This window comes from Pigmentiphaga sp. MLSB6-MA01, from assembly GCF_058793475.1.
In genome coordinates this window covers 110,365-166,070 of the sequence record NZ_JBXAFV010000004.1, presented here as the reverse complement: position 1 = coordinate 166,070, position 55,706 = coordinate 110,365, and the positions used below count along the sequence as shown (strand labels likewise).

54 protein-coding genes and 1 pseudogene (2 of these 55 only partly in view) are annotated in these 55,706 nt (G+C 67.6%); 35 read left to right on the top strand and 20 right to left on the bottom strand.

What is annotated here, in order from left to right; all coding sequences use genetic code 11:
- The 5 genes from AC1Q6E_RS08480 to AC1Q6E_RS08460 form a co-directional block, all read left to right on the top strand.
- Window positions 1-128 carry the 3' portion of an MBL fold metallo-hydrolase gene (locus AC1Q6E_RS08480; protein WP_296557732.1) on the top strand. 961 nt of this gene lie to the left of the window's left edge, so the window shows 128 of its 1,089 coding nt (coding positions 962-1,089); the start codon falls outside the window, past its left edge; the stop codon is at window positions 126-128.
- Between the two features lie 236 nt (window positions 129-364).
- Entirely contained in the window at window positions 365-940 is a 576-nt protein-coding gene (locus tag AC1Q6E_RS08475; protein WP_492572560.1) for an HNH endonuclease, read from the top strand.
- A 276-nt stretch (window positions 941-1,216) separates the two neighbouring features.
- Entirely contained in the window at window positions 1,217-3,121 is a 1,905-nt protein-coding gene (gene htpG, locus AC1Q6E_RS08470) for a molecular chaperone HtpG (protein ID WP_492572559.1), read from the top strand.
- Window positions 3,118-3,933, top strand: a complete 816-nt coding sequence (locus AC1Q6E_RS08465) for a class I SAM-dependent methyltransferase (RefSeq protein WP_152796513.1) — start codon at window positions 3,118-3,120, stop codon at window positions 3,931-3,933. Before htpG ends, AC1Q6E_RS08465 begins: the two co-directional genes overlap by 4 nt.
- On the top strand, window positions 3,930-4,439 hold the full coding sequence (locus AC1Q6E_RS08460) for a DNA-deoxyinosine glycosylase (protein ID WP_492572558.1): 510 nt from the start codon (window positions 3,930-3,932) through the stop codon (window positions 4,437-4,439). Before AC1Q6E_RS08465 ends, AC1Q6E_RS08460 begins: the two co-directional genes overlap by 4 nt.
- Window positions 4,440-4,479: 40 nt before the next feature.
- On the opposite strand, the pseudogene AC1Q6E_RS08455 reads toward AC1Q6E_RS08460, so the two are convergent.
- A pseudogene (locus AC1Q6E_RS08455) lies at window positions 4,480-5,367 on the bottom strand (LysR family transcriptional regulator); the annotation flags it as partial.
- Window positions 5,368-5,531: 164 nt separating this feature from the next.
- Here AC1Q6E_RS08455 and AC1Q6E_RS08450 point away from each other — a divergent pair.
- From AC1Q6E_RS08450 to AC1Q6E_RS08425, 6 genes are read left to right on the top strand one after another with little or no spacing between them, the layout of a single operon-like run.
- A complete protein-coding gene (locus AC1Q6E_RS08450) occupies window positions 5,532-6,641 on the top strand; it encodes a M24 family metallopeptidase (RefSeq protein ID WP_296557736.1) in 1,110 nt (369 codons plus the stop codon).
- Between the two features lie 33 nt (window positions 6,642-6,674).
- The gene (locus AC1Q6E_RS08445) at window positions 6,675-7,748 is read left to right on the top strand and encodes an aminopeptidase P family N-terminal domain-containing protein (RefSeq protein WP_492572557.1); all 1,074 of its coding nucleotides are present in this window, start codon (window positions 6,675-6,677) and stop codon (window positions 7,746-7,748) included.
- A gap of 59 nt (window positions 7,749-7,807) precedes the next feature.
- Window positions 7,808-8,776 (top strand): Bug family tripartite tricarboxylate transporter substrate binding protein, encoded by a 969-nt coding sequence (locus tag AC1Q6E_RS08440; protein ID WP_492572556.1) that lies wholly within the window; start codon window positions 7,808-7,810, stop codon window positions 8,774-8,776.
- 26 nt (window positions 8,777-8,802) lie between these two features.
- Window positions 8,803-9,852 (top strand): TauD/TfdA family dioxygenase, encoded by a 1,050-nt coding sequence (locus AC1Q6E_RS08435; RefSeq protein WP_492572555.1) that lies wholly within the window; start codon window positions 8,803-8,805, stop codon window positions 9,850-9,852.
- A 12-nt stretch (window positions 9,853-9,864) separates the two neighbouring features.
- The gene (locus AC1Q6E_RS08430) at window positions 9,865-11,229 is read left to right on the top strand and encodes a CapA family protein (RefSeq protein WP_492572554.1); all 1,365 of its coding nucleotides are present in this window, start codon (window positions 9,865-9,867) and stop codon (window positions 11,227-11,229) included.
- Entirely contained in the window at window positions 11,226-12,188 is a 963-nt protein-coding gene (locus AC1Q6E_RS08425; RefSeq protein ID WP_296557743.1) for a D-2-hydroxyacid dehydrogenase family protein, read from the top strand. The genes AC1Q6E_RS08430 and AC1Q6E_RS08425 overlap by 4 nt, the downstream gene beginning before the upstream one ends.
- Here the strand turns inward: AC1Q6E_RS08425 and AC1Q6E_RS08420 are convergent.
- From AC1Q6E_RS08420 to AC1Q6E_RS08400, 5 genes are read right to left on the bottom strand one after another with little or no spacing between them, the layout of a single operon-like run.
- Entirely contained in the window at window positions 12,149-13,027 is an 879-nt protein-coding gene (locus AC1Q6E_RS08420; protein ID WP_152796494.1) for a citryl-CoA lyase, read from the bottom strand. The genes AC1Q6E_RS08425 and AC1Q6E_RS08420 overlap by 40 nt on opposite strands.
- Window positions 13,024-14,223: a CoA transferase gene (locus AC1Q6E_RS08415; protein ID WP_152796492.1), complete on the bottom strand. Its 1,200-nt coding sequence runs from the start codon at window positions 14,221-14,223 to the stop codon at window positions 13,024-13,026. Before AC1Q6E_RS08415 ends, AC1Q6E_RS08420 begins: the two co-directional genes overlap by 4 nt.
- Window positions 14,224-14,230: 7 nt before the next feature.
- Window positions 14,231-15,211 carry a Bug family tripartite tricarboxylate transporter substrate binding protein gene (locus AC1Q6E_RS08410; RefSeq protein ID WP_296557749.1) on the bottom strand — a complete coding sequence of 327 codons (981 nt, stop codon included), beginning with the start codon at window positions 15,209-15,211 and terminating at the stop codon, window positions 14,231-14,233.
- Between the two features lie 39 nt (window positions 15,212-15,250).
- Window positions 15,251-15,943 carry an RraA family protein gene (locus tag AC1Q6E_RS08405; RefSeq protein WP_152796488.1) on the bottom strand — a complete coding sequence of 231 codons (693 nt, stop codon included), beginning with the start codon at window positions 15,941-15,943 and terminating at the stop codon, window positions 15,251-15,253.
- The gene (locus AC1Q6E_RS08400) at window positions 15,930-16,931 is read right to left on the bottom strand and encodes an NAD(P)-dependent oxidoreductase (protein ID WP_492572553.1); all 1,002 of its coding nucleotides are present in this window, start codon (window positions 16,929-16,931) and stop codon (window positions 15,930-15,932) included. Before AC1Q6E_RS08400 ends, AC1Q6E_RS08405 begins: the two co-directional genes overlap by 14 nt.
- Window positions 16,932-17,039: 108 nt before the next feature.
- On the opposite strand from AC1Q6E_RS08400, the gene AC1Q6E_RS08395 reads away from it, so the two are divergent.
- A complete protein-coding gene (locus tag AC1Q6E_RS08395; protein WP_296557751.1) occupies window positions 17,040-17,930 on the top strand; it encodes a LysR family transcriptional regulator in 891 nt (296 codons plus the stop codon).
- Between the two features lie 64 nt (window positions 17,931-17,994).
- The gene (locus tag AC1Q6E_RS08390) at window positions 17,995-18,612 is read left to right on the top strand and encodes a GNAT family N-acetyltransferase (protein WP_296557753.1); all 618 of its coding nucleotides are present in this window, start codon (window positions 17,995-17,997) and stop codon (window positions 18,610-18,612) included.
- A gap of 19 nt (window positions 18,613-18,631) precedes the next feature.
- On the opposite strand, the gene AC1Q6E_RS08385 is transcribed toward AC1Q6E_RS08390, so the two are convergent.
- The 5 genes from AC1Q6E_RS08385 to hda form a co-directional block, all read right to left on the bottom strand.
- Window positions 18,632-19,249: an LON peptidase substrate-binding domain-containing protein gene (locus AC1Q6E_RS08385; protein WP_492572552.1), complete on the bottom strand. Its 618-nt coding sequence runs from the start codon at window positions 19,247-19,249 to the stop codon at window positions 18,632-18,634.
- Window positions 19,250-19,348: 99 nt separating this feature from the next.
- A complete protein-coding gene (folK, locus tag AC1Q6E_RS08380) occupies window positions 19,349-19,837 on the bottom strand; it encodes a 2-amino-4-hydroxy-6-hydroxymethyldihydropteridine diphosphokinase (RefSeq protein ID WP_296557756.1) in 489 nt (162 codons plus the stop codon).
- Window positions 19,834-21,234 (bottom strand): polynucleotide adenylyltransferase PcnB, encoded by a 1,401-nt coding sequence (gene pcnB / locus AC1Q6E_RS08375; RefSeq protein ID WP_492572551.1) that lies wholly within the window; start codon window positions 21,232-21,234, stop codon window positions 19,834-19,836. Before pcnB ends, folK begins: the two co-directional genes overlap by 4 nt.
- The gene (locus AC1Q6E_RS08370) at window positions 21,231-21,923 is read right to left on the bottom strand and encodes an HAD family hydrolase (RefSeq protein ID WP_152796475.1); all 693 of its coding nucleotides are present in this window, start codon (window positions 21,921-21,923) and stop codon (window positions 21,231-21,233) included. Before AC1Q6E_RS08370 ends, pcnB begins: the two co-directional genes overlap by 4 nt.
- A complete protein-coding gene (gene hda / locus AC1Q6E_RS08365) occupies window positions 21,920-22,642 on the bottom strand; it encodes a DnaA regulatory inactivator Hda (protein WP_152796473.1) in 723 nt (240 codons plus the stop codon). The genes AC1Q6E_RS08370 and hda overlap by 4 nt, the downstream gene beginning before the upstream one ends.
- 246 nt (window positions 22,643-22,888) lie before the next feature.
- Here hda and purM point away from each other — a divergent pair, with 246 nt between their 5' ends.
- A complete protein-coding gene (gene purM, locus AC1Q6E_RS08360; protein WP_152796471.1) occupies window positions 22,889-23,938 on the top strand; it encodes a phosphoribosylformylglycinamidine cyclo-ligase in 1,050 nt (349 codons plus the stop codon).
- Between the two features lie 97 nt (window positions 23,939-24,035).
- Here the strand turns inward: purM and hisC are convergent, their stop codons facing one another.
- From hisC to mutL, 3 genes are all read right to left on the bottom strand, one after another.
- Entirely contained in the window at window positions 24,036-25,106 is a 1,071-nt protein-coding gene (hisC, locus tag AC1Q6E_RS08355) for a histidinol-phosphate transaminase (protein WP_152796469.1), read from the bottom strand.
- Between the two features lie 114 nt (window positions 25,107-25,220).
- Window positions 25,221-26,195 (bottom strand): tRNA (adenosine(37)-N6)-dimethylallyltransferase MiaA, encoded by a 975-nt coding sequence (miaA, locus tag AC1Q6E_RS08350; RefSeq protein WP_492572550.1) that lies wholly within the window; start codon window positions 26,193-26,195, stop codon window positions 25,221-25,223.
- Between the two features lie 12 nt (window positions 26,196-26,207).
- Window positions 26,208-28,121, bottom strand: coding sequence for a DNA mismatch repair endonuclease MutL (gene mutL, locus AC1Q6E_RS08345; RefSeq protein WP_492572549.1), 1,914 nt, complete (start codon window positions 28,119-28,121; stop codon window positions 26,208-26,210).
- Between the two features lie 124 nt (window positions 28,122-28,245).
- On the opposite strand from mutL, the gene AC1Q6E_RS08340 reads away from it, so the two are divergent.
- Window positions 28,246-28,890: a VTT domain-containing protein gene (locus AC1Q6E_RS08340; RefSeq protein WP_152796463.1), complete on the top strand. Its 645-nt coding sequence runs from the start codon at window positions 28,246-28,248 to the stop codon at window positions 28,888-28,890.
- A 253-nt stretch (window positions 28,891-29,143) separates the two neighbouring features.
- Here the strand turns inward: AC1Q6E_RS08340 and AC1Q6E_RS08335 are convergent, their stop codons facing one another.
- Entirely contained in the window at window positions 29,144-30,580 is a 1,437-nt protein-coding gene (locus AC1Q6E_RS08335; RefSeq protein ID WP_152796461.1) for an N-acetylmuramoyl-L-alanine amidase, read from the bottom strand.
- Entirely contained in the window at window positions 30,544-31,020 is a 477-nt protein-coding gene (tsaE, locus tag AC1Q6E_RS08330; protein WP_492572548.1) for a tRNA (adenosine(37)-N6)-threonylcarbamoyltransferase complex ATPase subunit type 1 TsaE, read from the bottom strand. Before tsaE ends, AC1Q6E_RS08335 begins: the two co-directional genes overlap by 37 nt.
- Window positions 31,021-31,067: 47 nt before the next feature.
- Here tsaE and queG point away from each other — a divergent pair, with 47 nt between their 5' ends.
- Complete coding sequence (gene queG, locus AC1Q6E_RS08325; RefSeq protein ID WP_152796457.1) at window positions 31,068-32,174, top strand: tRNA epoxyqueuosine(34) reductase QueG; 1,107 nt, start codon at window positions 31,068-31,070, stop codon at window positions 32,172-32,174.
- Between the two features lie 294 nt (window positions 32,175-32,468).
- Window positions 32,469-33,401, top strand: coding sequence for a tripartite tricarboxylate transporter substrate binding protein BugE (locus AC1Q6E_RS08320; RefSeq protein ID WP_492572635.1), 933 nt, complete (start codon window positions 32,469-32,471; stop codon window positions 33,399-33,401).
- Window positions 33,402-33,559: 158 nt separating this feature from the next.
- Here the strand turns inward: AC1Q6E_RS08320 and AC1Q6E_RS08315 are convergent, their stop codons facing one another.
- Entirely contained in the window at window positions 33,560-34,006 is a 447-nt protein-coding gene (locus tag AC1Q6E_RS08315) for a DUF2214 family protein (protein ID WP_152796453.1), read from the bottom strand.
- 124 nt (window positions 34,007-34,130) lie between these two features.
- Here AC1Q6E_RS08315 and AC1Q6E_RS08310 point away from each other — a divergent pair, with 124 nt between their 5' ends.
- From AC1Q6E_RS08310 to plsY, 4 genes are all read left to right on the top strand, one after another.
- A complete protein-coding gene (locus AC1Q6E_RS08310; RefSeq protein ID WP_492572547.1) occupies window positions 34,131-34,847 on the top strand; it encodes a TetR/AcrR family transcriptional regulator in 717 nt (238 codons plus the stop codon).
- Window positions 34,848-34,933: 86 nt separating this feature from the next.
- Entirely contained in the window at window positions 34,934-35,788 is an 855-nt protein-coding gene (gene xerD / locus AC1Q6E_RS08305) for a site-specific tyrosine recombinase XerD (protein ID WP_492572634.1), read from the top strand.
- A gap of 19 nt (window positions 35,789-35,807) precedes the next feature.
- Window positions 35,808-36,293 (top strand): Cys-tRNA(Pro) deacylase, encoded by a 486-nt coding sequence (gene ybaK / locus AC1Q6E_RS08300; RefSeq protein ID WP_152796447.1) that lies wholly within the window; start codon window positions 35,808-35,810, stop codon window positions 36,291-36,293.
- Window positions 36,294-36,418: 125 nt separating this feature from the next.
- Window positions 36,419-37,051, top strand: coding sequence for a glycerol-3-phosphate 1-O-acyltransferase PlsY (plsY, locus tag AC1Q6E_RS08295; RefSeq protein WP_152796445.1), 633 nt, complete (start codon window positions 36,419-36,421; stop codon window positions 37,049-37,051).
- Between the two features lie 112 nt (window positions 37,052-37,163).
- Here the strand turns inward: plsY and tsaD are convergent, their stop codons facing one another.
- Entirely contained in the window at window positions 37,164-38,183 is a 1,020-nt protein-coding gene (gene tsaD / locus AC1Q6E_RS08290; RefSeq protein WP_492572546.1) for a tRNA (adenosine(37)-N6)-threonylcarbamoyltransferase complex transferase subunit TsaD, read from the bottom strand.
- Between the two features lie 147 nt (window positions 38,184-38,330).
- Between tsaD and rpsU the strand changes: the two genes are divergently transcribed.
- The 13 genes from rpsU to AC1Q6E_RS08225 all read left to right on the top strand — a co-directional run bounded on the left by rpsU (window position 38,331) and on the right by AC1Q6E_RS08225 (window position 53,145).
- Window positions 38,331-38,543: a 30S ribosomal protein S21 gene (gene rpsU / locus AC1Q6E_RS08285; RefSeq protein ID WP_087782307.1), complete on the top strand. Its 213-nt coding sequence runs from the start codon at window positions 38,331-38,333 to the stop codon at window positions 38,541-38,543.
- A gap of 169 nt (window positions 38,544-38,712) precedes the next feature.
- Window positions 38,713-39,174 carry a GatB/YqeY domain-containing protein gene (locus AC1Q6E_RS08280; RefSeq protein WP_152796441.1) on the top strand — a complete coding sequence of 154 codons (462 nt, stop codon included), beginning with the start codon at window positions 38,713-38,715 and terminating at the stop codon, window positions 39,172-39,174.
- A gap of 37 nt (window positions 39,175-39,211) precedes the next feature.
- Window positions 39,212-41,227: a DNA primase gene (gene dnaG, locus AC1Q6E_RS08275; protein WP_492572545.1), complete on the top strand. Its 2,016-nt coding sequence runs from the start codon at window positions 39,212-39,214 to the stop codon at window positions 41,225-41,227.
- A 274-nt stretch (window positions 41,228-41,501) separates the two neighbouring features.
- On the top strand, window positions 41,502-43,880 hold the full coding sequence (gene rpoD, locus AC1Q6E_RS08270; RefSeq protein WP_492572544.1) for an RNA polymerase sigma factor RpoD: 2,379 nt from the start codon (window positions 41,502-41,504) through the stop codon (window positions 43,878-43,880).
- Between the two features lie 169 nt (window positions 43,881-44,049).
- Window positions 44,050-45,627, top strand: a complete 1,578-nt coding sequence (locus AC1Q6E_RS08265) for an ABC transporter substrate-binding protein (protein ID WP_492572543.1) — start codon at window positions 44,050-44,052, stop codon at window positions 45,625-45,627.
- Window positions 45,628-45,662: 35 nt separating this feature from the next.
- Window positions 45,663-46,202 (top strand): cupin domain-containing protein, encoded by a 540-nt coding sequence (locus AC1Q6E_RS08260; protein WP_296558937.1) that lies wholly within the window; start codon window positions 45,663-45,665, stop codon window positions 46,200-46,202.
- Between the two features lie 7 nt (window positions 46,203-46,209).
- Complete coding sequence (locus tag AC1Q6E_RS08255) at window positions 46,210-47,613, top strand: amidase (protein WP_492572542.1); 1,404 nt, start codon at window positions 46,210-46,212, stop codon at window positions 47,611-47,613.
- Window positions 47,607-48,548 carry an ABC transporter permease gene (locus tag AC1Q6E_RS08250; protein ID WP_152796433.1) on the top strand — a complete coding sequence of 314 codons (942 nt, stop codon included), beginning with the start codon at window positions 47,607-47,609 and terminating at the stop codon, window positions 48,546-48,548. Before AC1Q6E_RS08255 ends, AC1Q6E_RS08250 begins: the two co-directional genes overlap by 7 nt.
- 56 nt (window positions 48,549-48,604) lie before the next feature.
- Entirely contained in the window at window positions 48,605-49,468 is an 864-nt protein-coding gene (locus AC1Q6E_RS08245; protein ID WP_492572633.1) for an ABC transporter permease, read from the top strand.
- The gene (locus AC1Q6E_RS08240; protein WP_492572541.1) at window positions 49,461-50,474 is read left to right on the top strand and encodes an ABC transporter ATP-binding protein; all 1,014 of its coding nucleotides are present in this window, start codon (window positions 49,461-49,463) and stop codon (window positions 50,472-50,474) included. The genes AC1Q6E_RS08245 and AC1Q6E_RS08240 overlap by 8 nt, the downstream gene beginning before the upstream one ends.
- Window positions 50,471-51,466, top strand: coding sequence for an ABC transporter ATP-binding protein (locus AC1Q6E_RS08235; protein WP_492572540.1), 996 nt, complete (start codon window positions 50,471-50,473; stop codon window positions 51,464-51,466). The genes AC1Q6E_RS08240 and AC1Q6E_RS08235 overlap by 4 nt, the downstream gene beginning before the upstream one ends.
- On the top strand, window positions 51,463-52,416 hold the full coding sequence (locus tag AC1Q6E_RS08230; RefSeq protein ID WP_492572539.1) for an acetamidase/formamidase family protein: 954 nt from the start codon (window positions 51,463-51,465) through the stop codon (window positions 52,414-52,416). Before AC1Q6E_RS08235 ends, AC1Q6E_RS08230 begins: the two co-directional genes overlap by 4 nt.
- Before the next feature lie 36 nt (window positions 52,417-52,452).
- Complete coding sequence (locus AC1Q6E_RS08225; protein WP_152796425.1) at window positions 52,453-53,145, top strand: TetR/AcrR family transcriptional regulator; 693 nt, start codon at window positions 52,453-52,455, stop codon at window positions 53,143-53,145.
- Here the strand turns inward: AC1Q6E_RS08225 and AC1Q6E_RS08220 are convergent.
- Complete coding sequence (locus tag AC1Q6E_RS08220) at window positions 53,135-54,082, bottom strand: LysR family transcriptional regulator (RefSeq protein ID WP_152796423.1); 948 nt, start codon at window positions 54,080-54,082, stop codon at window positions 53,135-53,137. The two genes, AC1Q6E_RS08225 and AC1Q6E_RS08220, sit on opposite strands and share 11 nt — an antisense overlap.
- A gap of 168 nt (window positions 54,083-54,250) precedes the next feature.
- Between AC1Q6E_RS08220 and AC1Q6E_RS08215 the strand changes: the two genes are divergently transcribed.
- Window positions 54,251-55,444 (top strand): acyl-CoA dehydrogenase, encoded by a 1,194-nt coding sequence (locus AC1Q6E_RS08215; protein ID WP_152796421.1) that lies wholly within the window; start codon window positions 54,251-54,253, stop codon window positions 55,442-55,444.
- A gap of 3 nt (window positions 55,445-55,447) precedes the next feature.
- Here the strand turns inward: AC1Q6E_RS08215 and prpR are convergent, their stop codons facing one another.
- A protein-coding gene (prpR, locus tag AC1Q6E_RS08210) for a propionate catabolism operon regulatory protein PrpR (protein ID WP_492572538.1) crosses the window boundary here: on the bottom strand, window positions 55,448-55,706 show its end. The gene runs 1,715 nt beyond the window's last position; only the last 259 of its 1,974 coding nucleotides appear in the window; its start codon lies beyond the right edge, outside the window; its stop codon occupies window positions 55,448-55,450.

The following is a 55,706-nucleotide window of genomic DNA, read 5'->3' as shown; positions in this document are numbered from 1 at the left end:
CGCCCCGGGACCTGGCGCGGGCGCGCCGCTACGCGGGCGTGGCGTCCGACGAGTTTTTCGTGATGCACCACGGCGAGAGCCGTGTCTGGCGCGACGGGCGCTGGCTGATCCGCGCGCCGGGGGATTGAACCCCCCCTACGCGCTGACGCGCGCCCCCCAGGGGGCGATGCGGGCGGACTGGCGGAGCCAGATCCGCCGCATCCTGGGTCTGCATTGTTTGTCTCGGTGCGAAGTGCCGTGTTCTTACGCGGTGTCGGCGGGGTGGATGTTGTGCGGAATCGGCATTTGTCTTGATTTGGTCATTGATGCGCTGTATAAAAAACCAGTAAAAGATAGCGATAGGCAATCCACACAGGAGAAAACTGTGGCTCATCTGGTTCTCGCGCTCGATGTCGCCGGCACGCCGGTGCATTGGGTCGACATCGAAAAAGCCATCTGCCTGCACGTGGCGGGAAGGGTGGCGTGGGAACTGGGGGATACCACCGTCACCTATCGCGGGGGGACGAACCGCCTGACCGGGCTCGTGTCCACCGCCAGCACCGCCAGCATCATCGCGGTGCGCGGCCGCGAGTTCCGCGGCGATCGCTCCGCCTCCATCAGCATCAGCCGCGAGCGCCTGTTCTCGCGCGACATGCATGTCTGCGCCTATTGCGGCGGCTGTTTCCCGGAATCCGAACTGACCATCGAGCACGTCCGCCCCGAGTCGCGCGGCGGCGCCAATACCTGGGAGAACGTGGTCACGGCCTGCCGCTCGTGCAACCAGCGCAAGGGCAACCGCACCCCCGAGCAGGCCGGCATGCCGCTGCTCTACCTGCCGTACCGGCCCAACCGCTGGGAGGGCATGATCCTGCGCAATCGCCGCATCCTGGCCGACCAGATGGAGTTCCTGCTGGCCGGCGTGCCGATTACCAGTCGGTTAGGGCCCCCCCCTACGCGCTGAGGGGGAAAGCCCACCCCCTACGCCCTTCGGGCGCCCCTGCAGGTAGTCCACCCCACGCGGCCTATGGCCGCGCCCCTCAAGGGGCGGCGCTGGCGGACCGGCGGAGCCGGATCCGCGGCGCTCAGGGTCAGGGTGGGGCTGTTATGCTTGAAAAAGGTGCGCGCGGCCTTATCTAGGCCGCGTGAGCTTTTTGCTTCAGCCGAACAACTTCCTTTCGTCAACCGCCATGCCTGGCGCGCCTGAACCTGGCGCGCCGGGATGGGCCTTGTTATTGCCATGAGTCAGACCAACACCTCCGAAACCCTGGGCTTCCAGACCGAAGTCAAGCAGTTGCTGCACCTGATGATCCACTCGCTGTACAGCAACAAGGAAATCTTCCTGCGCGAGCTGGTCTCCAATGCGTCCGACGCCTGCGACAAGCTGCGTTTCGAGGCCATCGACCGGCCGGAACTGCTGGAAGGCGACGGCGAGACGGCCATCCGCGTGGGCTTCGACAAGGCCGCGCGGACCATCACGATTTCCGACAATGGCATCGGCATGACGCGGGACGAGGCCATTGCCAACCTGGGCACCATCGCTCGTTCGGGCACGCGCGAGTTCTTCCAGCAACTGACCGGCGACAAGCAGAAGGATGCGCAACTGATCGGCCAGTTCGGCGTGGGGTTCTATTCGTCGTTCATCGTCGCGCGGAAGGTCACCGTCATCAGCCGCCGCGCGGGCCTGCCGGCGGACCAGGCGATACGCTGGGAATCGGCCGGCGACGGCGAGTTCACGATCTCGGCGGCCGAGAAGGCCGGGCGCGGCACGGACATCATCCTGACGCTGCGCGAGGACGAGGACGACTTCCTGTCGTCGTGGAAGCTGCGCGACATCCTGCGGCGCTATTCGGACCACATCTCCGTTCCCATCCTGATGAAGAAAGAGGAGTGGGACGCCGAGAAATCCGAGCAGGTCACGCGCGACGAGGACGAGACCGTCAACCAGGCCAGCGCCCTGTGGACGCGCAGCAAGTCCGAGATCACCGACGAGCAGTACGCCGAGTTCTACAAGCACGTCGCGCACGATTTCGAGGAACCGCTGGCCTGGAGCCACAACCGGGTCGAAGGCCGCAGCGAATATACGCAACTGTTGTACGTGCCCCGGCGCGCCCCGTTCGACATGTGGGACCGCAACAAGAAGCACGGGGTCAAGCTGTACGTGAAGCGCGTCTTCATCATGGACGATGCCGAGCAACTGTTGCCCGCCTACCTGCGCTTCGTGCGCGGGGTCATCGATTCGGCCGACCTGCCGCTGAACGTGTCGCGCGAGATCCTGCAGGAAAGCCGCGACGTGCGCGCCATCCGCGAAGGCAGCGCCAAGCGCGTGCTGGGCCTGCTGGAAGACCTGGCGGAGAACCGCAAGGACGACTACGCGACGTTCTGGACCGAGTTCGGCCAGGTGCTCAAGGAAGGCGTGGGCGAGGACGCGGCCAACCTGGAGCGCATCCTGAAGCTGCTGCGCTTCGCGTCCACGCAGGACGGCACCCCCGCGCAGACGGTATCGCTGGCCGACTACGTGGCCCGCATGAAGGAAGGCCAGGACAAGATCTACTACGTCACCGCCGAGACCTTCGCCGCGGCCAGCAGCAGTCCGCACCTGGAAATCTTCCGCAAGAAGGGCATCGAGGTCCTGCTGCTGAGCGATCGTGTCGATGAATGGATGCTGTCCTTCGTCAACGAATTCGACGGCAAGCCGCTGACCTCCATCGCCAAGGGCGGCCTGGACCTGGGCGCGCTGGCCGACGAGGAAGAGAAGAAGCAGCAGGACGAGGTCTCGGAAGAGCTCAAGCCGGTGGTCGAGCGGCTCAAATCCGCGCTGGGCGAGGCGGTCAAGGACGTGCGCGTGACCTTCCGCCTGGTCGATTCCCCCGCCTGCGTGGTGGTGGACCAGCAGGACATGAGCCAGCACCTGCAACGCCTGCTCAAGGCGGCCGGTCAGGCCGCGCCCGAGTCGCGCCCCATCCTGGAGATCAACCCGGGCCATCCGCTGATCGCGCGCGTGCGGCAGGCCGGCGATGCCGATTTCGGCCAGTGGGCCCGGCTGCTGCTGGACCAGGCCTTGCTGGCCGAGGGCGCGTCGCTGGAGGATCCGGCCGCGTTCGTGCGCAGCATGAACAGCCTGTTGCTGAGCCAGGCCTCTTGAGCCGCGGGACGCAACGGTCCGGGCCGGACCGGCGGCGGGCCGCCGGTCCCAGCGAGCTCGACGAGCCGACCTTCTCGGAAGAGGGGGGCGTTCGCTACCTGCATTTCGGCAGCCCCTGGATCCAGGGCGCGATGCGGATACGCAGTCCCTTCACGCTGGAGCTGGAATACACGCGGCAGATGATGGCGTGGCTGCTGTTCCTCGATCCGCCGCCGGCCGGCGGCGAGCAGGCCATCGGCACGCTGGGGCTGGGCGCGGGGTCCTTGACGCGCTTCTGCCTGAAGCACACCGACAGCCTGGTCCACGTGGTGGAATGGAATCCCAGCGTGACCGCCGCCTGTCGCGCCTATTTCCGCCTGCCCGCCGACAACGAGCGTTTCACGGTGACGCATGACGACGCGGGTGCCTGGGTGGAGGGCATCGCCAACCGAGGCAGTTGCCGCGCCTTGATGGTGGATTTGTACGACCATACCGCGCGTGGCCCGGTGCGTGATTCCGTCGAGTTCTACCGTGGGTGCCGGCGGGTGGTCAGCGCCAACGCGAGCCAGGCCGGCATCGTGACCGTCAACCTGTTCGGCGCCCACGACAGCTACGAACACAATCGCCGCAATCTCGATGAAGCGTTCGAGGGGCGGGTGGTCGAGTTGCCGGAAATCGAGGAAGGCAACCGGGTGGCGATCGCCCTGGCCGGCCCGGCCTTGCGGATCGACGCGCAGGCGCTGCTGGCGCGTGCCGACGAGGTGGAAAACCGCTACGGCCTGCCGGCGCGCAAATGGGCGCGTTCGCTGGCACCGGACCTGGGGCGATTGTGAGCGCCGCGGCGCAGGCCCAGCTCAGCGGTTTTCCGCCGGTCTTGGCGGCCGACGCCGAAGTGCTGGTGCTGGGCAGTTTCCCGGGGGTGGCTTCGCTGAACATGGGCCAGTACTACGCCCATCCCCGCAACCAGTTCTGGCGCCTGCTGGGCGCCTGCCTGGAGGTCGAGGCCCTGCACCAGATGCCCTACGAGGAACGCCTGCGCGTCGCCATCCGGCATCGCGTGGGCATCTGGGACGTCGTCGCCAACTGCAGGCGCCAGGGCAGCCTGGATGCGGCGGTGACGGCGGCCGAGGTCAATCCGCTTGCCGCCTATCTGCGGGAACATGCGCCACGGCTCGAATGCATAGGCTTCAACGGCGGCCTGTCCTGGAAGCTGGGCCATCACCTGGCCGACTACGGCTACCGTGTGTTCCGGCTGGCTTCTTCGTCGCCGGCTGCCGCGATGTATAGCTTCGAGCAGAAACTGGAGCAATGGCGGCCCCTGTTCGCATGTCGGTCGTGATCTCCTGCGCCAGCAGGTCGTCCGTCAGGTGGCGGATTTCCTGGATCAAGGCCTTGCTGGCCGTCGACAGCATGGTGTCGCGCCGGTAGGCGACGCCGATCATGTGGGTGCTCAGCAGTTTCTTGCTCACTGCCGGCTGGAGCGGCAGTTCCACGATGTTGCCGGTGTGTTTCTCCAGGCGGGCGGAGTCGTAGCGGGCCAGGCCGATGCAATCGCTCGCCACCAGGGTCGAGCGGAAGAAATAGAAGGAATCGGTGCGGATCACGCTGTTGGCGAAGGGCGTGCCCTGCGCGCGCATCATCTGCCTGAGCATGACTTCCAACTGCGAGCATTCCGACAGCACCAGCCAGGGGTAGTCGGCCAGGTGGCCGCCGGTGCCGTCGAAGGTTTCCAGTATCGGATGGTCGGCGCGCACGAACAGGGCGGTGCGATCGGGAAACAAAGGCTCGGAGACCAGTTCGTCGGCGTATTCGTCGTCTTCGATCCCGACGATGACGAAATCCAGGTCGCCGCGCAACAGCGGGCCCAGCATGCTGCTGCGATGGCCGAACCGATAGTTCACCGTCAGCCGCCGGGCGCGCTGCGTCAGGTTCAAGGTGGCCTTGGGCAGGATCTGGTTCTGCAGCAGGCCCGGCACCACGCCCACGTTGACCTCGCCCATCGAGACGTCGCGCAGCGCGCGCGCTTCGCTTTCCAGCTTGCGGAATTCAGCGTCGACCAGCTTGGCGCGGGTATAGATGGTTTCGCCGAAGGACGTCAGGCTGACGCCGCGCGCGTTGCGGGTGAACAGCTCCACCCCCAGCGCTTCCTCCAGGTCTTGCAGGTCTTTCGTCAGTGACGGCTGCGAAACGTTCAGGTGCGCGGCCGCCTTGTTGATGCTGCCGAGTTCGGCGATGGCCAGGAAGCGTTTGAGCGTGCGCAGGTTCATGGCGCCAGCATATCAATATTTCCGATAGCTGGTGGATAAAATTGTATTTGTTGTCTATATCTGGCCTGCGTATTCTGTCGCCCATGACGAGTCCGCCGAGAGCGGACGCCAGAAACGACAGACCGGGCCGCGGGCGCCCGGCGGGAAGGTGGGAGAGACAGCATATGAGTGCGAAGCTCAGGGACGAGCGGGGTACCCGTTTGCGCGCCGCCATGGAGCGGGCAGGCCTGGACCTGCTGGTGGTGACGGGCAATGCCTGGCGTAGCGACTATCTGCGCTACGCGCTGGATGTGACGCCGATGGAAGGCCAGGCCGTGGCCTTCGTCACCGCGGACGACGCCTGGCTGATGGTCGAGACGCCGGCCGAGGCCGAGCGCATCGCGGCGGAGCAGCCGGGCCTGAAGGTGGAGTGGAGCACCGACCTGCTGGTCCGGGCGCGGCATGCATTGGATGCCGTCAGGCCCGAGCGCACCGGACTCGCGCCCGCGCATTCGACACCGGTGCTGCTGGCCCGCAGCGCCGCGGGGGCCGGCATGCAGGCGGCCACCGCCATGCTCGATGGCTTGATGGTGCGCAAGACCGCCGCCGAGGCGGACCGGGTCGAGCAGGCGGTGCGCCTGGCCGACGAAGGCTATGAGGTCTTTCGCGCGGCTGCCAGGGTGGGCAAGCGGGAGTTCGAACTGGTGGGCGAGCTGGAAGCCTGGCTGCGGACCCAGGGCTGTCCGGAGAATTTCATGATCATGGGGTCGGGCGGCAAGGAAGTCCGCACCATGCGCCCGCCGGGCGAGCGTCGCCTGGCCGAAGGCGACCTGGTCACGACCGAACTCACGCCCTGCCTGGAAGGGTATTACGCGCAGATCTGCCGCACCCTGGTGCTGGGCGCGCCCACGCGCGAGCAGCTCGATTCCTACCAGGTGTACCTGGACGCGCTGGAAGCCGGCATCGCCGAGGTGAAGCCGGGCAATACCCATGGCGACGTGGCGCGCGCGCAGAACGACGTATTCCGCCGCCATGGCCTGGGCGAGTACGTGACCTCCAAGTACACCCGTGTGCGCGGCCATGGCATGGGGCTCTACGTCGACGGTCCGCACGTGCTGGAAGACGTCGATCTGGTGCTGGAGCCCGACATGACCCTGGTCGTGCATCCCAACACCTACCACCCGGTGGCCGGCTACATCGTGCTGGGCGACACCGTGCGCGTGACCGCCAGTGGCTGCAAGGTGCTGACCCGCACGCCGCGCGAGTTGCGCAGCGCCCCGGCCGGCCTGGCCTGATCCGGTATCGGAATTCACAGAAGGATTCGTTTTATGCGTCGCGGACTCATGAGCTGGTCGCGGGAAGAACTGCCGGCCTCGGTGCTGGACGAGCGCGTTGCGCGCCTGCGGGCCGGGATGAATCGGGAAGGCCTGGCGGCCGTGCTGGCCTATACCTCGTTTGCCGAGCCGGCCGCCGTGCACTGGCTGAGCAATTTCACGCCGTACTGGAGCGAAGCCATGCTGGTGGTGCTGCCGGACGAGGCGCCTATCCTGCTGGCGTCGCTCACGCCGCGCGTGCACGGCTGGATACGCGAAGTCTCGCATCTGGGCGAAGTCGTGTCGGCGCCCAAGCTCGCCCAGGGCGTGCTGGACATGCTGGCCGCCAAGGGCGTGCAGTCCGGCTCGCGCCTGGGCGTGATCGGCCTGGACAGCCTGCCGGCGGCGGTGGCCTTGCCGCTGATGAAGGCCTGGGGAACCGCGGCCATCGTCGATGCCGCGTCCTTGTTCGCCTCGGTGCGCCAGCCTTGCGGCAAGGAAGAACTGGCGCTGGCGGACCGCGCGCTGGGCATCGCCCGGCACGCCGTGGCCGGGGTGCCGGGCGATGTCCGGAACACGTCGGCGCTGGCGGCGGCCATCGAGGCCAGCGTGCGTGCCGCCGGTGCCGAGGAAGTGCTCTATCGCGTGGCGCCCGACCTGTCGCGCAGCGGCGCGCTGCGACGGCTGGAGGGGGAGTTTCCGCTCGGTCCGGCCTATGCCCTGGAGTTGTCGGTGGCCTACAAGGGCCATTGGATCCGCCTGGGGAGCAGTCGTGCGCGGGGGGAGACGCCCGCTGGCTGGGAGGCCGCCCAGGCCGGGTTCGCCGGCAGCCTGGCGCGGTTGGCCGAAGAGGGCGCCGATGGGCTGTCCGCCGCGCCGGCCGGTTTGTCGCGCTGGACGCTGGAGTCTTGCCTGGGCGTGCAGCCCCTGACCCTGGCGCGCACGGATGAACAGGAGTTCGCGCGCTTGCCGCCGGGCAGCCTGGCGGTGTTCTCCGCCCACGCGGCGCTGGACGGCGGCCACTGGTACCAGAGCGCGCCGCTGACGCTGGGCGGCGGCGGGCAGCGCGGGCAGGTATTGCGCGGCTGACACACGGCCCGGAAACGAACGTGGCGCATGGACGCGCCGATACACAAGGAGACAAGACTATGTCCAAGCACATCGTGCGGCGGCTGCTGGCGGCCGCATCGCTGGCCCTGCCCTGTGCCGCGATGGCGGCCGGCTATCCCGATCGGGTGATCAAGGTCGTCGTGCCGGTGCCCGCAGGCGGCGCGGCCGACACCCTGGCGCGCCTGGCCGGCGAGGGGATCCAGAAGAAATGGGGCCAGCCGGTCGTGGTGGAGAACCGCGCGGGGGCCAACGGCAACATCGGCGGCGAGGCGGTCTACCGCGCCGAACCCGACGGCTATACCTTCCTGGTTTCACCGCCCACGGCGATCGCGATCAACCAGAGCTTCTACAAGAAGCTCGCCTTCGACCCGAACCGTTTCGTGCCGGTGTCCATCATCGCCGCCAACCCGAACGTGCTGCTGGTCAATCCCAAGGTACCGGCGAAGTCGCTGAAGGAACTGATCGCCTATGCCAAGGCCCATCCCGGCAAGCTCAACTTCGCTTCGGGCGGCACCGGCTCCACGCCGCACCTGGCGGGCGAACTGCTGAAGATGATGGCCGGCATCGACATGGTCCACATCCCCTACAAGGGCGGCCCGCCGGCCTATGCCGACCTGATCGCCGGCCAGGTGGAAGTGATGTTCCAGGGCCTGGCCACGGCCTTGCCGCAGATCCGCGAGGGCAAGCTGCGCGTGCTGGCCATCGGCAGCGAGAAGCGCCACCCGGCCTTGCCCGACGTGCCCACGCTGAACGAGACCATGCCCGGCTTCATCTCGGTGTCGTGGACCGGCATGGTGGCGCCGCCGGGCACGCCGGCCGACATCGTCGCCAAGGTGTCGGCGGCGATACGCGAGGAACTGATGGTCAACGGCGCCGGCAAGGAGGTCAAGGGCCTGGATGCGCGCGACCTGATCGCCAGCAGTCCGGCCGAGGCGGACCGTTTCATCAAGGAAGAAGTGGCCCGCTGGGGCAAGGTGATTCATTCGACCGGCATCAGCATCGACTGAGCCCGGTTCTTTCAGGAGATTTGTTCATGCGTGCAGCCATCACGGGACCGGCCACCTGGCGCGGCCCCGAAATCAAGGACAGCAAGGCCTGGGTCTACGAATTCACCCAGGCCGAGATCGACGAAATCGACGCCGCGCTGCGCAATGTGCGCAAACAGGGCAAACTCATCTCGACCATGACGCGCGAGGACTTCCCGCTGCCGACGGTGTCGAAGGTGATAGACCACACCCGCGAGCAGATCGAGAACGGCCTGGGCCTGCAATTGCTGCGCGGCATCCAGGCCGAGCGCTACGGCAAGGACGACCTGCGCATCATCTACTGGGGCATCGGCCAGCACATGGGCACGGCCGTCTCGCAAAGCGCCAAGGGCGACATCCTGGGCGACGTGCGCAACCTGGGCATCGATATCAACAGCCCGCAGGGCCGGGGCTACACCTCCAACCAGAAGCTGACCTATCACACCGACTCCTGCGACGTGGTGGCGCTGTTCGTGCTGCGCACCGCCCGCGCCGGCGGCCTGAGCATGATCGCCAGCTCGCAGGCCATCCACAACGAGATCCTGAAGCAGCGTCCCGACCTGCTCGACGTGTTGTACCAGCCGTTCCACTGGAGCTGGCAGGGGCAGGAAGAGCCCGGGCAACCGCCGTACTACCAGCAGCCCGTGTTCTCGATGCATGAAGGCAAGTTCTCGTGCCGCTACGTGCGCACCCACATCCGTTCGGCCCAGCGCTTTCCCGACGTGCCGCGCCTGACGCCGATCCAGGAAGAGGCGCTGGATTTCCTCGACAGTCTGTCGGGCAGCACCGATTTCCATTTCTCGATGATGTTCCAGCCGGGCGACCTGCAATTCCTGAACAACCACATGATGCTGCATTCGCGCACCGCGTTCGAGGACTTCGACGAACCGGAGAAAAGGCGCCACTTGCTGCGCATGTGGCTGTCGGTGCCCAACAGCCGCGCCCTGAGCCCGGCCCTGGACACGATCTACCGCGACCAGCGAGCGGGCGCGGTGCGGGGGGGCTTTCCGTCGCGCACGGGCAAGCTGATCTACGAAACCGTCGGTAGCATCGAGTAAGGCGGAGGGCCTATGCCGTACGAAGCTGAGCGGGGCCGTATCAAGCTGGCGTTGGTCGGCGACATGATGTTGTCCAGGGCCTTGAAGCCCTATGCCGAAGACGACTATCTGGCGCTGGTTGATCTGCTGAGGGACGCCGACGCCAGCTTCGGCAACCTGGAGACCACCGTGCGCGAGGCCGGCGAAGGCGTGCCCAATTTCACCCAGGGCACGCCCATGAGCACCGCGCCGGCCTTGCTGGAAGACTTGAAGTGGATGGGCGTGGACATCGTGTCCATCGCCAACAACCATGCCACCGACTACGGCGTCTCGGGCGTGCTGGCCAGCCTGGCGCACCTGGACCGCGCCGGCATTCCGTATTCCGGCGCGGGCCGCACGCTGACCGAGGCGCGCCGGCCGGGCTACCTGGAAACGAACGCCGGCCGCGTCGGCCTGGTGTCGGCCACGTCGTTCTACCGGCCCTGGAACCGCGCGGCCGACGCGCGCTCGGACAGCGCCGGCCGCCCCGGCATCAATCCCCTGGGGTTCGCCACGTCCTACACGGTGGACGACGAGTCGCTGGCCGCGCTCCGGCGCATCAGCGAAGAACTGGGCATGGCGCAGGAGCAGGTGCGGCATCGCTCGCAGTTCTACGCGCCGCACGAGGTGCCCGGGAACGACGACGACAGCGTGGCGCTGCTGGGCGCGAAGTTTCGCCGCGGCAAAGGCTTCGCCGTGTCGACCAGGGTCGACGCCAAGGATGCCGAGGCCAACCTGCGATTCATCCGCGAGGCGCGCAAGCAGTCGGACTGGGTGGTCTTTTCCTTCCACTGCCACGAGTTCGGCAGCGCGGGCAAGCGCACCGCGCCCACCGACGTGGAGCTGGAGGAGTCGGCGCAGTTCGCCATCGAGTTCGCCCGCGCGGCCGTGGACGCCGGCGCGCACGTGGTGGCGGGCCATGGCCCGCACCTGACCATGGGTGTCGAGGTCTACAAGGGCGCGCCCATCTTCCACAGCCTGGGCAATTTCATTTTCCAGAACGAGACGATCAACGCCTTTCCCGCCGAGGCTTATGGTCGCTTCGGGCTGGATGCCGCCGCCACGCCTTCCGAGTTCCTGGACGCGCGCACCGGCAACGACAGCCGGGGCTTTCCGGCCACGCGCGAGTTCTGGGAAGGGTGCCTGGCCACCTGTCAGTTCGACGCCGGGACGCTGGCCTCGGTCAGCCTGTACCCCATCGATATGGGATTCGGGCGGCCACGGGGCCAACGCGGCCGGCCCATGCTGGCCAGGGGAGACGACGCGCGGCGCATCCTGGACCGCGTCGCCCGGCTGTCCCGCCCCTTCGGCACCCGCCTGGACATCGAGGGGGACGTCGGCGTCCTGCGTCTGCCATGAAGCGCCTGGCCATCCTGGACGACTATCTGCACCTGGCGCTGCGTTCGGCCGACTGGTCGGTGCTGGAAGGGCAGTGCCGGATCGACGTGATCGACCGCAAGCTGGAGGGGCCGGACGAGGCGGCGGCCGTACTCGCGCCCTATCACATCCTCTGCCATCTGCGCGAGCGCACGCCCATGCCGCGGGCGCTGCTGGAGAGGCTGCCCAATCTCGAATTCATGACCGTGACGGGCAAGGCCCACCGCACGCTGGACCTGCGGGCGGCGACCGAGCGCGGCATCGTCGTGTCCCATGTGTCGTCGGCCGTCCACGGGTCCAACGCCACGCCCGAACTGGCCTGGGGGCTGATATTGGCCACCGCCCGCCACATCGCCTATGAAGACCGCAGCGTCCGCGAGGGCGCCTGGCAGCGCACGGCGGGGATGCTGCTGGATGGCAAGACGCTGGGACTGCTGGGGCTGGGACGGGTGGGGCAGCGCATGGCCGCCATCGGCCAGGCCTTCGGCATGCGGGTCGTGGCCTGGAGTCCGAACCTGACCGACGAGGCCGCTGCCGCGTTCCAGGTCCAGCGGGTGGACAAGGACGTGCTTTTCGCGCAATCGGACGTGCTCAGCATCCATGTCGTCTTGAGCGAGCGGTCCCGCCATCTGGTCGGACGGCGCGAACTCGCGTTGATGAAACCCGATGCGCTGCTGGTCAACACCGCCCGGGGGCCGATCGTGGACGAGGCGGCGCTGGTCGAGGCATTGACGCAGGGGCGGCTGGGCGGCGCGGGGCTGGACGTCTTCGAGACCGAGCCGCTGCCGGCCGGCCACCCGCTGACCCGGCTGGACAATGTCGTGCTGACGCCGCACCTGGGCTACGCCACGCGCGAGACGATCGCCGGCTTCTACCAGGCCAGCGTGGCGGGCGTGCAGGCCTACCTGGCGGGCGCGCCCGTCGGCGTGCGCGAGCCCTGACCGGCACGGTCGGGCGGCAGTTCGCGCGGCGGGTGGCCTTCGTACACCGGCAGGAACTGCCGGGGGATGGGCCCCTTGTTGCGTCCGCCCTGCTCGTGCTGTTCCCAGGCATGGGCCAGGATGCCCACCGAACGGGACAGGCAGAACAGGCCGCGCGCGAGTTCCGCCGGAAAGCCCAGCTCGGCATAGACGGCCGCGGTGGCGCCGTCGATGTTCATGGGAAGACGGCGCCCCTTGCGCGCCTGGAGTTCGGACTCCACCGCCCGCGCGATGGCGAGGTGGCGGCCCGGCACCACGCCTTGCCCCACGGCCTCGTCCAGCAGCGCCATCAAGCGGACGGCACGCGGATCGATGGGGTGGAAGCGATGGCCGAATCCCGGCACGTATTTGCCGCGGCGCGCGATACAGTCGTCCAGGCCGGTGCGCACGGCGCTGGCGAGATCCGCGCCGGCCTCGAGCCGCCGCGCGATGTCGCCGTACAGTCCGACCGCCTGTTCGCCTGCGCCGCCGTGCACGTCGCCCAGCACGTTGACGGCCGAGCCCATGGCGTTGTTGAGCCCGACCCCGCAGGTCATCGCCATCCGCGAGATGGCGATGCTGGGCGCCTGCGGGCCGTGGTCCACCGCCGCCATCAGCGCCGCGTCCAGCAGGGCGCCTTGCCCGGCCGCGGGCAGTTCGCCGCGCAGCATCAGCCAGATCATTTCCGCGAAGCCCAGGTTGCCGATCAGGTCCTGCACGGCATAGCCGCGATAGCGGATGCTGCCGGGCCGCATGTCGATGATGCCGGTGCGCCACCACTGGCCGCAGGCCTGTTCTTCGTTGCCGGCGTGATCGTTCATATCGCCCCCTCGGTTTTCAGCACGGCGATCTCGTCGTCCGTATAGCCCAGTTGCGTCAGCAGCGCCACGGTGTCCTGACCCAGTTCGGGCGGCGGCGCATCGACCGCCGGTGGCTGCCCGTCGACCTTGTATCCCCCGCGCACGACCGCGATGTCGCGCCCGGCGCCGGGCACTTGCGTGAAGCGGCCGATCAGGCCGCGGTCGCGTATCTGCGGATGCGCCAGTATCTCGTCCACCTGGTAGACGGGCCCGGCGGGTATGCCCCGCTCGGCCAGCAGGGGCCACCAGTCGTCCGCCGGGCGGGCGGCCAGGGCCTGTTCCAGCTCCGCCTTGAGTTGATCGCGATGGGCCAGGCGCGCCTGCCGGTCGGCGTAGCGGCTGTCGCGCGCCAGTTCGGGCCGGCCCACGGCCTGGCACAGGGCCTCGAATTGTTCCTGCTTGTTGGCGGCGATGTTCAGCAGTCCACGGCCCGTCCTGAAGGTGCCCGAGGGGCTGGCGGTGAAGTTCTCGTTGCCCAGCGGGCGGGGCCGGTGCCCGGTGTTCAGGTAGTTGGACACCACCCATCCCATGGTCGAGATGACCGACTCCAGCATGGATACGTCGATGAAGCGCGCCTCGGTGCGGGTGCGGTCGGCCAGCTCGGCGGCGATCGCGAAGGCCGCCGTCATGCCGCCTATGGTGTCGCCGATGGGGTAGCCGACGCGATAGGGCGCGGTGCGCGCGTCGCCCGTGATGCTCATCGTGCCGGACATGCCCTGGATGATCTGGTCGTAGGCGGGCAGGGCGCTCAGCGGGCCGTCCTGTCCGAAGCCGGAGATGGCGCAATAGACCAGGCGCGGCCGGTGGCGGCGCAGGACCTCGTAGCCCAGGCCCAGGCGGTCCATGACGCCGGGGCGAAAGTTCTCCACCACGACGTCGGCGGTCGCCACCAGCCGCAGGAAGGCCTCCTTGCCCCGCCGGTGCTTCAGGTTGACGGTGATCGAGCGCTTGCCCGCGTTCTGGGCCAGGAAGGACAGGCCCATGCCGCGCCGGTTGAGCCCGGGGTCGGCCCCGAGCTGGCGGGCGAGGTCGCCGGAACCGGGCACCTCCACCTTGATGACGTCCGCGCCCATCAGCGCCAGCTGCTGGCAGCAGAACGGTCCCGCCAGCACGTTGGTCAGGTCGAGGACGCGCAGGGATTGCAGGGGCTTGCTCATGGGTGTGTCACTTGATCTGGATGTTGGCGTCCTTGATGATCCCGGACCATTTGGCGGAATCGCCGGCGATGGTGTCGGTGAATTCCTGCACAGTTCCTCCCAGCACCACGTTGCCTTCGTCCATGATCTTGCGTTGCAGGTCCTGGCTCTTGAGCACCTCGTTCACCGCCTTGTTGACGGCGTCGATGGCGGCCTGCGGCGTGCCGGCCGGCATCAGCAGGCCGGTCTTGGAGGCGGCCTCGAAGCCCGGCAGGGTATCGGCCAGCGGCGGGACATTGGGCAACTGCGGGATGGGCTTGAGCGTGGTGATGGCCAGCATCCGCACCTTGGGGTTGTCGACCTGGGACATGGCCGCGGGCGTCGAGGCGAAGAAGATGTCCACCTGGCCGCCCAGCAGGTCGTTCATGGCGGGCGCCGCGCCCTTGTAGGGCACGTGCAGGACGTCGATGCCGGCCTCGTGGGCGAAGTAGCGGCCGGTGATGTCGCCCACCGTGCCGGTGCCGGCGTTGCCCACCGACAGCTTGCCGGGATGCGCCTTGGCGAACTTCACCAGGTCGGCCACCGATTTGTACGGCCTGTCGGCGCTGACCACCAGGACCATGGGCTGGGATGCCACCGATACGACGGGGGCGAAGTCCTTGGCGACGTTGTAGGAAACGTTGGCGTACAGGTAGGGATTGATGGACAGGTTGGAGGTCTGCCCCAGGGCCAGGTTGTAGCCGTTGGCGGGCGCTCGCGCCAGCGCGCCCAGGCCGACCATGCCACCGGCGCCGGGGCGGTTCTCCACGATGACGTTCCACTTGTATTTTTCCGTCAGGGCGGCGGCGACGAAGCGGGCCATGGTGTCGGTGCCGCCGCCAGGCGGGAAGGGCACGAGCAGCTTCAGGAGTTGGTTGGGGTAGGCGTCGGCGGCGTGCGCGGCGGATCCCGCCGCCAGCGCGCACAGGGCCAGGGTGGTCGCGGCGGCGTGTTGTCGATAGCGGTTCATGTTTGTCTCCTCGTATTGTTCGGATGGGAAAGGCCGGCGCTACACGGGCAGGCCCTTGGCTCGCAGGACGGCGTCGAATCGTTCGGGATCCGAGGTGCCATGCTCGTTGGCGTGCCGGATGGCCTCTTCGCGCCGCAGATGCGCCTGCACGCGAGGCAGCAGCGCCTCCACTTCGTGGGCGGGAACACTGATGACCCCGTCGGCGTCGCCCATGACCAGGTCGCCGGGCAGGACCGACAGGCCGGCGCAGGCGATGGGGACGTTAATGCGGCCCGGGCCTTCCTTGCTGGGACCGCGATGGGTATGTCCCCGGGCATACACGGGCAGGCGTCCGTCCGCCCACTCGACCAGGTCGCGGATGGCGCCGTCGATGACGAAGCCGCCGATCCGGCGGGCCAGGGCAGTCGTGCGCATCAGGCCGCCGATCAAGGCCTGGGTCAGGTCGCCGCCGCCGTCGACCACGATGATGTCGCCGGGCCGGGCCATCATCAGGGCCTTGTGGATCATCAGGTTGTCGCCGGGGCGCACCTGCACGGTCAGCGCGGGACCGCAGAGGCCCAGGCGCAGGTTCTCGTGATAGGCCTTCAGGCCCATGGCGCCCAGCGAGCGTCCCATGCAGTCGCCGGCCACGGCGACCGGAACGCCGGAAAAGCGGGCGATCAGCTCCGGGTCCAGGTGGCGCGGCATTTCCTCGATGCCGTAGCCGGGCGGCCAGGTCTTATTGCCGGACATGCTTGTCTCCTTGGTGGATGTTCGACAGATCGTCGATGTTCACGACGCAGCCCTCGGGCAGGATGCCCCGGCTGAGGTAGTCCAGGACGTTGCGTGCCGCGCCCTGCGCCATGGCGGCCAGCGCCGCCTGGGTCGAGGCGCCGACGTGGGGCGTCAGCACCACGTTGGGCAGGCGCCGCAGCGGGTTGTCCCGCGTCATCGGTTCGACGGCCAGGGTGTCCAGGCCGGCGGCGTGCAGGCGGCCGTGGACCAGCACGTCCGCCAGGGCCGTCTCGTCCACGACTTCGCCGCGCGCCGTGTTGACCAGGATCGCGCCCTCGGGAAGCAGGGCCAGTTGCTCGGCGCCGATGAGGGCGCGCGTCGCCGGGGTCAGCGGAACATGCAGGCTGAGCACGTCCGATGCCCGCAGGAGTCCTTCCAGATCGGATCGCATTTCGGTGGCGTCCCCCGGTGCCGGCCGGACATGCGGGTCGTAGGCCAGCACGCGCATGCCCAGGGCCGACCCGTAGGCGGCGACCAGGCGGGCGACCTGCCCGTATCCGACCAGGCCCAGGGTCCGGCCGCGCAACTCGATGCCGGTCCGCAGCCGGGTCCAGCGCCCGGCGCGCATCTCGGCGTCCATGTGCGCGATGCCGCGCGCGGCCGCCAGCATCAGGCCCAGCGCCAGTTCGGCCACCGACCGGGCATTGGCGCCGGGCGTCACCATCACCGGGATGCCGCGTGACGTGCAGGCCGGCACGTCGATGTTGCTCACACCCACGCCATGCTTGGACACGACCTTCAGCGTGGGGCAGGCCGCGATCGCGCCGGCCGGCAGATCGACGGTGCGCGATATCACCGCGTCCACGGATTCGCGCGCCAGCACGGCCTCGACTTCCTCGACGCTGCCGGCGCGGGTCATGAACAGGACGCGGCACCCCGCCTGATCGAGGACCCGCCGTCCGGCCGGGCTCAGGGTGGTGTCGGTGACGAAAACGGTAGGGGGCATGGGGCGCTTCTCGATGCGGCTCGGGCTGAGCTTTCGCGCCATTACATCCGAGCGTAATATGAATATCTATTCGATAATTTTGATGGATCGATTCCTGCGGGGAATGGTTTGAACATCGAGATCCGGGATCTTCGCTACTTCGAGGTCATCGCCGAACTGGGCCACCTGGGCCAGGCGTCCGAGGCCCTGCACCGCAGCCAGCCGGCGCTGACCAAGTGCGTGCAGCGGCTGGAGGAAGAGCTGGGCGCGGATTTGTTCGAGCGCAAGGGCCGGGGCCTGGCGCTGACCGCGGTCGGCAAGGAGTTCTACCTGCGGGCGAAGAAAATCCGCGAGACCAACGACCGCACCCTGAGCGACATGAAGGATTTCGTGGCGGGCTCGGCGGGCAAGGTGCGCGTGGGCTGCGGCCCCATCACCGCCGACTATCTGCTGCCCAGGCTCTGTAACCTGGCGCTGCGGCACCTGCCCAAGGTATCGCTGGAAATCATGATCGGGACCAGCTACTTCCTGAAGGAGCAGATACGCGAAGAGCGCCTGGACATGATCGTGGGCGTGATCGAGAACGACAGCGAGTTCGCCTGTCGCGGCTTCATCGACGATACCGTGGTGGTCGCCGCGCGCCAGGAGCACCCCATCTTCGAATTGCGCGCGCTTCGCCTGCGCGACCTCGAGGGCTACCACTGGATATTGCCCACGCCGCCCGTGTCCAGCCGGAAATGGCTGGACAGCGCCTTCGCGGCGCGCGGCCTGCCCAAGCCCACGCCGCACATCGAAACCAACTCCCTGCCGTCCATCCACGACCTGATCGGCTCCACGGACCTGCTGTGTTTCCTGTCGCGATTGACGCTGGAGCACCCGAAGACGCGGGGCATGCTGCGAGAGGTCCCGCTGAAGGAGACGACCATGACACGCCAGCTCGGCATCACCTACCCCCATGGGCCGCTCACGCCCGCCACGCAGCGGCTCATCGACCTGCTCGACAGGCTGGCCGCGGAATGACCGCTCGGGCGGGGCACCTGTCTACAATGCGAGGTCCACGGTTCACGCAAAGGCGGGCAGGGCGATGTCGCGGTACTCATTGATCGGCAACCTGGTCGTGCTGCGGCCCCTGGCGCGCGAGGATGCCGCGGCGCTGGTGGCGGCGGCGCGGGACCAGGACGCGTGGCGCACCATCTATACCCAGATCCCCGCCGAGCCGGCCGTGGCCGAGGCCTACATCGAGGCCGCGCTGCACGCCCGCGGCATAGGCGAGTCCATGCCCTTCGCCACCACCTTGCGCGAGGATGGCCGGGTGGTCGGCGCGACCCGCTATTGCCGCATCGAGCCCGCGCATCGCAAGCTGGAGATCGGCTACACCTGGATAGGCGGTTCGTGGCAGCGGACCTTCGTCAACACCGAGGCCAAGTACCTGATGCTGCGCCACGCGTTCGAAGGGCTGGGCTGCCAGCGCGTACAGTTGCAGACCGACGAACTGAACCAGCAGTCCCGCCGCGCCATCGAACGGCTGGGCGCCCGGCTGGAAGGCATCCTGCGCAACGATCGCATCATGCCCGACGGGCGCAGGCGGCATTCGGCCATGTACAGCATCCTCGACGAGGAATGGCCGCGGGTGCGCGCCGGGTTGGAGGCGGCGATGCGCAGGCGGGGCATCGAGCCCGCGATGGACGTCGTGGCGGGCTGAGTCCCCGGGGGCCCGCACACTAGCCGGCCAGCAGCCCGCGTCGCTTCAGGATGTCCTGGATCTGGTCCAGGCGGCTTTCAGGATCGTCGTCGGCCAGCAGGTGCCGTTGTTGCGGCGGCAACAGCGGCAGCATTTCCGCCCAGCGATTCGCTACCCATCCGCATTCGTCCAGCCGGAAAGGGGGCGCGATGGGCAGGTCGGCGCCTGGAGCCTGGCGCTGCTGGATATCGGCGATCAGGCGGCCCAGCGTATTGGCCGCGGGCTGCAGGAAATCCGGGATGGGGAGCACGGGGTCGTCGGCCAGCGGCTCGACCTGTCCGGTCCAGAGGCCGTACTTGCGCTGTTCGCTGGAGACCAGGCGAAAACGTGTCGTGCCCACGCAGCGCAGTTGCAGCAGGCCCGGCATGGGCGCATCCCACTGTTCGATCCTGGCCATGGTGCCGAAGTCGGCCAGGATTTCCTTGCCTTCGGGCGTGCGGACTTCGTGGCCGGCCAAGAGCGGCACGACGCCGAACGAGGTCTGGTCGGCGATGCACTGCTTGATCATGTCGAGGTAGCGGATCTCGAAGATGCGAAGGTGCAGCACGCCCTCGGGATAGAGGGCCCGGCTGAGCGGGAAGATCGGGGTCGGGTTCATGGCGGAGACGCGGTTGATTGCCCCAGGCTCCAGGATAGCGCGTGCCGCCCGCCGGCGGTGGCCGCGGGCGGGCGGCCGCGCGTAACAAGGAAATACGGCCTAGTCCAACGGCAAGACCGTCTGGTCCGCGCAGGCTCTCAGCAGGCGGTCCACCCGCCCCTGCGGCAGCGCCATGTCCGGATCGATGTCCGACAGGGGGCGCAGCACGAAAGCGCGCTGGTGCATGCGGGGATGGGGCAGGATCAGCCGCGGGGTATCCAGGCGCTGGCCATCGTAGGCCAGCAGGTCCAGGTCCAGCGTGCGCGGGGCATTGCGGTAGGGGCGTTCGCGGCCGTGGCGCCGTTCGATGTCCTGGAGCAGGTCCAGCAACTCCAGCGGGGGCAGCGTGGTGCGCAGGCGCACGACGGCGTTGACGTAGTCCGGGCCGCTGGAGTCGACCGGCGCGGTGCGGTAGAAGCGCGACAGCGCGTCCTGCCGCACCTGGGGATGGGCGGCCAGCGCGGCCAGCGCCTCGCGCAGCGTGGCCGCCGGATCGCCCAGGTTGGCGCCCAGTCCCACCCAGGCCATCCGCCACGCGGGGGTGTTCATCCGGCTTCCGGCGTGCCGCCTTCCGGGCCGCTGCCGGCCGGGCCTTCCTGGCGCGACCGGCCACTGCGGCGGCGGCGCTTGCGGGCCGGCGCGTCAGCGGCCGCGCGCGGCTGGCGGGCCAGTTCTTCCAGCATGTCGGCGCGCGCCGAATCGTTGGCGTCGGCCAGGTCCATCCACCATTGCGCCAGGGTGCTGTCGACCTCGCCGGCGGCCGCGCGCAATTGAAGGAAATCGCAGGCGGCGCGGAAGCGCGGCTGTTCGAGCATGCGCCAGGCGCCCTTGCTCTGCCGCCGTTCGAAGCGCGGCTGCATGAACCAGATCTCGCGCATGTCGGAGACGAAGCGGCGCTGGATGGCCAGTTTCTCGGTCTGGTCGTCAAGCACGGAGTCCACGGCCATGCCCAGGGCGGGCATGGGCAGCTCGCCGTCCGCGCGGTACTGCTGCCAGCGATGGTTGACCTGCTGCCACAGCAGCGCGGCGAACAGGAAGCTGGGGCTGACCGATTTGCCGCCGCGCACGCGCACGTCGGTGCGCTCCAGGGCCAGTTGCACGAAGCGTTCGCCGCCCGGCTGTTCCAGCACCACGTCCAGCAGCGGCAGCAGGCCTTTGTGCAGGCCCTCGGCGCGCAGCCGGCGCAGGCAGTCCAGCGCGTGGCCGCAGGTCAGCATCTTCAGCATCTCGTCGAACAGCCGCGACGCGGGCACGTTCTCGATCAGGTGGGCCATCTCGCGTATGGGCGAGAGCGTGGCCGGGGCGATGGTGAAGCCCAGCTTGGCGGCGAAGCGCATGCCGCGCAGCATGCGGACCGGGTCCTCGCGGTAGCGCTTGGACGCGTCGCCGATGATGCTGACGGTTTTCTTCTTCAGGTCGGCCACGCCGTCGTGGTAGTCGATGACGATCTCGGTGGCCGGGTCGTAGTACAGCGCGTTCAGCGTGAAGTCCCGCCGCGCGGCGTCTTCCTCCAGCGTGCCGAAGACGTTGTCGCGCAGGATGCGGCCGTGTTCGTCGGTGGTCTGTTCGTCCGACCCCGAGGCGCGGAAGGTGGAGGTCTCGATGATCTCCTGGCCGAACACCACGTGCACCAGGCGGAAACGGCGGCCGATGATGCGGGCGCGGCGGAACAGCGGCTGTATCTGTTCCGGCGTGGCGTTGGTGGCCACGTCGAAGTCCTTGGGCTGGGCGCCCACGATCAGGTCGCGCACGGCGCCGCCGACGATGTAGGCCTCGAAGCCGTTCTCGTGCAGTACGTCGCAGACTTTGATCGCATGGCGCGAGACCAGCCGGCGGTCGATGCCGTGCTTGGCCTGGGGCACGCGCAGGGGCGCATGCCGCTTGACGCTCAGGATGGGGCGCGCCGCGCGGGGGGTGAAAAGCTTGCTGATGAGCTTTTTGATCATGCGAACAGGTCCGTGATGCGCCAGCCCCGTTCGCGCGCCAGTTCGCGCAGCGCGGCGGAGGGGTTGGCGGCGATCGGGTCGGTCACCGCTTCAAGCAGGGGGACGTCGTTCATCGAGTCGCTATAGAAGAAAGACTGCCGGAAGTCGGACAGTTGCCAGCCGAGCCCGGCCAGCCATTGGTTGACGCGCGCCACCTTGCCTTCGCGGAAGCAGGCTATGCCGTCGATGCGGCCGGTGTAGCGGCCGGCGGTGTATTCCGGCTCGGTGCCCAGCAGCACGGGTATGCCGAACGCGCGCGCGATGGGCGCGGTCACGAAGGTGTTGGTCGAGGTGGCGATGGCGCACAGGTCGCCCGCCTCCAGGTGCTCGCGCACCAAGGCGATGGCCTGGGCGGAGATGGCCGGGCGTATCACCTGGGCCATGAAGTCCTCGTGCCAGCGGGCGAGATCGTAGGGAGTATTGCCGGCCAGGAGGCCCAGCATGAATTCGGCCGACTCCGCCGCGGTCAGCTTGCCGGCGTCGTAGCGCCGCATCAGCTCCTCGTTGCGGGCGCAGGCGGTGGCCGGATCGCCGACGTGGCCGGCGCGGGCGAGAAAATCGGCCCACCGGTAGTCGCTGTCGAGCGGCAGCAGGGTGTGGTCCAGGTCGAACAGGGCGAGGCGGGCGGGCGGCGCTTGGGTTGGGATCATGACAACGAAGAATACGACTGAATGGAGGGCGGTTGGGGCTGTTCGGCCAACATGGCGCGTAACAGCGGCAGCGTGATCGGACGTTTGGCCGCCAGTGAATAGCGGTCCAGCGCATCGAGCAGGGCGGACAGCTGGCGCATGTCCCGCTCGTAGTGGGTAAGAATCCAGTTCACCACCTCGGGCGCGAGCTGCAGCCCGCGGCTGGCGGCCTGGCGGATCAGGGCGTCGGTCTTTTCGGCGTCCGACAGGACCTCCAGCCGGAAGACCAGGTCCCAGCCCAGCCGGGTGCGCAGGTCCTCGCGGATCTCGAGCTGGCCCGGGGCGCGCTCGCCGGCCACGATCAGCGACAGGGCGATGTCGGTGGCCGACGTCTCGCGCCAGCGGTTGTACAGCGAGAATACGCAGGCCAGCCGGGGTTCGTCCAGGAGGTGCAGGTCGTCGATGGCGATCAGCGCGGGGCGGGCGTCGGACTCGTCGGGCTGGGCGGTGCGCCGGTAGGCCGAGACGGGGCTGTGGCTGTCCAGGTAGACCGCGCCGGGCCGATCGGACAGGGCACGCAGGAGATGGGTGCGGCCGCACCCGGCCGGTCCCCAGAGGTAGACGGCCCGGCCAGGTGCCAGGGCGCGCAGGGTCGCCAGGGCCTCGATATTGGGGCCCGCGACATAGTTTTCCAGGGACGGAGCCGGCGCGGCAAGAACGTCGAGTAGCAACTGCTTCATGGGAGGCGGCTAAGAGACCCGCAGCGTCGGACGATCATGGCGTTGGGGGGCGACAGGTCGGGCCGGGCAAGGCTGCGCAGGCAGAAAAGGAACGCGGGGCGCGGCGGGTGCCACCGGGCGTTGGCCCGATGTAAATCCCTGTCCGCTGCATGGGAATACCAATCATCGTAAAATTATAGCTTTCAGGCGCTCCCGGCTGGTTTTTTGCCGCGAGGGCCCGCGCCCATCCACTTTTCGGTCCATCCCATGTCCGCACAACAACCCAGCGCTTCCTCTCTAACCTACCGCGATGCGGGCGTCGACATCGATGCGGGCGATGCCCTGGTCGAGCGCATCAAGCCCCTCGCCAAGCGCACCATGCGCGAAGGAGTGCTGGCCGGCATTGGCGGATTCGGGGCCCTGTTCGAGGTGCCCAAGAAGTACCGGGAGCCCGTGCTGGTGTCGGGCACCGACGGCGTGGGCACCAAGCTGCGCCTGGCGTTCTCGTGGAACAAGCACGACACCGTCGGCGTCGACCTGGTGGCCATGAGCGTGAACGACATCCTGGTGCAGGGCGCCGAGCCGCTGTTCTTCCTCGATTACTTCGCCTGCGGCCGCCTGTCGGTGGACACGGCGGCCACGGTCGTCGGCGGCATCGCCCAGGGCTGCGAGCTGGCCGGCTGCGCGCTGATCGGCGGCGAGACCGCCGAGATGCCCGGCATGTACCCCGACGGCGAATACGACCTGGCGGGCTTCGCGGTCGGCGCGGTCGAGAAATCGCAGGCCATCGACGGCAGCCGCATCCAGCCCGGCGACGCCGTGCTGGGCCTGGCCTCCAGCGGGGCGCACTCCAACGGTTATTCGCTGGTGCGCAAGATCATCGAACGCGCCGGCGCCACGCCTGACCAGGACTTCCACGGCCAGCCGCTGCGCGACGTCGTCATGGCGCCCACGCGCATCTATGTCAAGCAGGTGCTGACGGCCATCGCCAAGCACGAGATCAAGGGCCTGGCCCACATCACGGGCGGCGGCCTGCTGGACAACGTGCCGCGCATCCTGCGCCCCGGCCTGGCCGCGCGCCTGCATCGCGATGCGTGGAAGATGCCCGAGCTGTTCACGTGGCTGCAGCGCGAAGGCCAGGTGGCCGACGTCGAGATGCACCGCGTCTTCAACTGCGGCATCGGCATGGTGGTGGTGGTTTCCGCCGCCGAAGCCGACGCCGTGGCCGCGACGTTGCGCGAACAAGGCGAAACCGTCTACCGCCTGGGCGAAATCGTCGACCAGCAACCCGGCTCGCCTCAAACCGAAGTGGTGTAAAGACCCAGGGTGCGGCGGATCTGGCTTTGCCAGTCCGCTCGCATCGCCCCCTTGAGGGGGCGCCCGAAGGGCGCAGGGGGTGGGCTGCGCTGGCGCGTCAGCGCGCAGGGGGGGACACTATCTCTTTCAGCGCGCCTAGCAGCGCATCGCATTCGGCGTCGGTGCCGACCGTGATGCGCAGGTACTGGTCGATGCGCGGCTGCTTGAAATGCCGCACCAGCACCTTGCGGTCGCGCAGCGCCTTCAGCAGGGCGGCGCCATCGTGCCCGGGATGGCGGGCGAAGACGAAGTTGGCGGCCGACGGCAGCACCTCGAAACCCAGCTCTTCCAGCTTGCCGACCAGGCGCGCGCGCGAGGCCATGACGGCCTGGCGGGTACGGTCGAAATAGGCGGTGTCTTCCATGGCCGCGGTCGCGCCGGCCATGGCCAGGCGGTCGAGCGGATAGGAGTTGAAGCTGCTCTTGACCCGTTCCAGCCCCTCGATCAGGTGGGGCTGGCCGATGGCATAGCCGACCCGCAGGCCCGCCAGCGAGCGCGCCTTCGACAGTGTCTGCACCACCAGCAGGTTGGGATGGGCCGCCACCAGCGGGACGGCCGACGTGCCGCCGAAATCGACGTAGGCTTCATCCACCACGACGACCGAATCCGGATTCGCCTTCAGCAGCGTCTCGATGTCCGCCAGGGGCAGCAGGCGGCCGGTGGGGGCGTTCGGGTTGGGGAAGATGATTCCGCCGTTCGGCTGGCCGTAGTCCTGTACGCGCAGGGACAGGTCGTCGGCCAGCGGCACGGTGAGGTAGTCGATGCCGTACAGGCCGCAATAGACAGGGTAGAAGCTGTAGGTGACGTCGGGGAACAGCAGCGGCAGGTCGTGTTTGAGCAGGCCGACGAAGACGTGGGCCAGCACTTCGTCCGAGCTGTTGCCGACGAAGACGTGGTCGGCCGGCACGCCGTGGAAGCGCGCCACCGCCGCCTTGAATACATTGGCGTCGGGATCGGGATAGCGGCGCAATGTCTCGTTGGTGGCCTGGCGGATGGCCTCCAGGGCGCGCGGCGAGGGTGGATAGGGATTCTCGTTCGTGTTGAGTTTGACGAGTCCGTCTATCTGCGGCTGTTCACCGGGGACATAGGGCGTCAGTTGCTGAGCGACGCGGCTCCAGTACCTGTTCATGAATCTTGTCTTCGAAAGCGCAAAGCGCGGCAACGGGCCGCGCACGCATCCAGCATAGCAGGGCCGGCGGCCCGGCGCACGCCGCGGCGGGCGTGGCGTGGCGCGGGTGCGCCGTCAGTCCGGGTCGCCCGTGGCTTCGAGCGCCGCGTCCAGCATGGCGGCCGCGGCGTCGACCACGCGCGCCGTGCTGTCCTGCGCCAGGCAATCCACCACCAACCGGCCGGGCAGCGCGCGCAGCCAGGTGATCTGGCGCTTGGCCAGTTGCCGGGTGGCGGCGATGGCCTGGCCCCGCATCTCGGCGCCGTGGGTTTCCCCGGCCAGATAGCTCCAGACCTGGCGATAACCCACGCATCGTATGGACGGCAGGTCGGGACCCAGGTCGCCGCGCGCCCGCAGGCGGCGCACCTCGTCGACCAGGCCGGCTTCGAGCATGGCGTCGAAGCGCTGCTCGATCCGGGCATGCAGGCCGGCCCGTTCCGAGGGCTCCAGGCTGAGATTGACGTAGTGCAGTCCGGTGTCGCCGGGCGCGGCCTGGCCGGTCAACAGGGCCGACATGGGCTGGCCGGTCAGCGCATGGATCTCCAGCGCGCGCTGGATGCGCTGGCTGTCGTTGGGCGAGAGTCGCGCGGCGGTGGCGGGATCGAGGCGCGCCAGTTCGGCGTGCATGGCGGGCCAGCCGATATCGGCGGCGCGGGCGTTCAACCGCGCGCGCAGGACGGCATCCGCCTGCGGCAGGTTGTCCAGGCCCTCGCGCAGCGCCTTGAAATACATCATGGTGCCGCCGGCCAGCAGCGGAATACGGCGCCGGCCGCGGATGTCCGCGATCAGGCGCAGGGTCTCGGCGCGAAACTGGCCGGCCGAGAACGTTTCAGCCGGATCGCGGATGTCCAGCAGGTGCTGCGGCACGCGCCGGCGTTCCTCAGGGTTGGGCTTGGCCGTGCCGATGTCCATGCCGCGATAGATGGTGGCGGAGTCGACGTTGACGATCTCGAGCGGCCAGCGGTCGGCCAGCGCCAGCGTGGCCGCGCTCTTGCCGGCGGCGGTGGGGCCCATCAGGCACAGGATGGGGGAGGGGCTGCGGTCGGTCATCGGGGCAGGGGCTCAGCGCCCGCGCAGGAACAGGCGGTCCAGATCGCCTACGCTGAGCTGCACCCAGGTCGGGCGGCCGTGATTGCACTGGTCGGCGCGTTCGGTCGCTTCCATCTGCCGCAGCAGGCCGTTCATCTCGTCATGGTTGAGCCGGCGGTTGGCGCGCACCGCGCCATGGCAAGCCATGGTCGCCAGCAGTTCGTTGCGCTGCTCGGTCAGCAGGCGCGACGCGCCCACCTCGGCGAAATCGCGCAGCACCTCGCGCGCCAGGGTCTCGATGTCGGCCTGGGCCAGCGGCGCGGGAACGGCGCGCACGGCGACCGAGGCCGGCCCGGCCGGCCGCAGTTCGAAGCCGAGGCCGGACAGCGCTTCCTGTTGTTCCTCGACCAGCGCGACGTCGCTTTCGGAAGCCCGGAACACGACCGGCACCAGCAGGTTCTGCCGCGGCATCTCGCGCGCGTCCAGCGCGTTCTTCAACTGCTCGTACACGATGCGTTCGTGGGCCGCGTGCATGTCGATCACGACCAGCCCGTGCGCGTTCTGGGCCAGCACATAGATCCCGTGCAACTGCGCGATCGCCATGCCCAGCGGCAGTTCGGCGCCGTTGGGCAGCGGGCGGGGCTGGCCGTCGGCCAGGACCCGGGCCATGCCGGCGGCGCTGGGCGAGGCGGGCAGTGGCGCGGGCGCCAGGGGCTCGTGCAGGGCGAGGATGCGCGCGCCCGATTCGGGCCGGTAGGCGGGCGGGGCATCCTGCAGCCTGAACGGCAACTGCGAGGACGATGCCAGCGCGGGCGCCACGGGGCGCGCGAAGCCCGGTTCGGACGAAGATGCCGGCAGGGCGTCCGGACCGTCGAGGTGGCCGGGGGCGGCCGGATGAAGCATGCCGCCGGCCAGGACCGCGTCGGACGGCGGCGCGTCGGCGGCATCCATGCCGGGAGCCGCTCCCGCGGCATGGGCCAGGGTCTGGCCGATGGTCTGCGTCACGAAGCGATGCACCGCGCCGCTTTCGCGGAAACGCACCTCGTGCTTGGCCGGATGCACGTTGACATCGACCGCCGCCGGGTCCAGGTCCAGGAACAGCACATAGGCGGGCTGGCGGTCGCCGTGCAGCACGTCCGCGTAGGAGGCGCGCATCGCATGGCTGACCGTGCGGTCGCGCACGAAGCGGCCGTTGACGTACAGGTACTGGCGGTCGGCGCGGGCGCGCGAGGCCGTGGGGCGCGAGACGACGCCATGCAGCCGGATCGCGCCGGCGTCGACCTGTACCGGCAGGCCGCCCTGGCCGAACTCCGCGCCCAGCACGTCGTGGATGCGGCGCACCGGATCGGCGGGCAGGTGCTGCTGGTAGGCCCGGTCATGGTGGAACAGGCGGAAGGCGATATGGCAGTGCGCGAGCGCGATGCGCTGGAAGGCCTCCACGCAATGGCCGAATTCCGTCGCTTCCGATTTCAGGAACTTGCGCCGGGCCGGCACCAGGTCGAACAACTGGCGCACGTCCACTGTCGTGCCCGGCGGGCCCGAGGCAGGGGAGACCTGGCCGTCTTCCCATTGCCAGGCGTTGTCGGCGCTGGCCGTGCGCGAAATCAGGGTGAGCCGGGCGACGGAAGCGATCGAGGCCAGGGCTTCGCCGCGGAATCCCATCGAAGCCACCGACTCCAGCTCGTTCAGCGACCGGATCTTGCTGGTGGCGTGGCGGGCGATGGCCAGGGGCAGTTCATCGGGGGGAATGCCGCCGCCGTCGTCGCTGACGGCGATCCGCCGGATGCCGCCGCCTTCGAGCCGCACGTCGACCGCGCGCGCCCCGGCGTCGATGGCGTTCTCCATCAGTTCCTTGAGGACCGAGGCAGGGCGTTCGATGACTTCACCCGCCGCGATCTGGCTGATCAGGAGGTCGGGAAGCTGGGCGATGGGGCGACGTTCGGACATGGCCGGATTATAGTGGCCCCTCCCGGGCAGCAGGGATCCGGTCATGCTTTGACATACGCGCAAGCCCCTGCGTCGGCTATAGTGCCCGCTCGCCTTTTTCCTCGTCCCTTACCTCCGGCTTCCCATGCTCGAATTCCTTCAGATGTTGATCCATATCGACCAGACCCTGGGCGTGTGGGTCGCGCACTATGGCGCCTGGATCTACCTCATCCTGTTCCTGATCGTCTTCGCCGAGACCGGTCTGGTCGTCCTGCCCTTCCTGCCGGGCGACTCGCTGCTGTTCATCGCCGGCGCCTTCGCCGCCACCGGCAGCATGCACCCCGGGCTGCTGATCGTGCTGCTGCTCATCGCGGCGGTCACGGGCAACACCGTCAACTACTACGTGGGCCGCTACATCGGTCCCCGCGTCTTCTCGCAGAACATCCGTTTCCTGGACCGCGCGGCCCTGATCAGGACCCACGCCTTCTACGAGAAACACGGTGGCAAGACCCTGATCATCGCCCGTTTCCTGCCCGTGGTCCGGACTTTCGCGCCCTTCGTCGCCGGCGTCGGCTACATGACCGTCGCCCGCTTCCAGTTCTTCAACATCATCGGCGCGCTGCTGTGGGTGCTCTTGCTCGTCCTGGCCGGCTACTTCTTCGGCAACCTGCCCCTGGTGCGCGAACACCTGAACACCATCGTCCTGATAGGCCTGGCCGCCGCCATCGTCCCGGTCGTACTGGGCGGCCTATGGAAGTTGATAGGCGGGCTGCGATCGAAACGCGCCTGAAAAACGAAACGGCCTCACACGAGGCCGTTTTCTTGTAAAAACCCCCACCCCCAGGCGGCCTTTGGCCGCTTCCCCTCAATGGGGCGGCGCTGGCGGACCGGCAAAGCCGGATCCGCGGCGCCCAGGATCAAAGCAAGAACGCGGTGCTCCGCACCGAGATATCCCCACCCAGACCCAGGATGCGGTGGATCCGGCTCCGCCGGTCCACCCGCATCGCCCCCTGGGGGGCGCGCGAAGCGCGTAGGGGGGGGCTCTACGTCAGTTTGTTCTTCGACAGCGGCGGGTTCTTCGCGAAATAGCGCTGGATGCCCTGCATGATGGCGGTGGCCATGCTGCTCTGGTAGGACACGTCCGACAGGCGTTTTTCCTCTTCCGGATTGCTGATGAACGCGGTCTCGACCAGGATGGACGGGATGTCGGGCGCTTTCAGCACGGCGAAGCCGGCCTGTTCGACGCGTGGCTTGTGCAGGCGGTTGATGTTGGACAGTTCGTCCAGCACCGCGCGGCCGAGCTTGAGCGAATCGTTGATCTGGGCCGTGGTCGACAGGTCCAGCAGCACGCGGGCGATCTGCTTGTCGTGCGAGCCGATGTTGACGCCGCCGATCAGGTCCGAGGCGTTTTCCTTGGCCGCCAGCCAGCGCGCCGCGCTGCTGCTGGCCCCGCTTTCCGATAGCGCGAACACCGACGAACCGCGTGCGTCCGGCTTGATCCAGGCGTCGGCGTGCACCGAGACGAACAGGTCCGCCTGCACGCGCCGAGCCTTGGCGACGCGCACGTGCAGCGGCACGAAGTAGTCGCCGTCGCGGGTAAGCATGGCGCGCATGTTGGGTTGCTGGTCGATCATGGCCTTGAGGCCGCGGGCGATCCTCAGCACGACGTCTTTTTCCCGCGTGCCGCCGCGTCCGATGGCGCCCGGGTCCTCGCCGCCGTGGCCGGGGTCCAGCGCCACCGTGATCATGCGCGCGACGGCCTGCGCGGGATCGGAGCGGCGGCGGATGGCGGGCGCCTCGGGCGCCGCTTCCGGGATGGGCGCGCCGTTGGCGCTCGCGCCGGTGCCGGGCGCGGGGATGTTGTCGCGCTCGGATTGCAGGTTGTCCAGGATCTGCGCCATCGGGTCGTCGCCGCCCTTGTTCGCCAGCGCGAGCAGGGGATCCTGGGCCGCCTTGGGATACAGGTCGAGCACGAGGCGGTGCTTGTACTCGCCCACGGGCTTGAGGCTGAAGACCTGGGGAATGGTTTCCTGCTTCAGGTCGAGCACCAGCCGTACGACGTTCGGGCGGTTCTGTCCCACGCGCAGGCTGGCGATGTAGGGGTCGTCCGGCCGGACCTTGGATACCAGGTCGCGCAAGGTGGCGTTCATTTCGACGCCTTCGATATCCAGGACCACCCGGTCCGGATTGTTCAGCACGAAATGCTCGGTCTTGAGTTCGGTATCCAGTTCCAGCGTCAGCCGGGTGTAGTCGGGGGCGGGCCACAGGCGCACCGCCACCAGTTCGGCGGCCCGGCTGGCCGTCGGGACCAGGGGCACCACCAGCGTGGCGGCCAGGCCGGCCACCAGCCGCCGGCGGGAGATGCCGCGCGGCGCCAGCACTCCCTGGGCCTGGGCGTAGGACACGGCGGGGGAGCCGGCCGCCGGATGGTCGGGATCGGGTTCTAGCCCATCGCGTCGGGAAAAAGTGTGTTCAGCCATGCCTGCCCTTTTGCGGTGTGGGCATTGAGCGTCACCCCGCGTCCTGCGCCTTCATAAGACAGCGCAATGTCCAGGTCCGGGACCGGGAGCGCGCCGCCTGCGCGTTCCGCCCATTCGATGAGCACGAGGGCGTCATCGCGCAGGGCATCCCGGAATCCGGCGTCGAGCCACTCGCGTGGATCGGTAAAACGATAAAAATCAAAGTGATAGCAGTATAAGTTCGAAACTTTGTAAGGTTCAACTAGCGTGAACGTCGGACTTTTGATTCGACCTGTAACGCCGACTCCTCGCAACAGTGCCCGGGCGAAGCTGGTTTTGCCCGCGCCGAGGTCGCCGTGGAGGTGGATGCGGCCCCCCGTGGCGACCAGCGGAGCCATCCGGGCGGCCAGGTTTTCGGTGGCGGATTCGTCGGGCAGGTAGAGATGGCGGGAGTCGGACATGGCGGCTGGAAAGGCAGGGTTCATGGGCAATGGGCTACCATGACAGTATGTCAGCGTCGCCCCCGTTTGCCCCCGTTTCCACCCCGGCCGGCCCCGATCTGGCCGCGCTGGCCGAGACCATACGCGGCTGGGGACGGGAGTTGGGTTTTTCCGCGGTGGGGTTCGCCGATCTCGACCTGGAGGCGGCGGGACAGCGGCTGGCTGCCTGGGTGGCCGAGGGCATGCATGGCGAGATGGATTATATGGAGCGCCACCTGCCGCTGCGGCAGGATCCAGCCCAATTGGTCCCGGGAGCCCGGTCCGCCATCATGGTGCGGATGGACTACGCGCCGCTGGACGGGCCCGCGCTGGCGGCGCGCCAGCGCCAGGCGCTGGAGGCGGGCGACCGGGCGGTCGTCGCCACCTACGCGCTGGGCCGGGACTACCACAAGGTGCTGCGGCAGCGCCTGCAGCGGCTGGCGGACCGCATCGCCGCGCATGTCGGCGCCTTCGGCTACCGCGTCTTCACCGATTCGGCGCCGGTCATGGAAGTGGAGCTGGCGCGCAAGGCCGGACTGGGGTGGCGTGGCAAACACACGCTGTTGCTGTCGCGCGACGGAAGCTGGTTTTTCCTGGGCGAAATCCTGACCGACCTGCCCCTGCCCGCCGACAGCCTGGAGACGCCGCACTGCGGACAATGCCGCCGCTGCATCGACGCCTGTCCGACCGGCGCCATCGTGGCGCCCTACGTCGTGGACGCCCGGCGCTGCATCTCCTACCTGACCATCGAGCTCAAGGGCAGCATCCCCGAGGCGCTGCGGCCGGCCATCGGCACGCGTGTGTACGGTTGCGACGATTGCCAGACCGCCTGTCCGTGGAACAAATACGCGCGGGCCTGCGCCGAGGGGGATTTCGCGCCCCGCCACGGGCTGGACACGGCGTCGCTGCTCGACCTGTTCGCCTGGACCGAGCGGGACTTCGACGAGCGCACCCAGGGCAGCGCGATCCGCCGCATCGGCTACGAGCGGTGGTTGCGGAACCTGGCGGTGGCGCTGGGCAACGCGCCGGCTTCGGCCGAGGCGCGCGCGGCGCTGGACGAGCGGGCCGATCATCCCAGCGAGCTGGTCCGGGAGCACGTGCGCTGGGCGCTGGCGCGCCAGGCGGCCGGCGCGTGAGCGGAGCGCCGTGAGTCAGCGGCAGGGAAAGAGGGCGAGCCGCCAGGAGTTGGGGAAAACGAGAGGTGCCGCACGGACGGCGTGTCAAACGTGTTTGCTATTCTTTTGCGCAGGCCCGCTTGAGCCATGAGGTCAAGCCCCGGATAAGAAAGGAGCCGCATCGAGACCGGCGCGAATACGCATCCGCTTCGTCGCGGCCTGGGCCTATTCCGTGAAGGACCATCCAAAAGAGGAGTACGCATGAAAGCAGCAAGAATCGCCGCTTCGCTGGCGGGGCTGACCGTTTCCGCCACCATGCTCGCCGTGCCCGGCACGGCCGCCGCCCAGTCCTATCCGAACAAGCCGGTCCGCGTCATCGTGCCGTTCGCGCCGGGCGGCTCGACGGACATCATCGCCCGGCTCGTGGGCGAGCGCATGGGCCGTGAACTCGGCCAACCCTTCGTGATCGAGAACCGTGGTGGTGGCGGCGGCGCCATCGGCGCGGGCGAGGCCGCGCGCGCCGCGCCGGACGGCTACGTCCTGAGCATCGCCACCGTCTCGACGATGGCCATCAATCCCGCCTGCAATCCCAAGCTGGGCTACGACCCGCTCAAGGACTTCCAGCCCGTCACCAACTTCGCCCACACGGCCAACGTGCTGGCCATCAATCCCAAGGTCCCGGCCAACGACTTCAAATCCTTCCTGGAACTGGCCAAGAAAGAGCCCGGCAAGCTCTCGTTCGCGACGTCCGGCACTTGCAGCATCAACCACTTCCTGGGTGAACTCTTCCAGTTGGGAACGGGCGCCAAGATCGTGCACATCCCCTATCGCGGCTCGGGACCGGCCATCGCCGACGTGATCGGCGGCCAGGTGCAGATGTTGTTCGACAACCTGCCTTCGTCCATGCCCAACATTCAGGCCGGCAAGCTCAAGGCCCTGGCGGTCGCGTGGGACAAGCGGGTGGATGGCTTGCCCGACGTGCCCACGTTCAAGGAACTGGGCCTGCCGTTGATGAACGACCCGGCCTGGTACGGCCTGCTGGCTCCCGCCGGTACGCCCGCCGACATCGTCAACAAGCTGCGCGACGCCGCGGTGAAGGTGCTGTCCGATCCGCAGGTAAGGGACACCCTGGCCAAGCAGGGCGCCGCCCCGGTCGGCAACACGCCCGCCGAGTTCCGCGTCGAGATCGAGAAGGAGTTGAACAAGGCGAAGGACGTGGTGAAGAAGCAAAACATAAAACTGGAATAAGGTCTCCCCAAGCGCTTCGGCCGCTCCCCCTCAAGGGGGCGGTGCTGGCGGACCGGCAAAGCCGGATCCGCGGCACCCCGGGTCCGGACCGTCCAGGAAAGGCAACGGCCTCGCTTTTTTAAGCGGGGCCGTTTGTCTTGATGGGCTTTTCCTGGCGGCTACAGGCCTCTGGCCATGGCGGCGGCCAGGATGGGGAGGGCGAGCCAGCCGAGGAACTGGAGGCGGATGGCCTGGCGGACCCTGCCGATGTCGGCGGGCGATGGTTGGAAGGCGGCGTTGTGGCGGGCTTGCTGGCGCCAGCGCAGATAGTTGAGGGTGGGCAGGGCGGAGATGGCGCCCACGGCCAGGAAGACCGCGATCTTGGCCCAGAAGACGGGGTTGTCCAGGTAGAAGGCCGCGCCCTTGGGGCCCCAGGCGACACGCGCCGCGCCGATGGCCAGGATCAGCATGGCCAGGCTGCCGTACCAGGCATCGGTCTTGCCGAGCAAGGCCAGCGGTATGGCGGGTCGGGACGGGTTGAGGAGCGCCCATTGCATGGCCAGCGCCGCGGCCATGCCCAGGAAGCAGAGGTGGTGCATCCAGGCAAGAATGAAGTCGGCGATCATGGTCTTGACGATGTCTAGATGGGGGAAGCGCTACGATAGCTTTCGATGTTTACACTGTCAAGAAAAATCCAGGCGGGCGGGCCGTCAATTTGACGGCGTAAAGATTTCTTTGCGAAGATGAGGCATGCGAGCTGATCTTCCCCCGGGCGGCAAGCGCCCCCGTCGCGCCATTGCCCGTCAGGCGGGCTCCTACCACCACGGCGATTTGCGCCAGGCGTTGCTCGACGCGGCGCGGTCCCTGCTCGACGAGCGCGGCCTCGAAGGCTTCACGCTGCGCGAATGCGCGCGCCGCGCCGGGGTGTCGCACGCGGCGCCCGCGCATCATTTCGGCGATGCCGCCGGACTGCTGACGGCGTTCGCAGTCTCGGGCTTCCAGCAGTTGTCGGCCATGATGCAGGCCTATCGCGACAAGGCGCCCGCGGCGCCGGAAGCACAACTGCGGGCCGTGGGCCTGGCCTACATCGATTTCGCCATCGGCCATCGGGCCCAATTCCAATTGATGTTCCGCTACGACCGGTTGTTGCCCGGCGATGCCGAGCTGGAGCGGGCGGGCAGCGAGGCCGCCGGCCACTTGTCCGCCACCCTTTCAGGCGCGTTGGCAGAACGAGGGCTGGACGGGCGGGGCGAGGATTTCGAGCGCCGGTTGTTGCTGGCCTGGTCGGCGGTCCATGGTTTCGCGACGCTGCTGCTCGAAGGCCGACTGGACGGCTGGCGCGGCCGGCAATCCGTCCCGGTGTTCGCGTCCCGGGCCGGGGATGACGTGCTGGCTGTCCTGGAGGTGGCGTTGCTTGCCGTGCCACCGGCCGGTCCGCGGCGGCGGGCCCGGGGACGCGCGGCATGAATGCGGCGCGGGATGGCCGGACCAAGTCCAGGCAGGGGGTGGTCCGGCCGGGCGACGATCCCGGCGTCGCGGCATTCCTCGAAGCCATGTGGCTGGAGGACGGGCTGTCCGACAACACCCTGCGCGCCTATCGCCAGGACTTGTCGGCCTTCGACGCCTGGCTGAAAGAGAAGCGCGCCTCGGTCCTGGACCGGGCCCACGCGCACGATATCGAGGCCTGGTTCGCGGCGGTCCATCATCACAGCAAGGCCACCACGGCCAACCGGCGGCTGGCGACGCTGCGCCGCTATTTCCAATGGGCGCTGCGGCTGCATCGGGTGGACTCCGACCCCTGCCTGACGCTGCGTGCCGCCAAGCAGCCGCCGCGCCTGCCCAAGACGCTATCCGAGGCCCAGGTCGAAGCCCTGCTGGGCGCGCCGGATCTCGACACCGATCTGGGGCTGCGCGATCGCGCCATGCTGGAAACGCTGTACGCGACGGGCCTGCGCGTGTCCGAACTCGTCGACCTGAAATCCCTCGACGTCGGTTTGAACGAGGGCGTGGTGCGCGTGGTCATGGGCAAGGGCGGCAAGGACAGGCTCGTGCCGCTGGGGGCGGAAGCGGCGCACTGGATCACGCGCTACCTGGAGGCGTCGCGCCCGGCGCTGATCGGGGGCAAGGTCAGCGATGCGCTGTTCGTGACCGCCCGCGCCGCCGCCATGACCCGGCAGAGCTTCTGGCTCATCGTCAAGAAGTACGCGGTACGGGCCGGCATACGCGCGGCCCTGTCGCCGCACGTGCTGCGGCACGCCTTCGCCACCCATTTGCTCAATCATGGCGCCGACCTGAGAGTGGTGCAGATGCTGCTGGGACACGCCGACATTTCCACCACGCAGATCTACACGCACATCGCGCGCGAGCGGCTTAAACTACTGCACGAGCGGCATCACCCGCGAGGCTGACGCTGCCGGACTCCTCATCATGAGCAAAGCCAGACACGTTTCAGAAACTCCCGCCACGCAATTCCTGCGCAAGCACGGCGTTGCCTTCACCGAACATGCCTACGAGTACGTCGAACACGGCGGTACTTCCGAATCGGCGCGGCAATTGGGCGAGGACGAGCATGCCGTGATCAAGACCCTGATCATGGAGGACGAGTCCGCCAGGCCGCTGGTCATCCTGATGCACGGGGACCGGGAAGTGTCGACCAAGAACCTGGCGCGGCAGATCGGCGTCAAGAAGGTGGCGCCCTGCAAGCCGGAAGTGGCCCAGCGCCACTCGGGCTACATGGTCGGCGGTACCTCGCCCTTCGGTACCCGCAAGGCCATGCCGGTGTACGTGGAAGGCAGCGTGCTGGAACTGCCGCGCATACTCGTCAACGGCGGCCGCCGGGGCTACCTCGTGGGCATCGATCCGCGCGAACTCGTCCGCCTGCTGCAGGCCGTTCCGGTTGCCGCCGCGCTGTGATGGGCGAGGGGGCGATGGATTTCGTGCGCCTGCAGCGGGACAGTGTCTTGCCCAACCGGTAGAATCGCCGGCTGTCATGCCATCGTCACCGTGACGTGGCCACATAGGCCCAAGGTTCCCCATCCATGATCACCGTCGCCGCCGCCGTCATCGCCTATCTGATCGGTTCCATCTCGTTCGCCGTCGTCGTGAGCCGGGTGATGGGACTCGACGATCCGCGCACCTATGGTTCCGGCAACCCGGGCGCCACGAACGTGCTGCGCTCCGGCAGCAAGGCCGCCGCGGTCCTGACGCTGGTCGGCGATGCCTTCAAGGGATGGGTGGCGGTGTGGCTGGCCCAGGTCTATGCGTATCGCCTCGGCTTTGGCGAGGCCACGATCGCGGTGGTGGCCCTGGCGGTGTTCCTGGGCCACCTGTACCCGGTGTTCTTCCGCTTCAAGGGGGGCAAGGGCGTGGCGACCGCGCTGGGCGTGCTGCTGGGCCTGCAACCCTGGCTGGGCGTGGCCACGCTGGCGACCTGGGTGATCGTGGCGCTGTTCTTCCGCTATTCGTCGCTGGCCGCCATCGTCGCGGCCATCTTCGCGCCCATCTACTACGTGTTCGGCCATGGCGTGGCCTGGACCGCCGACTCCAGGATCGGCACGGCCATCGGGCTGATGGCGCTGATGCTGCTCTATCGTCACCGGCAGAATATTTCCAAGCTGCTCGCAGGCAAGGAAAGCAAGCTCGGGAAGAAGAGTCCCCCCCCTACGCGCTGACGCGCCCCCCCCCAGGGGGCGATGCGGGTGGACCGGCGGAGCCGGATCCACCGCATCCTGGGTCTAGTACGGTTATCTTGGGTTGTGGCAGCGGGGCTTCGTTGGCTGCCAGCTAGGCAGCGCCCAATGGCCACCGGGGTTGCACGGTGAAGCTCGTGTGGCGTTCGCCGGGGTCGGCCAGGCCGGCTTGCAGGCGCAGGGCGCCGGCGAAGGCGATCATGGCGCCGTTGTCGGTGCACAGCTCCAGCGGCGGGAAGAAGGCCTGCGCGCGCAGGCGCGCGAGATGTGTGGCCAGGCGTTCGCGCAGCAGCCGGTTGGCGCCCACGCCGCCCGCGACGACGAGGCGTTTCAGCCCGGTGGCTTCGAGGGCCTTGGCGGCTTTGGCGACCAGCACCGAGACAATGGCATCCTGCGTGGCCGCGGCCAGGTCGGCGCGTGCCTGCGCGTCGTCGGGAGCCAGGGTTTTCATGCGGGTCAGCACCGCGGTCTTCAGGCCGCTGAAGCTGAAGTCCAGGTCGGGGCTGTGCAGTTTCGGGCGGGGCAGGTCGAAGCGGTCGGCGCGGCCGGACTCGGCCAGCCGGGACAACGCCGGCCCGCCGGGATATCCCAGGCCCAGCAGCTTCGCGGTCTTGTCGAAAGCCTCGCCGGCGGCATCGTCCAGGGTTTCGCCCAGCAACTCGTAGCGCCCCACGCCGTCCACCCGCATGAGCTGGGTGTGCCCGCCGGAAACCAGCAGCGCGACGAAGGGGAATTCGGGCCGTGGCGTTGCCAGCAGCGGCGACAGCAGGTGGCCTTCCAGGTGATGGATGGCGATGGAGGGCAGGTCGCGCGCCCAGGCGATGGCCTGGGCCACGCTGGCTCCCACCAGCAGGGCGCCGGCCAGGCCGGGGCCGGCGGTGTAAGCCACGGCGTCCACGTCGTCCAGGGTCAGGCCGGCGTCGTTCAAGGCCTGCCGGGTCAGGGGCAGTACCCGCCGCACGTGATCGCGGGAGGCCAGCTCCGGCACCACGCCCCCATAGGCCTGGTGCATGTCGACCTGCGAATACAGCGCATGGGCCAGCAGGCCGCGTTCGGCGCTGACGACGGCGACGCCGGTTTCGTCGCAGGAGCTTTCGAAGCCGAGGACAATCATTGAAAAATGCGCGTGAACGCGATTATGATCAGAGTTAACCCTAGCGGCAGTGTAGCACCGAGGCTGCGGAAGGGGTGGCAATATGGAAAAGGATCTGCTATATTGGCAGGCTTGATCAACCCCTAGCAACCCCGAGGCAATCGTTACATGCCGACAATTCGCGTTAAAGAAAATGAGCCGTTTGAGGTCGCCCTGCGTCGTTTCAAGCGCACCATTGAAAAGACTGGCTTGCTGACCGAACTGCGCTCGCGCGAGTTTTACGAAAAGCCCACGGCCGAGCGCAAGCGCAAGCATGCCGCCGCCGTCAAGCGCCACTACAAGCGCATTCGCAGCCAGCAACTGCCCAAGCGCCTGTACTGATTGCTGCCGCGCCCTGGGCGCGGCATAAGCTTTCCAGTCGTTTCGCCAAGTTGTTGTCAGAGCCGCTACGGCACGAGCCGGAGCGGCTTTTGGCGTTTTTGCCGTTATCCTAGTCCTGGCTCGCGTCTCCCGTGGCGCCCGGCTTCTTCTCTAATCGCGGAATCTCCCCATGAGCGCAGATACTCTCAAAGCCCGCCTGTCCGATGAAATCAAGAGCGCGATGCGCGCCAAGGCGACCGAGCGTCTCGGGACCCTGAGGCTGCTGTCGGCAGCGGTCAAGCAGAAGGAAGTCGACGAGCGCCGCGAGCTGGGGGATGCCGAGATCGTCGCCATCGTCGAGAAGCAGGTGAAGCAGCGCCGCGAATCGATCACCTCGTTCGAGCAGGCCGGCCGGACCGAATCGGCCGAGCAGGAGCGCGCGGAAATGGCGGTCCTCCAGGAGTTCCTGCCGCAGGCGGCTCCCCAGGAGGAAGTCGAGGCGGTGGTCGCGGCCGCCGTGGCCGAGGTTTCGGCGCAGGGTGTCACTGGCGGCGCGGCCATGGGCAAGGTGATGGGGCTGGTCAAGCCCAGGCTGGCGGGGCGCGCGGACATGGCCGAAGTGTCCAAGCTGATCAAGGCCCGTCTGGGTTGAGCCGGCGGTCCGTGCATTTCCTTTTCGCGCCGCGCGCATGATCCCCGAGTCATTCATCCAGGATCTGCTGGCCCGGGTCGACATCGTCGATGTCGTGGGCCAGCATGTGCAGTTGCGCAAGGGTGGGGCCAACCTGCTGGGATTGTGTCCCTTCCACGGAGAAAAATCGCCCTCCTTCACGGTCAGCCCCACCAAGCAGTTCTATCATTGCTTCGGCTGCGGCGCCCATGGCACGGCCATCCGCTTCCTGATGGAGCACACGGGCGCCGGCTTTCCCGAGGCGGTGCGTTCGCTGGCCGGCATGGTGGGCATGCAGGTGCCCGAGGAAGAGCGCAGCCCCCGCCAGCGGGCGGCGCGGCAGCAGCGCGAAGCCGTGGTGTCACGCCACAGTCAGGTGCTGGAAACCGCGAATACCTGGTACCGGCAGCAGTTGCGCGGCGCCGGCGCCGCCGTGGCCTACCTGAAGGGGCGTGGCGTGTCCGGCGAGATCGCCGCCCGTTTCGGGTTGGGCTGGGCCGGCGGCGAGCGCCAGGGGTTGTCCGCGGTCCTGCCTGGCTACGACGATCCGCTGCTGGTCGAGGCCGGGCTGGTCATCCTGAGCGAAGATGGCCGACGTTACGATCGCTTTCGCGAACGCGTCACCTTTCCCATCCGGAATGCCCGGGGCCACCTGATCGGCTTCGGCGGCCGCATCATTGGCAAGGGCGAGCCGAAATACCTCAATTCACCCGAAACCCCCATCTTCTCCAAGGGGTCCGAGCTGTACGGACTCTGGGAGGCGCGCCAGGCGATCCGCAAGGAAGGCATGGTGGTGGTGGTCGAGGGTTACATGGATGTCGTGGCGCTGGCGCAGCTCGGGATCGAGTGCGGGGTGGCCACGCTGGGCACGGCGACCACGGCCGTGCACGTGCAGAAGCTGCTGCGCGCCAGCGACAGCGTGATCTTCAGCTTCGATGGCGACAAGGCCGGGCGCAAGGCGGCCTGGCGCGCGCTGGAGGCCTGCCTGCCGCTGCTGCGCGACGATATTTCGATCCGCTTTCTTTTTCTGCCTGACGAGCACGATCCGGATTCATACGTGCGCGAATTCGGCGCCGAGCGTTTTCGCAAGGCCTTGCGCGAGGCGATGCCCTTGTCGCAGTTCATGTTGGGCGAGCTGGTCGAGCGGCATCAGATGGACGAGGCCGAGGGCAGGGCGCGCTGCGTGCACGATGCCAAGCCGCTGCTGCAAGCCATGCCTGCCGGTGCGCTGCGCATGCAGGTGCTGCGGGAGTTGGCGCAGCTGACCCGCCTGACCACGGAAGAACTGGCCCAGTTGGTCCCCCTGCAGGACGTGCCCAGCGGCCCGCTGGTGCAGACGCCGGCCCAGATGCGGGGAACTTCCCCGGCGCCGGTTCGCTCAGAGTCTAATAATGGCGTGCAGGACAGTGCCGACGCTCCCGGTTGGGTGCCCGACCACGAACCGCCTGACGACCATTTCTACGAACCTGCCCCGGATTTTCGCGATCGGCCCGCCGGGCCGGCCGCAGGCGGCGGGTTCCGGTCGGGACGCTTCAAGAGCGGGCGTTTCCGGGACCGCGATGGCCGCTACGGCGACGAGCGGGCGCAGGGCTATACGGGCCCGCGGGCCAGGGTGACGCCGATAGCGGGGCGCTTGCTTCAGTTGCTGCTGACACATCCTGGCCTGGTCCGGCATATGGGCGAGGATGCCGAGCGCTTGCTGGAGGCCAACCAAGGGTACGAGTCGGTCAAGGCGCTGCTGGCGCTGGTGCGCGAGACCGGTGCCCAGCATGCGGGCGCGCTGTTGCAGGCTGCCGAGGGCAGCGACCTGTCGCAGACTCTTGTAATGGCGTCGACGGCCACTATCTATGAAGAAGAGTTGCCGGACCCCGACGCGGAACTGCACGATGCGTTGCGCATGGTGGCCTTGCATGCCGCGATCGCCGAACAGCAGCAATTGGCCGTTTCCGGCCTGAAGGATGCGCAGGACAAGATTCGCTACCTCGACTTGACCGAAAGAATCTTAGAGTTGAAGAAGCCGAGAGTGGTAGAATAGAGGGTTTACCGTAGGTCTGATCGGGAGTATTTTTTCCCGCTTTCTGGTATGGATTTTGCTTTGCGCGATCTTTTGCCAGGGACCTTAGCCGGATGCGTGGGGGCGCGGCGGTTGCCGTGCGCCCACCCGGACACAAATATATGCAGTAGCAGGCCGATGTTGTATGCCGCGTGTACCCGGCGGCGGCCGAGATCGGTGCATAGGTGCCGACCCGCGGGTTGGGGGCTGGAGCAATCCGGCCACCGGATGAAATATTAGGAGTGGTTGACCGACCATGGCGAAAACGACAGGCAAGACGCTGACTGTAAACAAATCCAAAGCCGAAGGGCAAGACGCGGCCAAGGAAAAGGCTGCGTCCAAGACGGCGGCCGCCAGCGGCGTCAAGGTGACGGTCAAGTCGGCTGGCAGGGCCCGCACCAAGTTGCTGGACCCGCAAGCCGCGGCCCAGGCGGCCGATGCCGATTTCGATGCCGTGACGGCCGAGCCGACCGAGAAGGCCAAGCCGGCCGCCAAGGCTGCGAAGAAGGCCACCAAGGCGGCTTCCAAGACAGCCGCCAAGACCGCGACGGCCGCCGACAAGAAAAACGCCGAGAAGAAGCTGGCCGAGTTGCTGGCCAAGCCTCCAGGCCGCCGGCCCGGCCGTCCGCCCAAGGACGCCAAGCCGGCTGATGCTTCCTCCGGCGGCGATTTCGACGACGTGGGCGATGGCGATGGTGATGCCGAGCCGATTCCCGAGATCAAGATCCCCAAGGGCCGGGGCAAGCGCGGCAAGGCCGATCCCAAGGACCTGATCGCCCGCGGGCCGGTGACGCCCGAGGAATACGAGGCGCGCCGCAATCGCCTGAAGTTGCTGATCAAGCTCGGCAAGGATCGCGGCTACCTGACCTATGGCGAAATCAACGACCATCTGCCTGATGACCTGGTCGACGCCGAGGCCATCGACGGCATCATCAGCACGTTCAACGACATGGGCATCTCGGTCTACGACCAGGCGCCCGATGCCGAGACCCTGCTGCTGAACGAGAACGCCCCGGTCGCCTCGTCCGACGACGATGCCGAGGAAGAGGCGGAAGCCGCGCTGTCCACGGTCGATTCCGATTTTGGCCGCACCACCGATCCCGTGCGCATGTACATGCGCGAGATGGGCTCGGTCGAACTCTTGACCCGCGAAGGGGAAATCGAGATCGCCAAGCGCATCGAGGACGGCCTCAAGCACATGGTGATGGCGATCTCCGCCTGCCCGACCACGATCAACGAGATCCTGGAAAATGCAGATCGCGTCCGCGCGTCCGAGATCCAGATCGACGAGATCGTCGATGGCCTGATCGACCCCAACGATGGCGAGGAATATGCCGGTTCGGGCGTCACCTCGTCGTCCGACGATGACGATGAAGAGGGCGACGACGCTCCCGCCGGCGGCATGAGCAGCAAGCAGGTCGAAGAGCTGCGCGTGAAGTCGCTGGAGAAGTTCGACAACGTCAAGCGCTGGTTCGACAGGATGCGCCAGGCCTACGAGCGCGAAGGCTACAAGTCGGAAGCCTACATGACCGCCCAGGAAACCATCCTGGAAGAGATGATGGGCATCCGCTTCACCGCGAAAATGGTCGAGCGCCTGGCCGACACGCTGCGCGCGCAGGTCGAGGAGGTCCGCAAGCTCGAGCGCGCGATCATGCAGATCTGTGTGGACCGTGCCGCCATGCCGCGGACGCACTTCATCAAGGCCTTCCCGGGGCATGAAACCAACCTGGAATGGGTGCTTGGAGAAGTCAACGCCGCCCACGATTATTCCGAGACGCTGTCGCGCCAGATCCCGGCCATCCAGGAACTGCAGCAGAAGCTGATCGACCTGCAGGCCCGCGTCGTGCTGCCGCTCAAGGACCTGAAGGACGTCAACAAGCAGATGGCCACCGGCGAGGCCAAGGCCCGCAAGGCCAAGCGCGAGATGACCGAGGCCAACCTGCGCCTGGTGATCTCGATCGCGAAGAAGTACACGAACCGCGGCCTGCAGTTCCTGGACCTGATCCAGGAAGGCAACATCGGCCTGATGAAGGCGGTGGACAAGTTCGAATACCGTCGCGGCTACAAGTTCTCGACCTATGCCACGTGGTGGATCCGGCAGGCCATCACCCGTTCGATCGCCGATCAGGCGCGCACCATCCGCATTCCGGTGCACATGATCGAAACGATCAACAAGATGAACCGGATCAGCCGCCAGATCCTGCAGGAAACCGGCGCCGAGCCGGATCCCGCCACCCTGGCGCAGAAGATGGACATGCCGGAGGACAAGATCCGCAAGATCCTGAAGATCGCCAAGGAACCGATCTCGATGGAGACCCCCATCGGCGACGACGACGATTCGCACCTGGGCGATTTCATCGAGGACACGGCGACGCTGGCGCCCTCGGATGCGGCGCTGCATGGTTCGATGCGCAACGTCGTGAAGGAAGTGCTGGATTCGCTGACGCCGCGCGAGGCCAAGGTGCTGCGCATGCGTTTCGGTATCGAGATGAGCACCGACCAGACGCTGGAAGAAGTAGGCAAGCAGTTTGACGTGACGCGCGAGCGTATTCGTCAGATAGAAGCCAAGGCGCTGCGCAAGCTGCGTCACCCCAGCAGGGCGGACAAGCTCAAGAGCTTCCTGGAAGGTCAGTAGAAACCCTTGTAGTACCGCCCGCCAAGAGAAATCCCTGCCCGCGCCCAGGCGCCGGCAGGGATTTTTTTTCTTCCATTATCAACCAACCGGATGGTTGACTCATGGGGAATTGTGCGTATCATTGGCGCGTATCCAAGGGGTGTTTCAAGCCAAAGCGGAGTGCGTTGCCATGAAACTCGAAAGATTGTTCGCGATCGTGATCTGCTTCTCGATGCTCGCTGTCGGGATGCGGGATGTGCCCGCGCAGGAGGGGCGGAAAGTACTGCGTGTCATCAGCGGCGACGTGACCGAGCTGGATCCCACCCAGGGCAGCAACCGGGTGTCGCGTGTCTATTCGCAAATGGTCTTCGACACGCTGTTCGCGCTCGATGGCAAGCTGGTCGCGAAGCCGATGATGGTGGAGAAGTACACCGTCAGCAGCGACGGCCTGACGCGGGACTACACGCTGCGCCCTAACCTGAAGTTCCACGACGGATCGCCGGTGACCGCGCGCGACGTGGTGGCCTCGGTGAAGCGCTGGGCCGACAACACGGCCATCGGGGCGCAGCTCAAGTCGCGACTGTCGTCCCTGGCGGCCGTCAGCGACCGCGACTTCCGGCTGGTCCTGAAGGAACCGTTCGGGTTCGTGGAGTTCCTGCTGGCCGGAGCGGGTTCGCCCATTCCGGGCATCATGCGGGAGAAGGATGCGGCGCGCCCCTACAACACGCCGATGCCGCTTCCCGTGGTCGGTTCGGGGCCGTTCAAGTTCGTCGATGCCGAGCGGGTGGAAGGCAGCCGGGTGGTATTCGCGCGCAATGCCGACTACCTGTCCCGCGGCGAGCCGGCCGATGGCCTGGCGGGGGGGCGGGTCGTCAAGGTCGATCAGGTCCGCTGGATCATCATGCCGGACGCGACGACGGCGTCGAACGCCCTGGCGGCGGGCGAGGCCGACCTGTGGGCCGAGGCGGACCCGGACCAGATCGCGTTCCTGAGGCAGCGGGGGCTCAAGCTCAGTCCCAATGGGCTGCCCTTCGTCGAGTTCGTGCGGCCCAATTTCCAGCTTCCGCCGTTCAACGACGTCAGGGCGCGCCAGGCGCTGGCGCTGCTGATCGACCAGGACGAAATCATGCCCGCCGTGGCGGGGGACGCGGACTGGAAGCCATGCCATTCGTTCAGCGTCTGCGGCACCGCCTTCGGTACGGAAGCGGGATCCAAGCCGTTCCTCAAGCAGAACGTACAACGGGCCAGGAGCCTGCTGACCGAGGCGGGGTACAAGGGCGAGACGATCGTGTTGCTGAGCCTGCCGGCCGGTCCGAACATGGCCGTCGCGCAAGTGCTGGCCCAGCGCCTGAAGGAAGCAGGCGTCAAGGTCGATCTCCAGGTGACCGATCTTCCCACGCTCCTGCAACGCATCCGGGCCAAGGGCCAGCCTCCGGGCAAGGGCGGCTATCACCTGTTTCCGTACAACGCCACCGGCAGCATCTGGTTCCACCCGTTGACGAACGCCGCGCTCGACATGTCCTGCGGCGGGCACAACTGGCCCGGCTTTCCCTGCGACGAGGCCGGAGAGCGCCTGCGCCAGCGTGTCCTGCGGGCCTTGACCCCCGCCGAGCAGCAGCAGGCGTTCGAAGTCCTGCAAGAGCACATGTGGCAATTCCTGCCCTACGTGCCGGTGGGGCAGTGGGATGTCGTCAGCGCCTATCGGCCCAACGTCACCGGCCTGCTGTCCGCGTACGTCCAGCCCTATTGGAACGTCGAGAAGCGGTGAGCGCGTCCGGAAGGATCATTCCCTAGGAGAAGTCCATGCAGAGTCGTCAGGTAAGTCCCGAGGAAATGCGAAAAAGGGTGGCCGTCTTCAGCGAGCTCCAGGCCAGCGCCATGCCGCTGATCGACGCGGCCAGGCCCGAGTTCCAGCGCGAGCTCCTGAGCATCATCGGCCAGGGCGTGGCCGAGGATGGCGCCATCGTTCCACCCATCACGGATGTCGAGGGCTTTCATCTGTCCATCGTCCGGGTCGAGGCGGGGAAAGGCAGCGCGCTCCACAAGCATCGGACCGTGGAGGTGTTCATGCCCCTGAACGGCCGGTTCTCGGTGCAATGGGGGGACCACGGCGAGCACGAGATCTTCCTCGACCAGTATGACGTCATCTCGCTTCCGGTCGGGGTATTGCGCGGATTCCGCAACGAGAGCCCCGGCCAGGCCTTGCTGCTGGTCATCATCGGCGGCGACGACCCGGGCAGCGTCGAATGGATAGACGAGGTGATGGACGCGGCGCGCCGCCAAGGCTTCGGCCTGGACGAACGAGGCAAGATCACCACCCGTTCCGTGAGCGAGGGAGGCTGAGCCGGCCATGCGACAGGACGAGCTTTGCGGATGCTCCGCGACGCGCCTGGCGGCGCTGATTGCCGCGCGCCAGGTTTCGCCGGTCGAGGTCATCGGCGCGGTGCTCGATCGCATCGATCGAGCCAATCCGCGGGTCAACGCGTTCGCGCTGGTCTTGCGGGAAGAGGCGGAAAGGGCGGCCCGCGCGGCCGAGCAACGGGTGATGGCGGGCGCGGCGCTCGGCCCGCTGCACGGGGTGCCCGTGACGGTCAAGGACAATGTCGCGGTGGCCGGCGTGCCGCTGGGCAACGGATCCATCGCCGCGGCGCCGGCCATCCCGGCGAAGGACGCCGTGGCGGTCGAGCGGGCGCGGGCCGCGGGCGCGATCCTGGTCGGCAAGACGACCTTGCCCGAATTCGCGCACAAGATGGTGACCGAAAGCCTGGCGACCGGGGTGACGCGCAACCCCTGGAACCTGGACCATACGCCCGGGGGATCGAGCGGCGGGGCCGGAGCGGCCCTGGCCGCGGGCATGGGGCCGCTGGCGATCGCCACCGACGGCGGAGGATCCATTCGTTGTCCGTCGGCCTGGAATGGCGTGGTCGGCATGAAACCGACCCTGGGACGCGTGCCGATCGAGGCGGTGGCCGACGGCTTCGGGAATTTCGCCTACATCGGACCCATGGCACGGACCACGCAGGACGCGGCGCTGCTGCTGTCGGTGATGCAGGGGCCGTCCGCCGCCGATCCGTTCTCGACCAGGGGCGCGCCGCCCGCGTGGTCCGGCGAGATCCGTGGCCTGCGCATAGGCTGGATCGAGCACTTCGGCGAATATCGAACCGATCCGGAAGTGTTGCGGATCACGTCGGCCGCGGTGTCCCGTCTTTCGGATCGCGGGGCGTGTGTCGAGGGGCTGCGCGAGGCCTGCTTCGATGGCCTTTATCCCCTGTATGCGACGCTGGCCAGCACGCATCGCGCCGGGCGGTATGGGGCCCTTTTCGACGCCGCGCCGGACAAGATGACGCCCACGCTGCGCGCGGGTATCGCACAGGGACGCGGCTGGTCGGCCATCGAGTTCCTGGCTGCCAGCGACCGGCGCACCGCGCTTTTCCGGTCGGTGCAGGCAATTTTTGAACGTTTCGACGTGCTGGCCATGCCGACGACGACCGTCGCGGCGCCTCGGCTGGATGCCATCGATCCGGGGTATCCGGGGGCCTATCCGCACTGGGCGGCGGCGCTGCATCCGTTCAACCTGACGGGCCATCCCGCGCTTTCCACGCCGGTGGGGTTCACCGGGGCGGGGCTGCCCGTGGGGCTGCAACTGGTGGGGCCGTGGGACGCCGAACAGCGTCTCTTCATGCTGTCCCAGGCGCTGGAGCAGGACCTGGGCCTGTCGGGACGCATCGCGAACCCGGAGGATGCGCCATGCTAGGTTTCATCGTCCGCCGGATTCTGTCGACCCTGCCCGTCATGGGCGTGGTCGCGCTGCTGGTGTTCAGCCTGATGTACCTGGCGCCCGGCGATCCGGCATTGCTCATCGCCGGCGACCACGCCACCCAGGAGGAGCTGGACCGCATCCGGGTCTCCCTGGGCCTGGACGAACCGTTTCCCATCCGCTTCGCCACCTGGGTCTGGCAGCTTCTGCATGGGGCGCTGGGGACGTCGATCTTCACCAATCTGCCGGTGGGCACGTTGCTGCTGGAGCGCATGGAGCCGACCATCTCCCTGATGGCCGTGACCCTGGTCATCGCGACCAGCGTCGGCGTGCCGCTGGGGATCGCCGCGGCGGCCAAGGCGGACTCCTGGGTCGATCGCCTGGTCATGATGGGAGCCGTGTTCGGATTCTCCGTGCCGGTGTTCGTCCTGGGCTATGTGCTGGCCTACGTGTTCGGGCTGCAGATGGGAATCCTGCCGGTGCAGGGATACCGGGCATTCTCGGAGGGGCTGGGGCCGTGGCTGCGCAGCGTGCTGCTGCCTTCGTTCGCGCTCAGCGGCGTCTATATCGCCATCATCGCGCGCACGACGCGTGCCGCGCTGCTGGATGTCCTGCAACAGGGCTACATCCGCACCGCGCGCGCCAAGGGCGTGGGCCGGGTTCGCATCCTCTACGTCCATGCATTGAAGAATGCCGCCCTGCCCATCGTTACCGTCATCGGCATCGGCATGGCATTGCTGGTCAGCGGCGCGGTCGTGACCGAAAGCGTGTTCGCCATTCCCGGCCTGGGCCGGCTCACCGCCGATGCCATCCTGCGCCGCGACTACCCCGTCATCCAGGGCGTGGTGCTGTTGTTCTCGTTTACCTACGTGATGGTCAATCTGCTGATCGACCTCGTCTACATCCTGATCGATCCGAGGGTACGGCTGTGAATGCCCAAGCAACCACGACGCTTGCCGCGGAACTTGCTCCGCCGGCGGCCCGGCCGCTGCCGGACCTGTTTCCCGCGACGCGTCCCGCCGGCGGGGTTTCCGGATTCGTCCGTCGTCATCCGACCATGGTGATCGGCGGTCTCCTGCTCTTGCTGATCATCCTGGTCGCGGTCTTCGCTCCCTGGCTGATGACCCGGGACCCGGCATCCGTCGCGCCGGCGCTGCGCAAGCTGGAGCCGTCGGCGCGCTTCTGGTTCGGAACCGACATCCTGGGCCGGGACCTGTATTCGCGCGTGCTGTTCGGCGCCCGGGTATCCCTGGCCGTCGGCTTTTCGGTGGCGCTGCTCTCTTGTCTGATCGGCCTGGCTGTCGGCCTGGTCTCCGGCTACGTCCGATGGGCGGACAACATCGTGATGCGGGTGATGGACGGCATGATGTCGATTCCGCCCATCCTCCTGGCGATCGCGCTGATGGCCCTGACGCGGGCCAGCATCGGCAACGTGATCTTCGCCATTACGGTGACCGAGATTCCCCGCGTCGCGAGAGTGGTGCGCGGGATCGTGATCTCGCTGCGGGAGCAGCTCTTCGTCGAGGCGGCCATCGCCTCGGGAACCCGGGCGCCGACGATCATGGTCCGGCACATCCTGCCCAACGTCATGGGGCCGCTGATCGTGCAGGCAACCTTCATCTGCGCCAGCGCCATCCTCATCGAGGCCGCGCTGTCGTTCCTGGGGGCCGGCACGCCGTCCAACATCCCGTCATGGGGGAACATCATGGCCGAAGGCCGGAGCATCTGGCAGGTCAAGCCGTACATCGTTTTCTTTCCCGCCTTGTTTCTCAGCGTGACCGTGCTGGCGATGAACATGCTGGGCGATGGCGTCAGGGATCTCCTGGATCCGAGGATGAACGAACATGTATGAGGACACGAGCGTTTCCGCCGCCCCCTTGCTGGACGTCGAGGACCTGCAGACGCAGTTTCTCGCCCGCGATGGGATCGGCCGCGCCGTGAACGGCATCAGCTTCCAGGTGGCCGAGGGGGAAACCGTGGCCATCGTGGGCGAAAGCGGCAGCGGCAAGTCGGTGACGGCGATGTCCATCATGCGGCTGCTGCCCGCCCGCACGACGCGCGTGGCCGGCAAGGTCCGCCTGCTGGGCCGTGACCTCATGGCGCTGACGGAGGAGGACATGCGGAGCATCCGCGGAAATGTCCTCAGCATGATCTTCCAGGATCCCATGTCCAGCCTGAATCCCGTGCTGACGGTCGGCCAGCAGATCGGCGAAGCCCTGGCGCTGCACGCGGGACTGCGCGGCCAGGCGGCGCGGGACAGGGCGGTGGCGATGCTGGAGCTGGTCGGTATCCCCGAGCCGCGGCGCCGCGTCCGGCAATACCCGCACGAACTCTCGGGCGGCATGTGCCAGCGGGTCATGATCGCGATGGCCCTGGCGTGCGAGCCGCGGCTCCTGATCGCCGACGAGCCGACGACCGCGCTGGACGTAACGATCCAGGCGCAGATCCTCGACCTGGTGAAGGACCTGACGCGCCGGACCGGCGCGGCCGTGGTGCTCATCACGCACGATCTCGGGGTGGTGTGGGAAGTGGCGCAGCGCGTGCTGGTGATGTATGCGGGACGGGTGGTCGAGGAGGCGCCCGTCGCGCAGGTGTTTCGCGATCCGCTGCATCCCTATACGCGGGGCCTGCTGGGCGCCGTGCCCACGCTGGACTCCAGCGCGGGCGGTGGACGGCTGGCGGAAATACCGGGCACCGTGCCCGGCATCAAGGAGCGCATCGACGGCTGTGCGTTCGCGGGGCGATGCGCCTTGGCCGTGGATGCATGCCGGGCGGTGGTCCCGGCCTTGCAGGTCAAGTCGCCGGGGCATCGCGTGGCTTGCCACCGGGTCGAGGTGCAAGAGGGGGCAGGTTCATGAACGCACCGCTGTTGAAGGTCACCGGTTTGAAGAAATACTACGCGATCGGGTCTCGTTTCCCCGGCGCGCGCCCCCGGCAGCTCCGGGCCGTGGACGATGTGTCGTTCAGCATCGGACATGGCGAGACCCTGTCGCTCGTCGGCGAGAGCGGCTGCGGCAAGTCCTCGGTCGGGCGGTCCATCCTGGGATTGTTTCCCATCACGGATGGCAGCATCGAGCTGGGCGGGATGAGGATAGACCGGTTGTCGTCCGAGGCCTTTCGTCCCGTCCGCAAGAAATTGCAGGTGGTGTTCCAGGATCCTTTCTCGTCGCTGAACCCCAGGATGAAGGTCCGGGATATCGTGGCCGAGCCCCTGCGCAATTTCCGGCCGGACCTCTCCAGGGCGCAGATCGACCGCAAGGTCGGGGACGTCCTGGACCAGGTCGGATTGCCGTGCGACGCCATCGGCCGGTGGCCACACGAGTTCAGCGGGGGGCAGCGCCAGCGTATCGGCATTGCCCGGGCCCTGTCGGCCGAGCCGGAGCTGATCGTATGCGACGAGGCCGTGTCTGCGCTGGACGTGTCGGTCAAGGCCCAGATCATCAATCTGTTGCAGGACTTGCAGCGGGAGCTGGGGCTGGCGCTGCTGTTCATCAGCCACGATCTGGGCATCGTCGCCCACATGACGCATCGCGTGGCGGTGATGTACCTGGGCAAGATCGTGGAGATCGGCACGCGCCAGGAAGTGTTCTTCCAGACCCGGCATCCCTATACGAAGGCCTTGCTGTCGTCGGTGCCCTCGATGAAGGCCCGCGGCGCCGGGAGCCGGCGCATCATCCTGGCCGGCGATGTTCCCAGCCCGGTGGATCCTCCGCCGGGTTGCCGCTTCCATGCCAGATGCCCGTCCGCGATGGACCGCTGCAAGGTCGAAGAACCGCCGCTGGTGTCCCATGGGGACGGGCATGCGTCGGCCTGCCATTTGAACGATACGCACGGAGTGCCTGCACGATGATCCACCATGTTCCCGCCTCGCCCGAGAATGTCCGGGTCGGCATGTTCGACGCCGGCTTCGAGCCCATCCTGACGATCGAGTCCGGCGATACGGTCAAGGTGGAGACCGTGTCCGGCAAGGCCTCGCTGTTTCCGCAACCCGGGTCGGGAATGACCGTGCCCGCGGCGCTGCGGCGCATCGCCGAGGCGAACCTGCCCATGCTGGCACCGCACATCCTGACCGGTCCGATCGGCGTCGCGGGCGCGGAGCCGGGGGACATGCTGGAGGTCAGGATAGACGCGGTGGAGCTGGGCTCGGATTGGGGGTATAACTACATCCGCCCCTTGGCGGGGGCGCTGCCAGAGGATTTCCCCGACCTGACGGTGGCCACGATCCCCATCGATCGTGAGACCCGCCGCGCGCGCCTCGCATGGGGCATGACGCTGCCGGTCGCTCCTTTCTTCGGTGTCATGGGCGTTGCGCCGCCACCTTCATATGCCTGCATTTCTTCGAAAGAGCCGCGCGTCCATGGCGGCAACATGGACAACAAGGAACTGGTGGCCGGAAGCACGCTGTTTCTTCCCGTCCACGTCCCCGGCGCGCTTTTTTCCGCGGGCGACGGCCACGCGTTGCAGGGAGACGGCGAGGTATGCGTCACCGCGCTCGAAACCTGCCTGGACGGCGAGTTCACGCTGGCCGTCCACAAAGGGGGCGGCGCCGCCGATCCCGTGCTTCGCTTTCCTCGCGCGGAAACGCCGACGCATTACATCAGCATGGGGTTCCATGAGAATCTCGATCAGGCCCTGAAGCAGGCGCTGCGCGAGATGATCGACTTCATCCGTGCGCGAACCGGTCTTGCGCGCGCCCATGCCTATCAGCTGTGTTCGCTTGCCGTCGACTTCCACGTGACGCAGGCGGTGAACGGAGAGAAGGGCGTGCACGGGATGCTCCGCCGGGAAATACTGGACTGACCGGGGCCTGCTCCACTTTTTTCAGGAAGCGTCAAATTGACAGTTCGCAGTACCGACAAGAAAGACAAGCCGGCCTTCTTCATTTCGGCCACGAGGCGTCCGAGCCGCTCGAACGGCGCCCGCGATCCGGAACGCACGCGGCAGAACCTGCTGGACGCGGCTTACCGGGAGTTTTCCCATAGCGGGTACCACGCCGCGAGCGTCGAGAAGATCTGCACCCGCGCCGGCGTCAGCAAGCAGATCCTGTCCCATCATTTCGGCTCGAAGGAGAATGCCTATCTGGCGGTGCTTGAAGCGGCGTACACGGCATTCCGGTCCAACGACCCCAGGCTCGAACTGAACGCCGCCGATCCGCGCGCCGCGCTGCGGGATTTCGTCCTGTTCACGTTCGACCATGTCCGCCACAACCGGGATTTCGTCAATCTGCTCAGCGGCGAGAATGTGAACAAGGGCAAGATCATCCGCAAATCGGAACGCTTGAAATCCATCTACGATCCGATGATCCATCGGATCGGGATGTTGTTGAAGGCGGGGGCCGAGGCGGGGTTTTTCCGGCCCGGGCTGGATGCGCGCCAGGTCTATATCAGTATCAACGCCTTGTGCTTTTTCAGCATTTCCAATTGCCACACGCTGTCGGCGGTGCTGGGTACCGACCTGGCGGACGATGCCGCGCTGGACGAGCGCCGTGAGCACGTCGTCGATTTCGTGATGGCCGCGATCACCGCGTGAAGCGCTTGGGCGGTAGGGACGTTTCGCCTTCCAGCCCGTGCTGCGCCCGGTATTGGGCCGCCTGTCCGGCCAGCCACTGCGCGAACAGGTGCAGGGGTTCATGGTCGGCCTTCCATTCGGGCAGGACCAGGTAGTAGTTCTTGTCCCGCACCGACTCACGCTCGCAGGCCACGATCAGCCGGCCCGATTCGAGTTCCTGCTCCACGATCAGCCGCGGCACGAGGGCGATGCCCTGGCCGTGCACGGCGGCTTCCACCAGCATCGAGAACAATTCATAGCGCGGGCCGCCCAGGTCGTGCGGGTGGCTGACGTTCTGCGCGGCGAACCATTGCCGCCAGGCATAGGGGCGCGTGCTTTGCTGCAGCAGCCGGTAGGCCGAGAACTGTCCGGGCATGATGCGCTTGCGCACGCCCAGCAGCCTGGGGGAGCACACGGGCACCAGTTTCTCGGGCATCAGGAAGACGGCTTCGGTCCCTGGCCAGGGACCGTCCCCGGCGTAGATGGCGGCGTCGAACGGGGTGCCTTCGAACAGGAAGGGCCGGCTCTGGGGGGTGATGTTCAGGACGATGTTGGGGGCCTGGCGTTCGAAGTCGGCCAGGCGCGGCAGCAGCCAGCGGGTGGCGAAGGTGGGCACGGACGCCAGTTCCAGTACGCCGCCTTCGCCGCGCCGGGCCATCAGGTCCAGGGTGTCGCGTTCGACTTCGTCCAGGCGGCGCGCCACGGACTCGCCATAGGTCTGTCCGGCCTGGGTCAGGGTGACGCCGCGCCGGGTGCGGCGGAACAGCTTCAGGCCCAGGAAGGATTCCAGCCCGGCGATCTGGCGGCAGACGGCGCTCTGGGTCAGCGCCAGTTCGGCCGCGGCCTTGGTGAAGCTCTGGTGGCGCGCGGCCGCCTCGAAGGCGGCCAGGGCGGCGGTGCTGGGCAGTTTGCGGCGCATGAGAAGGGCCAGGGATCGGAAGATTCTACTTTAACAAGTGCGTAAAACGCACAGATCAGTGAAAAGAACTCGTTTGGCGCGGTGGCCGAATCCGTATATCTTGCAGGAAATTCGCCGGGAGGACACGGATTCTCCTGTTTCCCCAACTACTTGCGAGACATGACTCTTATGCACAAGCCTGCACAATTCAACTGGGCCGACCCCTTGCTGCTCGACCAGCAACTGACCGACGACGAGCGCATGGTGCGGGAAGCAGCGGCGGCATACTGCCAGGACAAGCTGATGCCGCGCGTGCTGGAGTCGTTTCGCAACGAGCGCACCGATGCCGCCATCTTCCGCGAGATGGGCGAGCTGGGCCTGTTGGGGCCCACGATTCCCGAGCAATACGGCGGCCCCGGCCTGAGCTACGTCTGCTACGGCCTGATCGCGCGCGAGGTCGAGCGCGTGGATTCCGGCTACCGGTCCATGATGAGCGTGCAATCCTCCCTGGTCATGGTCCCCATCCATGAGTTCGGCACCGAGGCGCAAAAGCAGAAATACCTGCCCAAGCTGGCCACCGGCGAGCTGATCGGCTGCTTCGGCCTGACCGAGCCCAACCACGGTTCGGATCCCGGCTCCATGGTCACCCGCGCCACCAAGGTGGACGGCGGCTACCGCCTGAGCGGCGCCAAGATGTGGATCACCAACTCGCCCATCGCCGACGTGTTCGTGGTCTGGGCCAAGCTCAAGGACGAGGACGGCAAGGACAACATCCGCGGCTTCATCCTTGAGAAGGGTTGGAAGGGCCTGTCGGCGCCGGCCATCCACGGCAAGGTCGGCCTGCGCACGTCCATCACCGGCGAGATCGTCATGGACGAGGTGTTCGTGCCGGAAGAGAACTACATGCCCAACGTGGCCGGCCTGAAAGGGCCGTTCACCTGCCTGAACTCGGCCCGCTACGGCATCGCCTGGGGCGCGCTGGGCGCCGCCGAGTACTGCTGGCACACCGCCCGCCAGTACGTGCTGGACCGCAAGCAGTTCGGCCGCCCGCTGGCCGCCAACCAGCTGGTGCAGAAGAAGCTGGCCGACATGCAGACCGAGATCACGCTGGGCCTGCAAGGCTGCCTGCAACTGGGCCGGATGAAGGACGCCGGAACGGCGGCGGTGGAGATCACTTCCATCATGAAGCGCAACTCCTGCGGCAAGTCGCTGGACATCGCCCGCGTCGCGCGCGACATGCTGGGCGGCAACGGGATTTCCGACGAGTTCGGCGTGATCCGCCACGTCGTCAACCTCGAGGTGGTCAACACCTACGAGGGCACGCACGACATCCATGCGCTGATCCTGGGCCGCGCCCAGACGGGCATCCAGGCGTTCTGCTAAGCGTCACGGGGCGCCGGTTGGCGCCTCTTTCAGCTTGCGCCACAGCGTGGCGGGGCTGATGCCCAGTATCCGGCAGGCCGCCGCGCGGTCGCCGTGGCAGGCATCCAGCACGCGGCGGGCGTGGGCCGCCTGGCTGGTCCGGGCGATCTCGTCCAGCGACGCGAAGGCGGCCCCATCCGGATCGGCGGGCGCCGCCTCGTCCGTGCCGCCGTACAGCTCGGGCACGGTGATTTCCAGTTCCAGCTCCAGTTCCTTGCGGCCG

Coding starts and splice junctions, on each gene's coding strand:
- AC1Q6E_RS08425 (WP_296557743.1), top strand. CDS start 11,226: ATGAAGCGCCTGGCCATCCTGGACGACTATCTGCACCTGGCGCTGCGT.
- AC1Q6E_RS08220 (WP_152796423.1), bottom strand. CDS start 54,082: ATGCGCCGCAAACTGCCCAGCACCGCCGCCCTGGCCGCCTTCGAGGCG.
- tsaE (WP_492572548.1), bottom strand. CDS start 31,020: ATGTCCGACTCCCGCCATCTCTACCTGCCCGACGAATCCGCCACCGAA.
- AC1Q6E_RS08370 (WP_152796475.1), bottom strand. CDS start 21,923: ATGATCCCAACCCAAGCGCCGCCCGCCCGCCTCGCCCTGTTCGACCTG.
- hda (WP_152796473.1), bottom strand. CDS start 22,642: ATGAAGCAGTTGCTACTCGACGTTCTTGCCGCGCCGGCTCCGTCCCTG.
- AC1Q6E_RS08385 (WP_492572552.1), bottom strand. CDS start 19,249: ATGAACCCGACCCCGATCTTCCCGCTCAGCCGGGCCCTCTATCCCGAG.
- plsY (WP_152796445.1), top strand. CDS start 36,419: ATGATCACCGTCGCCGCCGCCGTCATCGCCTATCTGATCGGTTCCATC.
- miaA (WP_492572550.1), bottom strand. CDS start 26,195: ATGACCGACCGCAGCCCCTCCCCCATCCTGTGCCTGATGGGCCCCACC.
- AC1Q6E_RS08250 (WP_152796433.1), top strand. CDS start 47,607: ATGCTAGGTTTCATCGTCCGCCGGATTCTGTCGACCCTGCCCGTCATG.
- AC1Q6E_RS08420 (WP_152796494.1), bottom strand. CDS start 13,027: ATGAACGATCACGCCGGCAACGAAGAACAGGCCTGCGGCCAGTGGTGG.
- AC1Q6E_RS08310 (WP_492572547.1), top strand. CDS start 34,131: ATGCGAGCTGATCTTCCCCCGGGCGGCAAGCGCCCCCGTCGCGCCATT.
- AC1Q6E_RS08440 (WP_492572556.1), top strand. CDS start 7,808: ATGTCCAAGCACATCGTGCGGCGGCTGCTGGCGGCCGCATCGCTGGCC.
- ybaK (WP_152796447.1), top strand. CDS start 35,808: ATGAGCAAAGCCAGACACGTTTCAGAAACTCCCGCCACGCAATTCCTG.
- folK (WP_296557756.1), bottom strand. CDS start 19,837: ATGAACACCCCCGCGTGGCGGATGGCCTGGGTGGGACTGGGCGCCAAC.
- AC1Q6E_RS08340 (WP_152796463.1), top strand. CDS start 28,246: ATGCTCGAATTCCTTCAGATGTTGATCCATATCGACCAGACCCTGGGC.
- AC1Q6E_RS08255 (WP_492572542.1), top strand. CDS start 46,210: ATGCGACAGGACGAGCTTTGCGGATGCTCCGCGACGCGCCTGGCGGCG.
- rpoD (WP_492572544.1), top strand. CDS start 41,502: ATGGCGAAAACGACAGGCAAGACGCTGACTGTAAACAAATCCAAAGCC.
- htpG (WP_492572559.1), top strand. CDS start 1,217: ATGAGTCAGACCAACACCTCCGAAACCCTGGGCTTCCAGACCGAAGTC.
- AC1Q6E_RS08215 (WP_152796421.1), top strand. CDS start 54,251: ATGCACAAGCCTGCACAATTCAACTGGGCCGACCCCTTGCTGCTCGAC.
- AC1Q6E_RS08280 (WP_152796441.1), top strand. CDS start 38,713: ATGAGCGCAGATACTCTCAAAGCCCGCCTGTCCGATGAAATCAAGAGC.
- rpsU (WP_087782307.1), top strand. CDS start 38,331: ATGCCGACAATTCGCGTTAAAGAAAATGAGCCGTTTGAGGTCGCCCTG.
- purM (WP_152796471.1), top strand. CDS start 22,889: ATGTCCGCACAACAACCCAGCGCTTCCTCTCTAACCTACCGCGATGCG.
- xerD (WP_492572634.1), top strand. CDS start 34,934: ATGTGGCTGGAGGACGGGCTGTCCGACAACACCCTGCGCGCCTATCGC.
- pcnB (WP_492572551.1), bottom strand. CDS start 21,234: ATGATCAAAAAGCTCATCAGCAAGCTTTTCACCCCCCGCGCGGCGCGC.
- AC1Q6E_RS08400 (WP_492572553.1), bottom strand. CDS start 16,931: ATGCCCCCTACCGTTTTCGTCACCGACACCACCCTGAGCCCGGCCGGA.
- AC1Q6E_RS08415 (WP_152796492.1), bottom strand. CDS start 14,223: ATGAGCAAGCCCCTGCAATCCCTGCGCGTCCTCGACCTGACCAACGTG.
- AC1Q6E_RS08260 (WP_296558937.1), top strand. CDS start 45,663: ATGCAGAGTCGTCAGGTAAGTCCCGAGGAAATGCGAAAAAGGGTGGCC.
- mutL (WP_492572549.1), bottom strand. CDS start 28,121: ATGTCCGAACGTCGCCCCATCGCCCAGCTTCCCGACCTCCTGATCAGC.
- AC1Q6E_RS08390 (WP_296557753.1), top strand. CDS start 17,995: ATGTCGCGGTACTCATTGATCGGCAACCTGGTCGTGCTGCGGCCCCTG.
- tsaD (WP_492572546.1), bottom strand. CDS start 38,183: ATGATTGTCCTCGGCTTCGAAAGCTCCTGCGACGAAACCGGCGTCGCC.
- AC1Q6E_RS08230 (WP_492572539.1), top strand. CDS start 51,463: ATGATCCACCATGTTCCCGCCTCGCCCGAGAATGTCCGGGTCGGCATG.
- AC1Q6E_RS08315 (WP_152796453.1), bottom strand. CDS start 34,006: ATGATCGCCGACTTCATTCTTGCCTGGATGCACCACCTCTGCTTCCTG.
- hisC (WP_152796469.1), bottom strand. CDS start 25,106: ATGAACAGGTACTGGAGCCGCGTCGCTCAGCAACTGACGCCCTATGTC.
- AC1Q6E_RS08265 (WP_492572543.1), top strand. CDS start 44,050: ATGAAACTCGAAAGATTGTTCGCGATCGTGATCTGCTTCTCGATGCTC.
- AC1Q6E_RS08445 (WP_492572557.1), top strand. CDS start 6,675: ATGCGTCGCGGACTCATGAGCTGGTCGCGGGAAGAACTGCCGGCCTCG.
- AC1Q6E_RS08430 (WP_492572554.1), top strand. CDS start 9,865: ATGCCGTACGAAGCTGAGCGGGGCCGTATCAAGCTGGCGTTGGTCGGC.
- AC1Q6E_RS08235 (WP_492572540.1), top strand. CDS start 50,471: ATGAACGCACCGCTGTTGAAGGTCACCGGTTTGAAGAAATACTACGCG.
- AC1Q6E_RS08435 (WP_492572555.1), top strand. CDS start 8,803: ATGCGTGCAGCCATCACGGGACCGGCCACCTGGCGCGGCCCCGAAATC.
- AC1Q6E_RS08240 (WP_492572541.1), top strand. CDS start 49,461: ATGTATGAGGACACGAGCGTTTCCGCCGCCCCCTTGCTGGACGTCGAG.
- AC1Q6E_RS08320 (WP_492572635.1), top strand. CDS start 32,469: ATGCTCGCCGTGCCCGGCACGGCCGCCGCCCAGTCCTATCCGAACAAG.
- AC1Q6E_RS08335 (WP_152796461.1), bottom strand. CDS start 30,580: ATGGCTGAACACACTTTTTCCCGACGCGATGGGCTAGAACCCGATCCC.
- queG (WP_152796457.1), top strand. CDS start 31,068: ATGTCAGCGTCGCCCCCGTTTGCCCCCGTTTCCACCCCGGCCGGCCCC.
- dnaG (WP_492572545.1), top strand. CDS start 39,212: ATGATCCCCGAGTCATTCATCCAGGATCTGCTGGCCCGGGTCGACATC.
- AC1Q6E_RS08450 (WP_296557736.1), top strand. CDS start 5,532: ATGAGTGCGAAGCTCAGGGACGAGCGGGGTACCCGTTTGCGCGCCGCC.
- AC1Q6E_RS08405 (WP_152796488.1), bottom strand. CDS start 15,943: ATGTCCGGCAATAAGACCTGGCCGCCCGGCTACGGCATCGAGGAAATG.
- AC1Q6E_RS08410 (WP_296557749.1), bottom strand. CDS start 15,211: ATGAACCGCTATCGACAACACGCCGCCGCGACCACCCTGGCCCTGTGC.